39 protein-coding genes and 1 pseudogene (1 of these 40 only partly in view) are annotated in these 57,671 nt (G+C 69.9%); 14 read left to right on the plus strand and 26 right to left on the minus strand.

Translation table 11 applies throughout. The features are described 5' to 3' along the window. The 4 genes from V2J52_RS04260 to V2J52_RS04275 form a co-directional block, all read right to left on the minus strand. Window positions 1-1,395, minus strand: partial view of a family 78 glycoside hydrolase catalytic domain gene (locus V2J52_RS04260; protein WP_331226413.1) — the beginning only. It extends 3,255 nt beyond the left edge of the window; only the first 1,395 of its 4,650 coding nucleotides appear in the window; it begins with the start codon at window positions 1,393-1,395; its stop codon lies beyond the left edge, outside the window. Between the two features lie 246 nt (window positions 1,396-1,641). After that, window positions 1,642-1,788, minus strand: a complete 147-nt coding sequence (locus V2J52_RS04265; protein WP_331226414.1) for a hypothetical protein — start codon at window positions 1,786-1,788, stop codon at window positions 1,642-1,644. 171 nt (window positions 1,789-1,959) lie between these two features. After that, window positions 1,960-5,556: a glycosyl hydrolase gene (locus V2J52_RS04270; protein ID WP_331226415.1), complete on the minus strand. Its 3,597-nt coding sequence runs from the start codon at window positions 5,554-5,556 to the stop codon at window positions 1,960-1,962. Between the two features lie 124 nt (window positions 5,557-5,680). Next, window positions 5,681-10,612 carry a family 78 glycoside hydrolase catalytic domain gene (locus tag V2J52_RS04275; protein ID WP_331226416.1) on the minus strand — a complete coding sequence of 1,644 codons (4,932 nt, stop codon included), beginning with the start codon at window positions 10,610-10,612 and terminating at the stop codon, window positions 5,681-5,683. Window positions 10,613-11,174: 562 nt separating this feature from the next. Here V2J52_RS04275 and V2J52_RS04280 point away from each other — a divergent pair. Together V2J52_RS04280 and V2J52_RS04285 are read left to right on the plus strand one after the other, a co-directional pair. Then, window positions 11,175-12,509 carry a D-arabinono-1,4-lactone oxidase gene (locus V2J52_RS04280; RefSeq protein ID WP_331226417.1) on the plus strand — a complete coding sequence of 445 codons (1,335 nt, stop codon included), beginning with the start codon at window positions 11,175-11,177 and terminating at the stop codon, window positions 12,507-12,509. Between the two features lies 1 nt (window position 12,510). Beyond that, window positions 12,511-12,822: a DUF1905 domain-containing protein gene (locus V2J52_RS04285; RefSeq protein WP_331226418.1), complete on the plus strand. Its 312-nt coding sequence runs from the start codon at window positions 12,511-12,513 to the stop codon at window positions 12,820-12,822. Window positions 12,823-12,840: 18 nt separating this feature from the next. Here V2J52_RS04285 and V2J52_RS04290 read toward each other — a convergent pair whose 3' ends face one another. Continuing rightward, the gene (locus tag V2J52_RS04290; RefSeq protein WP_331226419.1) at window positions 12,841-14,994 is read right to left on the minus strand and encodes an HNH endonuclease signature motif containing protein; all 2,154 of its coding nucleotides are present in this window, start codon (window positions 14,992-14,994) and stop codon (window positions 12,841-12,843) included. 132 nt (window positions 14,995-15,126) lie between these two features. Next, window positions 15,127-15,930: an SDR family NAD(P)-dependent oxidoreductase gene (locus V2J52_RS04295; RefSeq protein ID WP_331226420.1), complete on the minus strand. Its 804-nt coding sequence runs from the start codon at window positions 15,928-15,930 to the stop codon at window positions 15,127-15,129. 105 nt (window positions 15,931-16,035) lie between these two features. On the opposite strand from V2J52_RS04295, the gene V2J52_RS04300 reads away from it, so the two are divergent. Together V2J52_RS04300 and V2J52_RS04305 are read left to right on the plus strand one after the other, a co-directional pair. After that, a complete protein-coding gene (locus tag V2J52_RS04300) occupies window positions 16,036-16,662 on the plus strand; it encodes a pyridoxine/pyridoxamine 5'-phosphate oxidase (protein ID WP_331226422.1) in 627 nt (208 codons plus the stop codon). A 53-nt stretch (window positions 16,663-16,715) separates the two neighbouring features. Further along, complete coding sequence (locus V2J52_RS04305; RefSeq protein WP_331226423.1) at window positions 16,716-17,066, plus strand: DoxX family protein; 351 nt, start codon at window positions 16,716-16,718, stop codon at window positions 17,064-17,066. A gap of 23 nt (window positions 17,067-17,089) precedes the next feature. Here V2J52_RS04305 and V2J52_RS04310 read toward each other — a convergent pair whose 3' ends face one another. From V2J52_RS04310 to V2J52_RS04325, 4 genes are all read right to left on the minus strand, one after another. Further along, window positions 17,090-17,464: a PH domain-containing protein gene (locus V2J52_RS04310; RefSeq protein ID WP_331226424.1), complete on the minus strand. Its 375-nt coding sequence runs from the start codon at window positions 17,462-17,464 to the stop codon at window positions 17,090-17,092. A gap of 156 nt (window positions 17,465-17,620) precedes the next feature. After that, window positions 17,621-19,570, minus strand: coding sequence for a M14 family zinc carboxypeptidase (locus V2J52_RS04315; protein ID WP_331226425.1), 1,950 nt, complete (start codon window positions 19,568-19,570; stop codon window positions 17,621-17,623). Window positions 19,571-19,920: 350 nt separating this feature from the next. Beyond that, window positions 19,921-23,346: a S8 family serine peptidase gene (locus V2J52_RS04320; protein WP_331226426.1), complete on the minus strand. Its 3,426-nt coding sequence runs from the start codon at window positions 23,344-23,346 to the stop codon at window positions 19,921-19,923. A gap of 229 nt (window positions 23,347-23,575) precedes the next feature. Continuing rightward, window positions 23,576-25,183, minus strand: a complete 1,608-nt coding sequence (locus V2J52_RS04325; protein WP_331226427.1) for an FAD-dependent oxidoreductase — start codon at window positions 25,181-25,183, stop codon at window positions 23,576-23,578. A 185-nt stretch (window positions 25,184-25,368) separates the two neighbouring features. On the opposite strand from V2J52_RS04325, the gene V2J52_RS04330 reads away from it, so the two are divergent. Both V2J52_RS04330 and V2J52_RS04335 read left to right on the plus strand, forming a co-directional pair. Next, entirely contained in the window at window positions 25,369-27,864 is a 2,496-nt protein-coding gene (locus tag V2J52_RS04330; protein ID WP_331226428.1) for a tetratricopeptide repeat protein, read from the plus strand. Between the two features lie 203 nt (window positions 27,865-28,067). Further along, on the plus strand, window positions 28,068-30,230 hold the full coding sequence (locus V2J52_RS04335; RefSeq protein WP_331226429.1) for a hypothetical protein: 2,163 nt from the start codon (window positions 28,068-28,070) through the stop codon (window positions 30,228-30,230). A 71-nt stretch (window positions 30,231-30,301) separates the two neighbouring features. Here V2J52_RS04335 and V2J52_RS04340 read toward each other — a convergent pair whose 3' ends face one another. Beyond that, complete coding sequence (locus V2J52_RS04340; RefSeq protein WP_331226430.1) at window positions 30,302-31,135, minus strand: helix-turn-helix domain-containing protein; 834 nt, start codon at window positions 31,133-31,135, stop codon at window positions 30,302-30,304. A gap of 150 nt (window positions 31,136-31,285) precedes the next feature. Here V2J52_RS04340 and V2J52_RS04345 point away from each other — a divergent pair, with 150 nt between their 5' ends. From V2J52_RS04345 to V2J52_RS04360, 4 genes are all read left to right on the plus strand, one after another. Beyond that, window positions 31,286-31,969, plus strand: a complete 684-nt coding sequence (locus V2J52_RS04345) for an SDR family NAD(P)-dependent oxidoreductase (RefSeq protein WP_331226431.1) — start codon at window positions 31,286-31,288, stop codon at window positions 31,967-31,969. Then, entirely contained in the window at window positions 31,966-32,658 is a 693-nt protein-coding gene (locus V2J52_RS04350; RefSeq protein WP_331226432.1) for an NADPH-dependent F420 reductase, read from the plus strand. The genes V2J52_RS04345 and V2J52_RS04350 overlap by 4 nt, the downstream gene beginning before the upstream one ends. A gap of 157 nt (window positions 32,659-32,815) precedes the next feature. After that, window positions 32,816-33,187: a carboxymuconolactone decarboxylase family protein gene (locus tag V2J52_RS04355; RefSeq protein WP_491062144.1), complete on the plus strand. Its 372-nt coding sequence runs from the start codon at window positions 32,816-32,818 to the stop codon at window positions 33,185-33,187. A 52-nt stretch (window positions 33,188-33,239) separates the two neighbouring features. Then, window positions 33,240-33,890 (plus strand): hypothetical protein, encoded by a 651-nt coding sequence (locus V2J52_RS04360; RefSeq protein WP_331226434.1) that lies wholly within the window; start codon window positions 33,240-33,242, stop codon window positions 33,888-33,890. A gap of 64 nt (window positions 33,891-33,954) precedes the next feature. Here the strand turns inward: V2J52_RS04360 and V2J52_RS04365 are convergent, their stop codons facing one another. The 10 genes from V2J52_RS04365 to V2J52_RS04410 all read right to left on the minus strand — a co-directional run bounded on the left by V2J52_RS04365 (window position 33,955) and on the right by V2J52_RS04410 (window position 50,699). Continuing rightward, window positions 33,955-34,488 (minus strand): hypothetical protein, encoded by a 534-nt coding sequence (locus tag V2J52_RS04365; RefSeq protein WP_331226435.1) that lies wholly within the window; start codon window positions 34,486-34,488, stop codon window positions 33,955-33,957. Window positions 34,489-34,533: 45 nt separating this feature from the next. Further along, complete coding sequence (locus V2J52_RS04370; protein ID WP_434056367.1) at window positions 34,534-34,641, minus strand: Ltp family lipoprotein; 108 nt, start codon at window positions 34,639-34,641, stop codon at window positions 34,534-34,536. 154 nt (window positions 34,642-34,795) lie between these two features. Then, window positions 34,796-38,716 carry a LamG-like jellyroll fold domain-containing protein gene (locus V2J52_RS04375; RefSeq protein WP_331226436.1) on the minus strand — a complete coding sequence of 1,307 codons (3,921 nt, stop codon included), beginning with the start codon at window positions 38,714-38,716 and terminating at the stop codon, window positions 34,796-34,798. Between the two features lie 130 nt (window positions 38,717-38,846). Beyond that, complete coding sequence (locus V2J52_RS04380) at window positions 38,847-41,741, minus strand: LamG-like jellyroll fold domain-containing protein (RefSeq protein WP_331226496.1); 2,895 nt, start codon at window positions 41,739-41,741, stop codon at window positions 38,847-38,849. Then, window positions 41,635-44,508, minus strand: coding sequence for a glycoside hydrolase family 31 protein (locus V2J52_RS04385; RefSeq protein ID WP_491062165.1), 2,874 nt, complete (start codon window positions 44,506-44,508; stop codon window positions 41,635-41,637). Before V2J52_RS04385 ends, V2J52_RS04380 begins: the two co-directional genes overlap by 107 nt. A 32-nt stretch (window positions 44,509-44,540) precedes the next feature. After that, the gene (locus V2J52_RS04390) at window positions 44,541-46,502 is read right to left on the minus strand and encodes a glycoside hydrolase family 127 protein (protein WP_331226438.1); all 1,962 of its coding nucleotides are present in this window, start codon (window positions 46,500-46,502) and stop codon (window positions 44,541-44,543) included. 5 nt (window positions 46,503-46,507) lie between these two features. After that, complete coding sequence (locus tag V2J52_RS04395) at window positions 46,508-47,326, minus strand: carbohydrate ABC transporter permease (RefSeq protein WP_331226439.1); 819 nt, start codon at window positions 47,324-47,326, stop codon at window positions 46,508-46,510. After that, window positions 47,323-48,294, minus strand: coding sequence for a carbohydrate ABC transporter permease (locus V2J52_RS04400; RefSeq protein ID WP_331226440.1), 972 nt, complete (start codon window positions 48,292-48,294; stop codon window positions 47,323-47,325). Before V2J52_RS04400 ends, V2J52_RS04395 begins: the two co-directional genes overlap by 4 nt. A gap of 69 nt (window positions 48,295-48,363) precedes the next feature. Further along, on the minus strand, window positions 48,364-49,620 hold the full coding sequence (locus tag V2J52_RS04405) for a sugar ABC transporter substrate-binding protein (RefSeq protein WP_331226441.1): 1,257 nt from the start codon (window positions 49,618-49,620) through the stop codon (window positions 48,364-48,366). A 59-nt stretch (window positions 49,621-49,679) separates the two neighbouring features. After that, on the minus strand, window positions 49,680-50,699 hold the full coding sequence (locus V2J52_RS04410) for a LacI family DNA-binding transcriptional regulator (RefSeq protein WP_331226442.1): 1,020 nt from the start codon (window positions 50,697-50,699) through the stop codon (window positions 49,680-49,682). Between the two features lie 117 nt (window positions 50,700-50,816). On the opposite strand from V2J52_RS04410, the pseudogene V2J52_RS04415 reads away from it, so the two are divergent. Further along, window positions 50,817-51,120, plus strand: a pseudogene (locus V2J52_RS04415) (transposase); the annotation flags it as partial. A 54-nt stretch (window positions 51,121-51,174) separates the two neighbouring features. Here V2J52_RS04415 and V2J52_RS04420 read toward each other — a convergent pair. The 4 genes from V2J52_RS04420 to V2J52_RS04435 all read right to left on the minus strand — a co-directional run bounded on the left by V2J52_RS04420 (window position 51,175) and on the right by V2J52_RS04435 (window position 54,036). Continuing rightward, window positions 51,175-51,816, minus strand: a complete 642-nt coding sequence (locus V2J52_RS04420; protein ID WP_331226443.1) for a hypothetical protein — start codon at window positions 51,814-51,816, stop codon at window positions 51,175-51,177. Between the two features lie 180 nt (window positions 51,817-51,996). Then, window positions 51,997-52,506: a hypothetical protein gene (locus tag V2J52_RS04425; RefSeq protein ID WP_331226444.1), complete on the minus strand. Its 510-nt coding sequence runs from the start codon at window positions 52,504-52,506 to the stop codon at window positions 51,997-51,999. 33 nt (window positions 52,507-52,539) lie between these two features. Beyond that, on the minus strand, window positions 52,540-52,914 hold the full coding sequence (locus V2J52_RS04430) for a hypothetical protein (RefSeq protein ID WP_331226445.1): 375 nt from the start codon (window positions 52,912-52,914) through the stop codon (window positions 52,540-52,542). 231 nt (window positions 52,915-53,145) lie between these two features. Next, window positions 53,146-54,036 carry an Ltp family lipoprotein gene (locus V2J52_RS04435; protein ID WP_331226446.1) on the minus strand — a complete coding sequence of 297 codons (891 nt, stop codon included), beginning with the start codon at window positions 54,034-54,036 and terminating at the stop codon, window positions 53,146-53,148. A 207-nt stretch (window positions 54,037-54,243) separates the two neighbouring features. On the opposite strand from V2J52_RS04435, the gene V2J52_RS04440 reads away from it, so the two are divergent. After that, window positions 54,244-54,939, plus strand: a complete 696-nt coding sequence (locus V2J52_RS04440; RefSeq protein ID WP_331226447.1) for a hypothetical protein — start codon at window positions 54,244-54,246, stop codon at window positions 54,937-54,939. Between the two features lie 10 nt (window positions 54,940-54,949). Beyond that, entirely contained in the window at window positions 54,950-55,306 is a 357-nt protein-coding gene (locus V2J52_RS04445) for an ArsC/Spx/MgsR family protein (protein WP_331226448.1), read from the plus strand. A 54-nt stretch (window positions 55,307-55,360) separates the two neighbouring features. Here the strand turns inward: V2J52_RS04445 and V2J52_RS04450 are convergent, their stop codons facing one another. Then, window positions 55,361-56,722 carry an MATE family efflux transporter gene (locus V2J52_RS04450; protein ID WP_331226449.1) on the minus strand — a complete coding sequence of 454 codons (1,362 nt, stop codon included), beginning with the start codon at window positions 56,720-56,722 and terminating at the stop codon, window positions 55,361-55,363. Between the two features lie 137 nt (window positions 56,723-56,859). On the opposite strand from V2J52_RS04450, the gene V2J52_RS04455 reads away from it, so the two are divergent. Further along, on the plus strand, window positions 56,860-57,576 hold the full coding sequence (locus V2J52_RS04455; RefSeq protein WP_331226450.1) for an IclR family transcriptional regulator: 717 nt from the start codon (window positions 56,860-56,862) through the stop codon (window positions 57,574-57,576). Window positions 57,577-57,671: the final 95 nt, after the last annotated feature.

Here is a 57,671-nt window from a genome sequence, read left to right on the forward strand (position 1 = left end):
GCGGGGACCGTCGGTGGTGACCCAGGTGTCGTCGGTGGTGACGACCTGCGTCGTCCCGTCCGCCAGGGTGAGGTGGAGCTCGGCGATGAGGGAGGTGTCAGAGCCGTACTGGTCGGGGCCGAACATCCCGAGGCTGCCGGACCACCAGCCGTCGGCCAGCTCGGCGCCGAGGGCGTTCGCGCCGTCGCGCACGAGGTCGGTGACGTCGTAGGTCTGGTGGGCGATGCGGGCGCGGTAGTCGGTCCAGCCGGGCGCCAGCTCGTGGTCGCCGACCGGCTCGCCGTTGAGGGTGAGCTCGTAGATGCCGCGAGCCGAGGCGTAGATGCGGGCGTCGACGACGTCGGCGGTGGCGAACTCGGTGCGCAGGACGGGCACCGGGTCGGGCACCGTCAGCCAGGCCTCGGCGCCGCCGCTGACGAGCAGCGCGCCGTCCTGGTAGGTGCCGGCGCGGAAGGTGGCGGCGTCGGTGGTGAAGTCGTCCTCGACGAGGACGGTGCCGTCGGCGGAGGTGACCGTCACGGAGTGGATGAGCCCGCTCTCGGCGCCGCTGGTCCGGAAGCCCATGATTCCGGGGTCGGCGTGGGTCGCGTCGGTGGTGACGTCGACGACCTCGCCGTCGACGCTCGTGGTGATCGTGTCGCCCTCGACGGCGATCTCGTAGTCGTGGGTCGCTGCCCAGTCGAAGTCCTCGGCGAACGGCGCGGCCTCGAGGACCGAGTACCCGCCGTCGACCTTGACGTGCGGCCGCAGGGCGTTGTCGGACTCGCTCAGCTGCCACATGTAGGCGTTCGCGTCGTCGCGGCCGCGCAGGTAGATGCCGAGTGCGCCGTCGATGTCGGAGGCGGTGACGCTGATGGTGACGTCGGTCCACTCGGTGCCGATCGGCTCGGGGCCCTGGCTGCCGATCCAGTCGGCGCTCCAGTCCTCCGCCGAGAAGAGCCCGGTCTCGAACCATGCGGGTTCGCTCCACGCGGAGGCGGTGTCCGTCTCGTCCCACACCCGCACCTGCCAGTACGTGCGGGTCGCGGGGGCGAGGTCCGGACCGCCCCAGGGCACGTCGAGCTGCTGGTCGGAGTCGACGCGGCCGCTGTCCCAGAGGTCGGCGTCCTCGAGGGCGTCGACGGTGGACGCGGCGCGGACCTGGTAGGCCATCTGCGTCACGCCGCGGCGCTCGGCGTCCAGCTGCCAGCTGAGCCGCGGGTCGTCACTGCCGATGCCGAGCGGATGGGACAGGCCGTTGACGAGGAGCGAGCCCACGGACGTGTCGTGAACCTCCGCTCGGCTCGGGGCCAGCGGCCCGAGGAGCGCGACGACGAGGCTCATCGCCAGCACGACGGCGAGCAGCCACCGTGGCCGGTGGACGGGCGACACGTGGGAGCGAGGGTGAGCTGTCATGGTTGACCTCCTTGCGCCCGGTACGGACGCGTCATCTGGAGGTGCGGCACCAATCTGCGCTGCTCGAGCCGCAGCCCCCCGGCTGCTCGGACGAACGTCGACGTTCGCTCTGAATCGGTTCAACGACGTTATGGACGGTACAGCGTTTACGACCAGCAGGTCAATGGTTTGTCTCAAGCTTATTGAAACGGTTTATCCGTGAGGGGGCAGATCGGCGTGCTCGGATCACGCCTGCGGCGCTAGCCGTCAGTCCATGACCGCGAGTACCGCGAGCGCGGTTCCGGTGCGGCCGAGCGGAGCGTCCTGGTCGCCGGGCTTGGGGTCGTAGCTCTCGAAAGCGTCGGCGAACGTGTCCGCACGGGCCTTGATGTCTTCAAGGGAGCGTCGAGTCATGGTGGTTCACCTCTGATGAGCACTGTCCAGGATGATCGGCTCCGCCGCCATGCAACAAGGTTACTTGCTGGGTCGGCGGAGCGTCAGCGTGGCTGGTGCCTGGGCCAGTTGGCGGCGTCCGGGACGCACCTGGTCGGTGCGCCCCGGACGCCGCCTATGGACCGGCGAAGGTCAGCCCGTGATCTGCGAGCGCCGCCGTACCACGACGGCCGTCGCCGCGCCGCCGAGGACGAGCAGGATCGCCGCAGCCAGGAGCGGGGCGAGCTCGGCACCGGTGGACGGAAGATCGCCGTCGCCGGCGTCGGTGTCACCCGACGGTGGTGGCGTCGAGGGATCCGTCCCCGGGTCGGTCGGCCCGTCGGTGGGACCGGTTCCCGGGTCGGTCGGATCCTCGGTGGGCCCGTCGGTCGGCTCCTCGGTCGGTGTCTCGGCGGAGTACGCCACCTCGACGAACGGCGTGATCACCGCCTGCCTCGGGCCGAACTCCAGGTAGTCCTGGGTGTTCTTCCACCAGTTCATGCGGTGCTCGTCGACCGAGACAACGCCCCGGTCCAGCTGGACGTTCGAGAGGACCGAGTTGTACTCGATGACGATCTCGTTCTCGCCGTCGACGAGGTACGGGCTGATGTCCGCTTGCGGATCCATCCAGTTCAGGCCGCCGGTGTAGAGGTCGTCGCCGACGAGCGGCACCTGCTGGCCCGTGCCGTCGTCGATGGTGGGTCCGGCGACGCCGCCGACGTCACGCGTCACCTTCGTCGGGTTGGTGCTGACGTGACCGCCGACCTTCTCGCCGTTGATCCAGACCTTCATGCTCGACTCCAGCGTGTCGCCGAAGTCGAGGTAGGCACCACTGGCGGCGTCGGCGTCCCAGTCGAAGGTGGCCTCGTAGTGCCCGGTGCCCGAGACGGCCATGCCCACCTCGGGGATGTTGTTCCAGGTCGTCAGCGTCTCCAGCTCCACGTCGATCGGGATCTCGAGCGTCGACGTCTTGCGGTTGACGGTCGTCAGGCCATCGATCGTCTCCGTACGGACGAGGTCACCGGCGACGTCGTTGGGACGCCACGACTGCACCGTGAGGTCCCAGTCGGTGACGTCATACGCCTCCGGCACCGTGACTGGCTGCGAGAACTGCCTGCCATCGCTCAGCGTCGTCGTCACGTCACCACTCTCGGTGGCGCGCACCGCCACGCCGTCCGGCACCGCGTACGCCGATTCCGCGTCGGTCGAGTCGATGTGGAGCTTCCCCTCGTCGACCTTCTCGAACGCCAGCAGCTCGATGTCGTACTGGTCGACATCGACGGGGACGACGGTCCGGCCGTCCTCCCACCGGTAGTCGGCGAGCTCGACCACTTCGCCCGTCCACGCATCGATGACGTACGGGATGTACTGGCCGTCCATCTCGATGTCGGTCTGGATGTTCGTACCGAACTCGACGTCCCGCACGTCCTCCTTGTGGCTGTACTGGTGGTACTCGTCGTCACCGTAGTTGTAGGCAAAGACGTACCGGTTGCCCGCCTCGTCCTGCCGCGTCTGCGTGAGCAGCTGCAGGTTCTCCTCCGGGTACCCGGCGTACGGGTACACCCCCAGCTCGTGCAGCTTCTCCATGACGTTGTCGTCGTAGCCGCCCGGCTCGGCGCTGAAGTAGCCGGCCTCCGGGGCGTCAAAGACCTCCGCCGTGCGTACCGTCTCGAGCGTCTTCAGCTCGTCGACGATCGCCTGCAGCTCGTCGTCCTCGCCGTCGTTGAAGGGCGTCCGCGAGGCGGCGTCCTCGAGGATGACGACCTTGAGACCCTGCTTCGCCCAGTCGAGGATCCGCTGGGCGCCGTCGACGTCGAGCCAGTCCTGGTACAGAACCAGGGCCTGATAACCGGCGTTCTCGATGGTCTGGGTCTCCGGATCGAAGGAGACGTCGTCGTCGAACAGGAAGTTCGGGCTGAAGTAGTCGTACGTGTACCCGTTGTCCTGCAGCTCGGTGGAGCGGTAGTAGACGCCCTGGTGGGCAAGCTGCCAGTTCATCGCGGCGTTGTCGTCCTCGATTCCGCCACCGAACCGCACCCCTTGGAACCAGTCCTGGTGAACGAAGCCGACGTCGGTGCGAGACTTCCCCGTCTGCAAGAGCTGCTGCACACGGCCAAGGTGCGCATTGAACTCGTCGTAGTCCGCTGCACCCGGGTCGCGACCTCCGAAGTATCGGAAGGCGTTCGCGAATCTAAAGGGATCAAACCCCGGCCACTCATGGTTGCCGTACCCGTAGTCCGCCGCCCACACGTGCCAGATCACCCGCTGGAAGCCGGCCCCGTACGCAGCGTAGGCGTCCCTGAGGTTCATCTGCGCCGTTGCGCTGAACGGTGGCATCTGGGCGCCAGTCTCTGTCGAGAGCACCTTGTTCTCGAGCTTGGCCGCACCCGTCCAGAGGCGGAAGATGTCCACCTGGTTGTACTGGTTGAAGTTCTCGGCCTCGGGGTAGTCGACGTCCATGGCCGGCTCGGAGTTCTCGAACGGCTTGCCGTAGGAGATCTGTGCGCGCGTCTCGATTCCCACGGAGTTCAGCCACTCCTTCAGCGGCTGGAGCATCCGCTCGCGGTACAGCTGGGTCTGGACATCCTGGAAGTCGTTGATGATCTCCTGACGACGGTCCTCGGCGCCGTCCAGCCGGTAGATCCCGGTCTTGTCCACCGAGTGGTACGGGTCGTAGACGTTGGCCTTGACGCCTCGGATGAGGAACAGGTGCGGAGTGATGTCATAGCCCTTGCGCGCCTCGAACTCCTCAGCCATGTCCTCTGCCCAGAAGGTGAACTGGGGCTGCGTGGAGATCGGCCCTTCGAACTCGCTGCCACCGCCGGGGTGGATCTCCAACGAGTCCATGAAGAGCTGGACGTCGCCTTCCGCGATCTTTGCGGCAAGTGCCGGGTCCGCGAGGTAGTGCGCCTCCCAAAACTCCTTGAGAGCCTCCACGCCACGCTCATCGAAGTAGTTCGTCGTGTATGCAGGCTCCACGGACGGGTCCGAGGCTTGGAAGGTGCCCTGCGTCCAGATTCCGAAGACTCGGTACGTCCCGTCGTCGGGCGTGGTCCAGTCCAGGTTCTGAGTCCACGCGTCATCCCCCTGGGCGACGTCGTCGGACAGATCGACAAAGCTGTCCGGTGCAACGACGTCACCCCCGACGATCCGGTACGCGTATGCGGTGACGAGGCTGGCACCGTCATGTTGTGCCTCTGCGTCCGGCGTCGGCAGTGCGGTCAGCCGCTCACCGGCCGCCACGGTGCCGGTGCCGAGCGTGAGGTTCTGCATCGCGGCCTGGCTCGTCGGGTCTAGACCTGGGACGTTCGAGGTGGCCCAGTTCGTCCCGGACGTGAGGTAGACACTCATCCCCAGGTCGAGAAGCTTGTTCATCATGAGGGACCACTTGTGGGCCCACATCTGCGAGCCGTAGGCATAGTCCGCGTCATCAGCCGCCAGATCGTCCTGCATAGCCAGCTCGACCCCTCGGAACCCGGAGTCGTACAGCGCCTGGATCTCCTCGAGCAGCGTCTCGTCGGTATGCGCGGCCTCGCCCAGCCACCAGCGCACGTCGGTGCTGTAGATCCTGTCCGGGTCGATGTACCTGCTCTCCAGCTCCTCCGCGAACGCGGAGGTCGCGGGAGTCCCGGCGGGTACTACGGCGGCGACCGACTCGGCGTTCGCCGCCCCGGTCATCGACGCGCTTGCGATGAGCGCGGTGGCGGTCGCACCGACGAGTGCTCTGCGCCAACGTGAGTTCCTGGACATCTTCTCTCCTTCGAGCAGTGATGTTCGATGAGTTCGGGGCGGTCCGCCCGGGGCGGCCGGCCCCGCGTGCGCCGACAGCTGGATTCCTCCCGTGAAGAATCCAGCTGTCGGCGCAAGGTGGTGGTCAGCTCAGCTTGGCGAGCATCCGCACCTCCTTGCCGGCGTCGGTGGCGGCGGAGCCGGCCGGCGCGTCGGTGTTGGTGTGGCCACCGACCGGGCGGCGGATGCCGAGGGTGTCGGTCCCGTTGCCGTCCCAGTCGCCCACGTACACCTCGTCAGCCAGCCGGCCGAAGGTCACCACCGTGTCTGCGTCCCCGCCACGCAGCGAGTTGTTCACGTGATAGGTCCGCCCCCGCTGGATCGCCAGGGTGTCGGTGCCGCTGCCGTCCCAGTCACCGGCGTGGGTGACATCTTCGGCCCGGCCATAGGTGAACACCGTGTCGGCGTCCCCGCCACGCAGGGAGTTCTTCACGTGGTACGTCGCGTCACGGCGTACCGCGAACGTGTCGGTCCCGTCACCGTTCCAGTCACCGACCAGCACCTCGTCGGTGTCTCGGCCGTAGGTGAACACCGTGTCGGCGTCCCCGCCACGCAGCGAGTTCTTGACGTGGTACTCCGCACCCCGGCGCACCGCCAGGGTGTCGGTGCCGTCGCCGTTCCAGTCACCCACGAGGATGACGTCCCCGGGACGACCGTAGGTGAAGACCACATCAGCGTCGCCACCCTTCTGGGCGTTGGACACGTGGAACACGTTGTCGCGGCGCACCGCGATCGTGTCGGTGCCGTTGCCGTCCCAGTCACCGACGAGGACCTGGTCGGCCCACCGGCCGTACCTGAAGTGCACGTCAGTCGAGGCCCGCCAGGTGTTGGACAGGTGGAACTCCGCGGTCCTGCCGTCCGGGCCGGGCTCCTGCGGCTCCTCTCCCTCAGCGGAGAAGGTGTGGCTCCACTCGTCGTCGGCCCCCTCGGCCAGCACGAAGCCGTCCAGGGCGCGTGCGGTGACCGTCATGCTGCCGGACCCGGGGTGGGTTCCGGCCGGCACGACCTCACCGTTGACGAGGTACTCCACGCCCTCGATGGCCGGGATGGTGAAGGTGTCGTCCTCGGTGCCGTCCACGTCGGTGAACGTCACCGCGGTGGGCGACACCTCGACAGGCTCGTCAGCCGGCACCACGTAACCGTCGTCGATCGTCGCCGTCACGCTGGCGCCGTCGACGTCGAACACGTACCCACCGGCGGCGACGGCGAACACTGCCGTGTCCAGACCGTTGCGCTCGGCCATGCCCTCGAAGGTCACGCCCGGGGTGTCGGTGACGTCGGTGATCGCGGTGTCGGTCGGCAGGTAGAGCGTGGCGGTCGTGTTGGCGGGAACCGTTGCCGCGTACGAGGTGATCTCGCCGTCCGTGGCCTCCCACGCCGACTCGATGACGCCGTAGGTCGACTCCATGCTGCCCTTGACCGAGGTGAAGTCACCACCGGCGATGGGCTGCAGGACAAAGTCCTTGTACCCCTTCCCGCCGTCGCTGGTGATTCCGAGCTGGTACTCGTACATCCAGGCCTGGGAGGCCCCCAGCGCGAAGTGGTTCTGCGAGTTCATCGAGCTCTGGCCCCCGATGCCCAAGCCACGCTCGTAGGCGTTCCACAGCTCCCACATCGACGTCGCACCGAGCGTGACCGGGTAGAGCCAGCTGGTGTACTCGTCGCTGCTGAAGAGCCGGTAGGCCGTCTCGATGTCGCCGTTCCTCGTCAGCGCCGGCAGGATGTTCGGCGTCGCGTTGAAGCCCGTGGTGATGGTGTAGGGCTTGTTGCTCGCCTGGCCACCCGAGAACAGCCCCCTACCAGCCAGCGGGCCGTTCCCGTCGTTGCTCTGGCTCGGGTCCGCGATCAGCTCGGCGAGCCGCATCAGGGCAAACTCCCGGTACGTCATCCCGGCGTGGTCACCGGCCTGGACCGTCATCTCGTCGCTGAACAGGTCGAGTGCCAGCGGCGTGGCGTAGGACGCCTGCGAGTCCTGCAGGGTCCGGCCCGTCAGCAGCTCGGGTCCCGGGGTCGCGTTGAGCGTGTACCCGGTCTCCGGGTCGACGTAGAGCCTGTTGAAGCTCTCCTTGCCGTCCTCGAACCGCTGACGCAGCGTCTCGGCGTACTCCGTCTCACCGACGATGTCCGCCATCTGGGCCGAGACATCCAAGTAGTACAGGTACATCGCCTGATTGACCATGTGGGGCCCGGTGTTGTTGTCCATGCTGATGTGGTCCGCATGCCCCGAGGTCCGGGTCGACAGCCCCGGGTAGTCCGGGTGCACGAGGCCGGCGTCGTGGTGACCCTCGAGCCAGTCCTGGATGGTCGAGAAGTTCTCCCGGATGATCTGCGTGTCGCCGTACTGGGTGTACAGCTGCCACGGCGCCTGGACGACCGCGCCCTCCCAGGTGGGCGATTGCGGGAGCGCGTCCCCCCGGTCACCGGTCAAGCTGATGATCGGCACGGTGTCACCGATGCCCCCGTTGACGCCCTGGGCATCGCGCAGTGCGACCATCCACTGGCGCAGGAACGCCTGGGTGTCGAGCGAGTTGTAGGTCGCCGCACGTGCGTACGCCTGCAGGTCTCCGGTCCATCCCATGCGCTCGTTGCGTGCTGGGGTGTCCGTCGGCAGCGAGAAGAAGTTGCCGAGCTGGCTGCGTTGGACGTTCTCGAAGAACTGGGTTGCCAACGCACCGGTGTAGTTGTCGTCGCTCGTCGTCGCCTCGTACGTGCCCTCGGGCACGTCGATGGAGGCGAGGACAATGCCTTCGACGTTCTCGAGCGGCAGGGGGGTCGTCCGGCCCGGGACGGTGACCTCGATGTACTGGTAGCCACGGAAGGTGAAGTTCGGCGTGATGACCACATCGCGAGTCGCGTCCTGGGCGGATGCCACGTAGACGTCCGTGTTGAGGGCGGCGCGGTAGGTGTCGGACAGGACACGCCCGGCGACGCCGGGACGGTAGCTGCCCTCGGGCCCGTACAGGTCACTGTAGAGAGTGGGGTCGTAGACCCGCGGGTCGAGGCCCGGGAAGATCGTGTTCGGCGAGTCGCTGTTGCCGGGGTAGATGGTTTCCGCGTGGCGGAAGATGACCTCGTCCCCCTGCTGCAGCGTTCCCGCGGGGATCGTGACGCTCGGGACGCCGACCATGTTGGCGCCCATGTCGTAGGTCCAGGTGAGCTCGTCCTCGCTGTGCGTGTCCAGGACGCGCGTCGCGATCAGTCGCTCCGCCTCACGGATCGGCTGGTCCTGACGCGCCACGATCTCGGGGGTGAGCTCGCTCTTCATCGCGATCACGTCCGGAGTCGACCAGCTGGCCAGCAGAGCGGGCTCGTAGCTCGTACTCGCCCAGTTGGTGATGTTCGCTTCCTTGTTGGCGTCGTAGCGAACACCCTGGAAGTTGTCGGCGTAGCGGTTGGGCCCGTCGTTGAAGGACCGCCAGGTGTCCGGGTCGGTGACGACGGTCTCGGTGCTGCCGTCCTCGTAGGTGATGACAAGCTTCGACAGGAGTGCCTCGCTGTCACCGAAGGTGTTGTAGTTGCCCGGCGTGAACGTCATGTGCCCGGTCCAGAAGCCCGGGCCGAGGAGCGCTCCGACGGCGTTGGTACCGTTGGAGAGCATGTCGGTGACGTCGTAGGTGTGGTAGTTCAGCGTCTTGGCGAACGTCGACATCCCGGGGTTGAGGAAGTCCTCGCTCATCCGGTCGCCGTTGATGAACATCTCGTAGGCACCCTGCGCGGTGACGTACATCCGCGCCTTGGCGATGTCCTTGGCCGGGTTGGTACGGAACTCCGTGCGCAGGTGTGTCTGCGCGCCGTAGCTGGGGTCGGCGTACTTCGGCCCGAGCTGCTCGGCAGCGGTCGGGTTGACGCGGATGGCGTTGTCCTCCGCGGTGATGCCCGCGTCCGGCAGCTCGGTGAAGATGCCGTAGTTGGCTTCCGTCGTCGCGTCGAACAGCGTGCGCCTGTCGCTCCGTCCGACGTCGATCATCCGGTAATCGGTGATGGTGACGTCGTCACCGACCTCGTTGACCGAGAAGCCCACCGAGCTCAGGTGCGGGAAGGTGTTGTAGTTGTTCCCCGTGACGAACGAGTGGACCCCGTCCTCGTCGATGGTCGAGTTCGGTGAGACGTTGAGGTTGTTCGTCGCCGCCGGCCGGTTCGGGCTCACGGTCATGGTGTCGGCGTTGAATCCCGTGAGGTTCACGCCGTCGATCGTGTAGGTCATGGCGCTGGCGTTGCCCTGGATGCGCAGGGTGTGCTGCTCGTCCACGTTCTCCGGCGTGAACAGACCCTGCACGGCCTCCTCGCTGCTGTCTGCGAGCCTGACGGACTTGTACGGGTGGACGTTCGGGTCGCCGTCGGCGTCGTCGGTCGCGTGGTAGCCCTTGCGGTAGAGGTTGACGACACCGCCGGTGTTGCTCTCGTCATCTGTCACGCCGGACAGGTCGAGCTCGAAGCGGATGAAGTTCTCGCCTCCCGGCCCGCCGTACACGTTGCGGAAGTCGCTCGTGAACCGGGGGTCGTCCGCGCCGAAGATGAACGAGACGTTGTCACCGCTGTTGATCGTGAAGCCGGTGTTGATGTCGAAGAGCAGGGCGGTCTCGGCGTCGAGCTTGGTCTTCTCGCTGCCGATCCACTGGGCGCCGTCCCAGGCGCCGATCTTGCCGTCCATCAACCCGGTCGAGAAGCTGGAGACGTCGGAGACGAGCGCGGTGCCGCGGTTGTCGGTGATGGTCACCCGCCACCAGTAGTCGGTCTCCGGCCCTAGTTCCCCCGCGTCGCCGGTGCTGCCGTACGCGATGTCGGTCAGCTCGTCGGACTCGACCGTGCCGCTGTCCCAGACGAGCTCATCGAAGCCCGCGTCGGTCGATACCTCAACGCGATAGCTCTGCTGCTTCGCGCCGATGACGTTGGAGTCCATGTCCCAGCTGAAGACCGGCGCAGAATCGTCGATCCCCATGGGAGCGAGCAGATGGTTCACCTCCAGGCCGGCGACCGACAGGTTCGCCTCCCCTGCTGCGGTCGCCGGGACGGACATGCCGCTCCAGATCATTGTCAGTGTCAAGCCCAGCCCGACCAGGGCACTCCGGCTCCGATGTCTTTTCATATCTCCCTCAAATTGTCGTGGCACCGATGCCACGTCTCATCTGGATCACGCGTTGAGTGAGCCCCCCTCAGGACCATCGAGCGTCCGTGCGGCCCCATCGCATCCAGGACAGGTCGTCGATGACCCGTCGTACCTTGAATGCACGTTCCGTGGTGAGTATTGAACCGGTTCACCACCGGCGACTGCCGAGTCGCCCACGAGTGACGAACTGCGTCGACAGCCTGCCCTTGCGGTTTAGTACCAGCGGTGGAATACAGGCGCGCCACAAGGGGGTCCACGTGCAAATAGGTCATACCCGGCACCGAGATTGCCTACCGGGTGACGCAGAATCTGCAAAGGGCGCACTGCCGTCCGATCGTCGCTGAGGGGACCGCTCACTGTTCTCGTCGTGCCGACTGAAACGATTCAATTTATCTTAGCAGGCTGCCCGGTGCAGATCAATACCCTTCGCGGCAGAGTAGGGGCATCCGTCCCGGTCGTGGGAGGCTCGGTTGTGCGAAATGACGAGATGCGCAACTGGGCCCGAAGTCACTCCTACGCCGGCACCCTCATACGGCCGGGCTCGCTCGCGGAGGCGGCGGAGGTCGTGGCCGGCTCCGAGCACGTTCGAGCGGTCGGGACGAGGCACAGCTTCAACGACATCGTCGACTCGGAGCAGACGCTCGTCAGCCTCGACCGGCTGGCCTATCGCCACCCGGGCTTCCGGCACGACACCGGCGACACGGAGGGCTCGGAGGACACCGCCGAGGACGTCGGCAGCGGGGCGGAGCCGGCACTCGACCCGTCGACCGGGCACGTCCACGTCCCGGCGGCGACCCGGTACGCCGACCTCGCGCGCTTCCTCGAGGAGCACGGCCGGACGCTGCCGAACCTCGCGTCACTCCCCCACATCGGGATCGCCGGTGCGATTGCCACCGGCACGCACGGCTCGGGGATCCACAACCCGGGACTCGCGTCGTCCATCGTCGGGCTCGAGCTCATCGCCGCGGACGGCACCGAGCACACCATCGACCGCGAGAGTGACCGCGACATCGTCGACGGCGCGACCGTGTCGCTCGGCGCCCTCGGGCTGGTGCACACCGTCAGGCTCAAGACGGTGCCGGCGTTCGACGTCGCGCAGACGGTCTACGGACCGGTGCCGTTCGAGGCGCTCGCCGACGCGTTCGACGATGTCAGCGGGCTCGGCTACTCGGTGAGCTGCTTCACCACGCTGCGCTCGGACAGCTTCGACACGGTCTGGGTCAAGCGCGTGCAGGAGCCTGGATCCGCCGCGCCCGACACGCTGCTCGGGGCGCCGGCCCTCCGCGACGAGACCCACCCGATCCCCGGCATCGACCCGGTCAACTGCACCGGTCAGCGCGGCGTTCCCGGTCCGGCCGCCGACCGGCTGCCGCACTTCCGGGCCGAGCACCTGCCTAGCGCCGGCGCGGAGATCCAGTGCGAGTACCTGGTGCCCCGGCACCACGCCCGCCGGGCGCTGCGGGCACTGGCCGGTCTGGCAGGTGCGCTCGCGGGGCTGGTCCAGGTGTCGGAGGTGCGGTCGGTCGCCGCCGACCGGGCCTGGCTGAGCCCGATGCGCGACCAGCCGTGCGTGGCGATCCACTTCACCTTCGTTCGCGACGCCGCACGGGTGGCTGCCGTGCTGCCGCTTATCGAGGCAGCGTTCGGCGCGCTCGACGGACGGCCGCACTGGGGCAAGGTGTTCGACGCCGCCCCGGAGCGGGTGCGGGCGCTCTACCCACGGCGGTCGGACTTCCTCGACCTGGCGGGGGGCCTCGACCCCACCCGGAAGTTCAGCAACGCCTTCGTCCGACGCTGGGTGGGCTGAGATGGAGTTCGAGTTCGACGCCGAGCTGTGGCTGTGGGAGGTGCGCACTCAGACGTACACATTCGTGTCGCTGCCGCCCGACGTGGCGGACGAGATTCTCGACGGCGCTGGCCGGTTCGCCCGCGGCTTCGGGTCGGTGCGCGTGGAGGTGACGATCGGCAAGACGGTCTGGCGCACCTCGATCTTCCCGTCGAACAGCGACAAGACCTACGTGCTGCCGATCAAGAAGGCCGTCCGGCAGGCGGAAGGGCTGGACATCGGGGGCACGGCGACGGTGCGGGTGACGCTGGTGGACGTGCCGAACAGCGACTGAGACGGCGAGCCTCGAGGGTCAGAACGGTGGCGGGTCATCAGCGGGGCGCTCGCCGGGCGGCTCCACCATGGTGATGCGGCCGCGGTGGTCGCGCCGGTAGCAGTGCCCGCTGGGAGTCATCCACTCGAAGGTGCCGCCGCCCAGGTGCCGTAGCCGGAACGCTCCGACGGTCTTGGTGATGTGGTCCCGTTCGCAAAGAGCGGCGAGGTTGCCGACGGCGGTGATCCCGCCGTCCTCCCAGGCGACGACGTGGTCGAGGTCGCAGACCTGCGCGGGCGAGGAGCACCCGGGACGCACACAGGTCCGGTCTCGATGCCGCACGAAATCGGCGATGGCGGCCGGGGGCCGGTAGCGGGTGCGCCCGACGTCCAGCAGCTCGCCGCTGAGCGGGTCGGTGACGAGTCGCTGCCAGGTGTCGGCGCTGCCGGCCAACGCCCGTGCGACGTCCGGCGAGATCGGACCGTACCCGTCGAGCTCGGCGACCTCTGCGAGAAGCGGGCCTTCGTCGTCGCCGGTGATATTGAGGTCGAGCGCGCCGGTGATCGCAAGATCGTCGGCATCGTCGTCGAGTGGCACCGGATCTGGGCACAGGCACTCGTGCGGATCTCGGCCGACGGGTGGCGACGTGCCATCACCTGCGTGCGGCAATGGGCCGCCGCATCCCGGTGGGTCGGCACCACCGGCGAGGTGGGCAGAGCACTCCCCTGGGCCTTGGTCTGCTGAATTGAGAAGCCCTGGCGGGATCAGTACCGAGAGCGGGACAGTGACCTTGATCTGCGTACGGCGGCCGCCGATCCCACCGACCGGCATCCGCGGGGTGCGCAAGTAGGAACCGCCGGTCTGGAACGCCACGGCATGGTCGTCGCCGCTGGTCGCGTGGTCCGCGTCGGGAGCCGTCTGGCCGTCGTCGGGAGCCGTCTGGCCGTCGTCAGCGGCCGTCTGCTCGTCGTCAGTGGCGTTCCGGTTGCCGTCGGTGGCCGTTTGATCGTCGTCGGCAGCCGTTTGATCGTCGTCGGCAGCCGTCTGACCATCGTCGGTGCCCGTCTGGCCGTCGTCGGCGGCCGTCTGACCATCGTCGGCGGCCGTCTGGTCGTCGTCGGCGGCCGACGGCGCGTCGGTGCCGGCCGCCGGCGGGTCAGTGACTCCGATGAAGCCGCGATCCAGCGCCGCATGGCCCATCAGTGCCAGAGCATCGGCCCGCAGCTGGTCGAGCGTCCTGGAGTCCCCCGACGCCTTCGCGCTTCGTGCGGCGGCTTCCAGTGCCAGGTCCAGTCCGGCGGCATCGGTCGCCGGCATCACGGCGAACATCGATGCCATCCCGTCCGGCAGCGGTCGGGGATGGTCCACCCGCCTCGTGTCACGGGCACGACGGTGCCGCTGCGTCGCCCGGTGGGGATCGACCGCGATGATCGCTGCCTGCACCGCGCGAGTCAGTTGGGTCTGGCTCTGGTGCGGCGCATCGGGGAGGACGAGCTGCTGGACCTCCCAGGCGACGTCGAACGGTTGATCCGCCAGCAGGCGCACCAGCGTGCAGGCCTTGGGGTAGTCGATCCGTCCCTCCCGCAGTGCCGTCCCGGTGTCCTCGAGCTTCTGCCGGAACGCCCGCGAGTTGGTCACCATGCGCTTGGCGGCGAACCGGGAGAGCCCGAGGCGTGGCGCCAGCTCCTCGGCGGTGACGTTGGTGTTGTAGTCCCCGTCTGGCAGCGGGTGGTGCGGGTTGAGCGCCGGACGCCGCGCAAGCACGCCGGTGAGATCAGTCATCCGTCCCTGCGCCCAGGCCGCGAGCCGGTGGTACCCGGCAACCATCTCCACGAGGTCGTACTCATCGACGGTCCTGGGGTCGATGTCCTCCAACTCGGCCGCCAGCAGTGGCCCAGGGTCGAGCGCCGCGAAGAACTCAGCGGGGCTAGTCGGAAGGACAGGTGACGCCGGGTGAGGAACCGAGGCGGGGCCGTCCTGGTCGGGAGGCTCCAGCGGATCGGACTCGGCCGGGCGCACGCCCAGCGGGTCTGGCGGCAGCGGGCCGGGCTCGGGTCCCTCGGCAAGGAAGTCCTCCAGCCACGGTGGCGGGCCGGCGAAGTCCCTCGCCTCATCACAGAGCCAGGCGCTGCGGTCCGGAGCCACGCGGCGGCCAGGTGAGCCGCCGACCGGGACCTCCGCCGTGAGCGTCATCGCCTCCACCCTCTTCGCGTGCCTTCTCCAAAAGCGTATCGGCGACCTCCGACATTCCCAGCGCCGTGGTTGTGCCGGGCTCTCATCCACCGCCGAACGCGCCGCACCTGGGAGCCGGCCCGGGCGTGAAACTCAGTCCCGCTCGTCCTGCGGTTCGGTCAGCCGGGCCTGGAAGGCTGCCTTCGCCCGCTCCGGCAGCGCCTTCGAGGCGCGTGACATCAGCGTGTTCTTCACGGTGGAACCGACGACGGCGTTGTCCTTGCCGGCCAGCATCGCGGCCACCCCGTCCCGGGCGACGTCCGCCGGGTCGTCCTTGCTGTCGCTCTGGCCCACCCGGGTGTCCTCCATACCCGCGCGGTCGAAGAACTCGGTGTCGGTGGGCCCGGGCATCATCGTGGTGACGGTGACGCCGCTGTCGCGCAGCTCGTACCGGATTGACTCGGCGAAGTTGAGCACGAACGCCTTCGACGCGCTGTAGGTCGCGTAGTACGGACCGGGCAGCATGCTGGTGACCGAGCCGGTGAACAGCAGGCGGCCGCGGCCCGCCGCCACCATCCGGGGCAGCAGCCGCTTGGCCAGGTGAACCACGGCCGTCACGTTCACCCCGATGAGCTCCAGGTCGTCGTCGAGGGCGGTCGTCACGAAGTCACCGCCGACCGCGATGCCGGCGTTGAGCACCAGCACGTCGACGTCCCGCTCCCCGACCGCCTCGACCAGGTCCGCCACGCCGTCGTAGGTGGACAGGTCCGCTTGGAGACTCTGGACGTCGACGTCCGGAACGGGCGGCAGGACGTTGACGATGGCGTCGTCCTCGGCGCAGACCAGTAGGTCGTAGCCCTCCTCGGCCAGCAAGTCGGCGATCTCCCGGCCGATACCGCTCGAGGCACCGGTGATGACGGCGAATGGGCGGTGTGGCTTCGGTTCAGTGGCAGACATGACAGTCCTCCCGGCGCTGGTTGTACGCGTCAACGCTAGGTGCGCCCAGCCCCGGGCGCGCGCGGGCGCCTCGACGTGGCTGCGTCGTTCCGGTGAGATGGGCCCATGGACGACGCCACCCCGCTCAGCGCCACGAGCGACCACCCCGAGTTCCGGCACTCGCCCGAGGACCCGCTCCAGCTGCTCCAGGCGTGGTTCGCCGCCGCCGACCGGCAGGGCGTCCGTGAACCGATGGCAGCCACCCTCGCCACGACGGGACCCGACGGCTCGCCGTCCGCCCGGTTCGTCGCGCTCAAAGACATCAGCGCCGACGGCCTGGTCTTCGCCACCAGCGAGACCAGCCCCAAGGGCCTCGAGATGACGGCCGACCCGCGGGTGGCACTCACCCTGTACTGGAGCGAGACGATGCAGCAGCTGCGCATCAAGGGCGTGGCCGTGATGCTCGACGACGACGCATCGGACCGGCTCTTCGACGTCCGGCCGCGTAGCGCACGAGCAGCGGTGATCGCCGCGCGGCAGAGCGAGCCCCTCGGCTCCGACACCGTCCTCGAGCAGGCGGTCGCGTCGCTGGCCAGCAGCGAGCAGCCGCTGGTGCGCCCGTCGAGCTGGCGTGGCTGGCTGGTGACACCGACCGAGATCGAGTTCTGGCTCGGCGGCCGCGACCGCCTCCACCGCCGGCTGGCGTACACCAGGTCCGGCGAGGGGTGGACGGCCCGCCGGCTGCAGCCCTGACCCGGGCCAAATACGGGTGACACCAGCACCCGCGGACCGGCAGGCTCCCACCCATGAACACCGCCCAGGTCGTGCTGGCCGCGATCACCTGCTCCCTGCTCCTCGTAGCCGCGCTCAGCAAGGTCACCGGTCAGCAGTCGATGCGAGACATGGCCGAGCACTTCGCCATCCACTGGCCGAGGTACCGCGCGATCGGCTACCTCGAGCTCGTCGCGGTGGCGGGCATCGTTCTTGGGCTGTGGTGGTCCTGGATCGGGATCGCGGCGGGGGCCGGGACGGTGCTCCTGCTCGTGGGCGCCGTCGTCGTCCACGCCCGCGTGCGGGACCCGCTGCCCGCGATGGTGCCCGCCCTCGTGACGCTCGCCGCCGCGGCCGGGTACGTCGTCGTGACCGTCGCTTCCTGACGCCGGAAGCGTCAGTAGCCGCTTCAGAGCACGTGATCCGCGATGAGTCGGTTCAAGCCGCGGATGTCCACGCCCCGCGCGAACTCGAGCTTGATGCGTCCCAGGCCGCTGAACCACAGCTCCATCTCAGAGTCCAGGTCGAACGTTCCTGCCGTTTCTACCGAGAATGCCTGGATCCGGCTGTAGGGCAGCGACGTGTAGTCCCGCTTCTTGCCCGTCATCCCCTGCACGTTCAGGGCGATGATCCGCTTGTTGGTGAAGGTGACCGAGTCGCGGATCCCCTTGAACGCCAGGTACATGCTCTCGCCGTCGATGAGAATGCCATCGAGCTCCTTGCCCGCTGAAGCTATGTCCCACGCGCTGAGCTTCATGTAGGTGGCGTTCTGGAAGTCGATCATCGTTTCCTTCTCATGGCAGGTGATTGAGGGTTCGTTGATCGTAGGCGCAAGGTGCGACACGTCCGGGCCCGTTCGGTGGCGCAAGTGAGCGACGGCGCGCCCCGGACCTCATACGAGGCCCGGGGCGCGCTGCTGACACTTAGTCGGTCGCGTAGCTCAGCTCCGCGATCGACGGGTTGTTGCGCGGCGAGGGTGCGCTCGTCTTGCCGCACGCGCTGTCGGGCAGCTGCATCCGCGAGTTCGCCGGGCCGTAGAGCCGCTGGGCCTCGAGCCACGGCTCGGCCGCCTGGCCGTCGAGCAGCAGCGGGATGAGCCCGCGCTCGGCCTGGGCCAGCGGGACCNCGTCTTGCCGCACGCGCTGTCGGGCAGCTGCATCCGCGAGTTCGCCGGGCCGTAGAGCCGCTGGGCCTCGAGCCACGGCTCGGCCGCCTGGCCGTCGAGCAGCAGCGGGATGAGCCCGCGCTCGGCCTGGGCCAGCGGGACCATGTACCCGCGGGCGCGCTCCTGGACCCGCCAGCCGTGCGCCTCGATACGGTCCGCGACCGTCGTCTGGAACCCGGGCGGGCTGTCCTCCCGAACGCCGTGGTACTGCTCCTCGGTGAGCAGGTAGCCACAGACCTGCTCCTCCAGCACCTGGTCCGGGCCCGGGATCTCCGGGTTGGGCGGGCTCTCACCCGGGTGCGGCGCCGGGAACGGCTCGACGGTGTAGGAGCCGCGGAAGACGATCGGCCCCTCGTTGAGTGCCTGGAGCCGCTTGCCCTCTGCGGTCACCTCGGCGATCTCTTCCTGGTTCGCGCGGAAGTAGTCGAGGAACTGCTCGAAGGTGTACAGCGCGGAGTAGGTCTTGCGCTTCCTGCTCTCCGGGGTCTGCGAACCGCCGTCCGCCGGCCGGGTCTCGCCACCCGAGCTGCGCGCCTCGAGGAGGACGCCGACGACGTTCTTCAGTCCCAGCGTGTTGCGCAGGATCGTCTCCTGGCTCTGGCCCACCGTGCTGCCGCCCTCACAGCCGTACGGGCAGAACCACCAGCCGTCCTCCGAGCCGCGCTCGTACAGCCAGTTCTCGACGAGGTCCTTGCTCTGCAGGTGGACCGGCTCGGGAACGTTGAGGTGCCGCGAGAAGAGCACCGGCAGGTCACCGGCCCGGCTGTTGCCGTACTCGTGGCCGTCGAAGGCTGCATCCGGCTGGTAGTCGCGCAGCATCTCGGTGAACCCGAAGGTCTCGGGCTGCCGGAGCAGCGAGAAGTCCCGGTTGAGGTCCTGGCCGTCGGCGTTGCCGCGCTGGTTCATCGCGCGCCCGTCGCCATTGATCGACGGCACGAGCAGCACCGTCGCGTTCGACAGGATGTCGAGGGTGCGCTCGTCCTCACCGAAGGCCAGCTGCCGCGCCATGATCAGGCACGACTCCCGCGACGACGGCTCGTTGCCGTGCACGTTGCAGTTGACCAGCGCGGTCGAGTCGGCGGCGACCTCCTCGGCGGTCGCGGGCGGGTTCGGGTACCCGATGATGAACATGTTGATCGGGCGGTCCTGCAGGGTCCGGCCGATCTCGACGACGCGGACCCGGTCACTGAGCTCGTCGATCTGCGCCGTGTAGGCCTGCTCCTCGACGTCGGTGGTGAACCGCGCAGCCTGGGTCTGCTCCCACCCGGTGCGCAGGTTCTCCCCGGTGACGTCCGGGTCGCCCCACTGCGGCAGTGTCGTGTCGTAGACCGGGTCGGAGAACCCCTCGCCCGCGATACCCACCCGCCAGCGGAACCGGTCGCCCGGGTCGAAGTTGGCGTCGGCAAAGGCGGGGACCTCCTGGTCCACCTGCCGGTTGGGCCGCCAGATCCCGGTGATCAGCGGCTCGCCCACCGGCTCGTCGTTCGCATCGACCTCGGTACGCTCGATCTGGTACTCGTCCACCCCGGCGACCGGTTCCCACCGCAAGGTCGCGAACCCCCGCTGCTGGTCCACCGAGAGCCCGGTGACCTCTGGCAGCTCCTGGGCCAGCGACGGCGGCATCGCCACCAACGAGGCGAGGAGCGCAGCGCCGGCCGCACCTGCCACGAGCAGCCGGCCTCTGCGGGCCGGGATTACTTCACGTACTCCTGATCTTTCGTGCATGCCTTTCGTCCCCCATCTACTCAACGTGCATGGTCAACAAAAGCGTGAGAAGAAGCAGTTCACCTCCTCTCGACCACGCGCGGGCATGACAGGACGACGCCGTCAGCACATTCCCGGACACCGGTCTCCACACCCCCATGCGGATCTCTGAACATGTCACGGGGCATCCAGTGATGTGCAGCCAGATCTCGTCGCCACGTCGCTACGCACAATCGGCTGCTTTGCCTGCACATGAGGCCCCGTAATACCGGACATTAACGATGCCGGCCACCGCCGTCAAGGAAATGACGACACCGGTCCGGGACCCCGCACCACAGATGGCGTGCAGGACCCCGGACCGTTTCAGCGGGTCAGTTCGCGATGGCCGTCGCCGACGGCGTCCGCCTCACCCCCAGCGTGTCCTTGCCGTCGCCGTTCCAGTCGCCGACGAAGACCTCGTCCCCGGCCCTGCCGAAGTGCTGGGAGAAGTCCGCGGCGCCGCCGGCGAGCGAGTTCTTCACGAAGTACTCGTTGCCGCGCCGGACGGCGAAGGTGTCGGTGCCGTTGCCGTCCCAGTCCCCCGCCAGGGTCACGTCGGCCTCACGGCCGTAGCGGAACACCCGGTCGGCGTCCCCGCCACGCATCGCGTTCTTCACGTGGTAGGTGGCGCCGCGACGGATGGCGAAGGTGTCGGTGCCGTTGCCGTCCCAGTCGCCGACCATGACGGCGTCGTCGGCCCGTCCGTAGCTGATGACGTGGTCGGCGTCCCCGCCGCGCAAGGAGTTCTTCACGTGGTACTCCGCTCCCCGGCGCACGGCCAGCGTGTCGGTGCCGTCGCCGTTCCAGTCGCCGACGAGGACGACGTCGTCGGGACGCCCGTAGGTGAACTCGCTCGTCGCGGGGCCACCGCGGGGCGCGTTGCTCACGAGGTACCGGTTGCCCCGGCGCACCGCGATGGTGTCGGTGCCGTCACCGTCCCAGTCGCCGATGAGCACCTCGTCGGTGTGCCGGCCGTACTGGAACACGCGCTCGGGCACGCCGTCCCACCCGTCGTTGAGGAAGAACCCGTACCGCTGCGCAGGTGGGTCCACCGGCTCCGGCTCCAGCGGCGGGATCTCGCCGTCGCCGTCGCGGTCGATGGTGAAGACCTGGGTCGACCAGCTCTCCACGTGCGCAGGGTTGTCCGGGTCGCCCAGCGCACTGAGTGCGCGGACCTCGAGCACGTAGCGCCCGTCGGGCACCGGGCTGCGGCCGCCGTCCGTCGTCGAGCGGGTGCCGTCCCAGGTCCAGGCGCTGAAGTCGGCGGAGTCCCGGCCGACGTACTGCTCGTACCGTGCCACCGCCTGGTTCTGGGCGACGGCGCCCGGCTGGGCACCCGCCCGCATCGCCTCGAACACGTTGAACGTCAGCGACGCCGCCGGGTGCTCCAGGTGCAGGAGCACCGTGGGGACGTCGCCGTCGGCCATCGTGAAGGATGCGCCGTCCCCGGCGACGTCCCAGTCGGCGCCGGCGACGCAGTCCACCTCGATGAGCCGGTCGCACTCGAGCAGCTCCACCAGGGCGGGCAGCTCCAGGTCGCCCAGGTCCGCCAGCAGCGGCAGTGCCTGGTAGTCGCCGGCGAACCCGGCAAAGGGCACGCTCAGCTGTTGGCCGTCGTCGTCCGGGGTGAGGACGATGTAGCCGCCGTACTGCGCCTGCTCCAGGCCCACCGGGGCGATCGAGACCTGGAAGCTCGCGCTCTCCCCCGCCGGCACGATGACGAGGTCGGGCATGACCACGTCGGACTCGCCGCCGAAGAACCCGGGGTTGTCCGGGTCGCCCGCGGTGGCGACGGCGTCGATCGACGACAGCTCATAGGTCACCGTGTCCTCGCCGTTGTTGGTCACCATGAGCGTGCGGGTGACCGGGCCGGCCTCGGACTCGCCCAGCGACAGCTTGCCGGGGCTCACCGACGTCGTCGCGAGGATGGTGTCGTCGATGTCGAGCATCCCGGCCCCCTGACGGTGGACGGGCTCGATCAGCCCCAGGTCGGGGTTCAGCGACCAGACGGCGGGGTCCGCGGAGTTGAGCAGCAGGTCGCGGACGTCGTGCGCCTCGACGTCGGGGCGGGCCTGCAGCAGCAGGGCCACCGCTCCGGCGACGTGCGGGGCCGCCATCGAGGTGCCGGAGACGGTGGCGAACTCGCCCTTCTCCAGCGGGTAGGTGGAGTAGATGTTGCCGCCGGGCGCGCCGATGTCGGGCTTGAGGCTGAGGTCCGCGCCGAGCCCGTAGGAGCTGAAGCTCGAGATCAGGCCGCCGGTCGGGTTCGGCATCGACCCCACCTCGTCGGTCCAGGTGAGCGTCGCCCCGCCGTCGAGCACCGCGGCATCGGCGGCGAGCCCGGACTCCTGGGAGAGGCCGGCGACCGGGATGGTGATCTCCTCGGCGCCCTCGACGGTCGCGCTGAACAGGCCGGGCACGTTGTTGTAGAGCAGCACGGCGGCGGCGCCGGCCTGCTGCGCGGCGAGCGACTTGGCGTAGAAGCTGGCGTCGCAGTCCGGGTGGTCGGCGTGGGCGCCGCGCTCGACGAGCACCGCTTGGCCGGTGAGGTCGGCCTCGATGGGCACGCACACGCGGGCCTCGGCCGATCCGGGCTCCCCGAGCCGCACGAGCGGGAGCGAGCCCTCGGTGGGCGGCTCCGGTGCGCCGGTGGCGGGGATGAACGGGTGCTGCTCACCGTCAATCTCCAGGAGCGTGGCGGTCACCGAGACGTTGTCGTAGGAGGCGACGCCGATGACGTCCTCCCCCACACCGGGTGCCCCGGCCGACCAGGTGCCCTCGACGCCGCTGTTGCCGATGGAGGCGACCATGACCACGCCGGCGTCGACGAGGTTGTCGCTCGCCACCGCCGTCGGGTATTGCGGCCAGCTGGCGAAGGCGGAGCCGATGCTCTGGTTGACGACGTCCATGCCGTCGGCCAGTGCCCGCTCCATGGCGGCGACCATGATGTCGGCCTCGGTGGAACCGTCACAGCCGAACACCCGGTACGCACCGAGCTCCACGCCCGGAGCCGCGCCGCGGACACCGCCGGCCAGCACGTCACCCTGCGCTCCGACGATGCCGGCAACGTGGGTGCCGTGGCCGTTGCAGTCGTCCGGGTCAGGGTCGGGCATCGGCACCGGCTGGTAGCCGGCGCTCTCCGGGTCGGCGTTGTAGTCGTCACCGACGAAGTCCCAGCCAGCCACCACCTTCTCGGTGGGGAAGCCCGTCTCGCCGTCGACGCCGGAACCGCCGAGGTCCGGGTGGTCGTAGTCGACGCCGGTGTCGATGACGCCGACGCGAATCCCCTCGCCGTCGAACCCGAGCTCGCTCTGGGCGATGTCCGCACCGGTCATCGACAGCGCGCTGACGAGCTCGGGGACGTTGGCGGGCCGATCGGGCGCCTGGACGGGCAGCACCGGGTAGACGGCCCGCACCTGCGGCAGGTCGCTGACGATCTCGACGGCGTCCTCGTCCATCGTTGCCGACAGCCCGCTCCACAGCGTGCTGAAGGTCTGGCGCACGTCGAGCTCGGCGCCCGCGGACTGCGCCTCGGCGACGAAGTCCCGCTGCGCCCGCTGGATGGTCGCGGTGCTGCCACCCCGGGTGGTGGGCCGAGGCGCGAGCTCGACGAACCACGCGCCGGTCGGTGACGAGGCGAACTCGCTGGTGAGCTCGGTGGCGGCGGCCGGTGTCTCGACGCCGAGGTCCGCTGCGGTGCCGAGGAAGTCGACTCCGGCGTCGGTGGCGGCCGTCGCGATGGAGGACGTGAGCGCCATGATGAGCGCTCCTGCCGTCCCTACGCTGACGCCGACGCGTGCGCGCTGTTTCGCGCTGCGGGGCATGCGGCTTGGTCGTGTCACGTGTTCCCCCCTTGATGTCAGACAGGGGGTACCCCGTTGATGCCCCCTCCAGCACCGTAGGGAAGTGAGGTGACTCACAGGGTCGACGGGCGCCGGATCAGGTCACGGAACTGTAACGATTCGGCACTGTCTACTGTTGTGCGAGCTACCGACGCAGCGCGAGGTACTGGTGCGCATGGGCGATGGCCATCCCGCCCTCCCCCACCCCGGCTGCCACGCGCTTGACCGAGCCGGAGCGGACGTCGCCCACGGCGAAGATGCCCGGCTCACTCGTCTCGAGCGCGAACGGGCGGCGATCGGCGGTCCACTCCGGGGCGACGTCGGGACCGGTGCGGACGAAGCCGTTGACGTCGCGCACCACCGACGGCGGGAGCCAGTCAGTGACGGCGTTGGCGCCGATCATCACGAACACCTCGGTGAGGGCACGGCGCGACGTACGACCGGTGGCAGCGTCGTGCACGTCGACCGCCTCGAGATCGGTGGCGCCGTGCAGACCGACGACCTCGCTGCGCGTCTCGACCGCGATGGTGCTGTTCGCGGCGATCTGGTCGATGAGGTACTGCGACATGCTCGCGGCGAGCGAGGGCCCGCGGACGAGCATCGTCACGCTCCGGGCGTGCCGGGCGAAGAAGACCGCAGCCTGACCGGCCGAGTTGCCCGCACCGACGATGCAGATGTCCCGGCCCCGGGTCAAGCCGGCATCGCTGCGGGCGGCGCCGTAGTAGACACCCTTGCCCCGGTAGTGGTCGACGCCCGGGAGGGCGAGCTTGCGCCACTCCACCCCGGTGGCGACGACGACGAGCGCGGCCCGCAGCACGTCACCGCCGTCGAGGACGACGTCGTGGCCGCCGGGTCGGACCTCGGTCACCGATCGCGTGACGACGATCTCCGCCCCGAGGCGGCGGGCCTGCTTGAGCGCTCGGCTGGCGAGCTCGTCACCGGAGACCCCGTAGGGGAAGCCGGTGTAGTTCTCGATGCGGCTGGAGGTCCCGGCCTGACCACCGGGCGCGAGGCTCTCGACGACGATGGTGCGCAGCCCCTCGGCGGCACCGTTGACCGCGGCGGTGAGACCTGCCGGGCCCGCCCCCAGGATGACGACGTCGTACTCCGTGGCCGCGGGGTGGACGCCGAGCCCCACCGCGGTCGCGATCTCGCGCATGGTGGGGTCGACGAGCCGGCGCCCGTCGCGCAGCTCGAGCACGGGGCCGGCGGTCGGGGTCGCCTCCGGGGCGACCCGCTCGAACGGGACCTCGTTCCGGGTGAGGAACGTGGCGATCTCCCGCACCCGGCGGTCGACTCGTGGGCCGATCAGGCGCGCCTCGGCCTCGGGCGTCGCTGCGGCCCAGTGCTGCAGGTCAGTGAGGTAGCCACGGGCGACCCCGCCGACATGTGCCGCGACCGACGGGGCCAGCGCGGCGAGGCTGTGGTACTCGCTCACGCCCAGCCGCAAGATCCGCGAGGGCTCCGTCGCACGGCCGCTGGCGGGGAACTTCGTGCTCAGAGTCATCGGCACCTCACCGAAGAGCATGCCCGGGGTGCGTACGCCGATGACCCGCTCGTCACCGTTGACGACCTTGGTGATTTCGACACGGCCCTCGATGACGACGAACAGCGAGCGCTCGTCGCCCTCGTGCGCGAAGTACTCCCCAGCCACCAGCCGGATGTCCTCGACGGCGCTGACGACATAGTCGAGGGTGGCCGGGGGCAGCGCGGAGAACAGCGGAACCCCGCGCAGCGCGTCCGGGGTGATCACGCCGCGAGCCAAGCGTGGGCAGTCCTCATGTGTGGTGATCCTGGCACGGCCGTGCGGTCACCGAACACGGAACGGTGCCGCGATTCTCCTCGCCCGCGTCTCAGACCTCACGCCGCCGCTGGTGCCAGCGCTACAGCACGACGCGGCTAGCATGACGCCGACCCCTGACCCCGGAGCACGCCGTCATGACCAGCCCGTACGACGCCGTCGACTGGACCATGCCTCCCATGGGCCTCGACACCATCTCTGCTGACCTCCGCTCGCTCCGCGCCGCTGCCGGCGACCCTTCCTACACGGAGATCGGGCGGCGCATCGCCGAGCGCCGTGCGGCCCGCGGAGTGCCCGAGCACGAACGGCGGATGCCGCGCAGCACGCTGTACGACTGCTTCCGCGACGGCCGGCGCCGGATGAGCTCCGACACGGTCACCGAGATCGCCCTCGCACTCGGCCTGCCGGCTGAGCTCCGGCCACGATGGGCCGCCCGGCTGCGCCTGGCCCGCTCCGCCCAGGACAGTGCCGCCGTCGCCGCGGTGCGGGACGACGTGCCCTCACCGGTCCCCTACTTCGCGGGCCGCGTCGACGAGCTCAGCGCCCTCACGGAGATCGCTGCACGATCCGGTGCGGGGTGGATCTCGGGGATGGCCGGAGCCGGTAAGACCCAGCTCGCCCTGCGCCTGGCCGAGCGCCTCGCGGTGGACACGGCGCACGCGATGTTCCTCGACCTGCGCGGACAGCACGCCGAGTCCCCGCCCGTGGCGGCCACCGCCGCCCAGCGCGCCATCCTGCGCCGCCTCGACGTCGAGGACACCGACGACGGCGCCGACCGCCGCACCCGGATGCTGCAGGCGCTGCGAGGCTCGGGCCGGGTCCTCGTGCTCGACGACGCCGCGGGGCCCGGCCAGGTCGCCGCGATCCTCGGCGACGCCCCTGCCATCCCCGTCGTCGTCACGAGCCGGGCGCCGGCCCCCACAGGGTGGACCCACGTGCCGCTGCGCGGGCTGAGCGAGCCAGAGATCGCCGAGCTGCTGGCGACGGTCAGCCCGGAGGGGGCAGCACCGACCGATCGGGACGCGACCCGGCTGGTGCAGGTCACCGGCGGTCTCCCGTTGGCGATCGCCCTGCTCAGCGGCCGCCTCTCCTCCCACCCGGACTGGACGCTCGAGGAGCACATCGACCTGCTCGCCCAGCGACTGGCCTCCGCACGCGTCGACGACGAGCTGCGCGCCGAGCTCGACCTCTCCTACGCCGACCTCCCGGCCCCCGCCGCACGCCTGCTGCGCGCCTTCGCCGACCTCCCGGTGGCCGAGCTGGACCCCGGCGCCGCAGCCGCCCTCCTCGAGTCCACCCCGGAGCGCGCCACCGAGGTCATCTCCGAGCTGGCCGACGCGAGCCTCGCGGTCCGCCGGGGCTCCGGCCGCATCGCCCTGCACTCCCTCGTGCGCGCCTACGCCCGCGAGCGCGCCGAGGACACCGAACCACCACGGGTCCGGGCGGCGAGCTTCGCGCGCATCGGGCAGTTCCTCGCCACCCGCGTGTGGAGCGCCTATGCGACCATCGCTCGGGCCATGGAGGATACGCCCCGCCGCACCACCTTCAGCTACCCCGACCTCGAGTGGCCCTCCGACGAGGCGGACGCGTGGCTGCGCGCCCAGCTGCCCTCCCTGCTCGCGCTCGCCCACGCGGCGCCCGACCGTGGCCACCCGCAGCTGCTGTTTCGCTTCTCCGAGGGCTTGAGCTGGTGGCTCAACCTCACCGGCCACCTGCCCGACGCCCTGCGCCTGCACGAGGCCGCCGCCGACCTCGCCGCCGAGGTGGGCGACGCCGATGCGCTCGCGATGGCCAGCCTCGACGCCGGGCAGCTCCTCGTCAGCAGCGCCGACCCGGACGCGGCACAGGAGCACTTCACCCGCGCCACCCGGCTGGTGGCCGACGCCGGTCAGCTGTCCGACCCTGGGCTCGCCGGCGTCATCGCCAACATGTCCGCCGTCATCGACTACCGCCGTGGCCGCATCCCCGAGGCCTGCGCCAGCCTGCGCCGCGCCATCGCCGTCCACGAGGACCGTGCCGAGCACGTGCGCCTCATGTCCGCTCTGGTCAACCTCGGCGTCGCGCTCCACACCGTCGGCGACTTCGCTGCCGAGCGCGAGGCGATCGAGCGTGCGCTGACGATCGCCCGGACGCACGGGCACGGCCTGTTCGAGGCGAATGCCCTCGTCAACCGCGCCGAGCTGCACCTGGAGACCGGCACCACGGAGCAGACCGTGACGGACGCGGACGACGGCGTCCGGCTCGCCCACCGCCTCGGCGTGCCGTTCCTCGTCGCCTCCGGGGAAGCCACCGCCGCCGAAGCGCTGCGCCGTCGGGGAGATCTCGACGACGCTGCCGAGCGCATCGAGCGGGCGATGGCTGCCGCCCGGCAGACCGGGTCGGGCATCACCATGAGCGGCGTGCTGCTCGCCGCCGCCGCCGTCGCTGCCGACCGGCGCCAGCCCGACGTCGCGCACACGCACCTCGACGAGGCCGAGCCGATGCTCGCCGAGGACGGCGACCACGTGCTGCGCGGCCGGCTGTGGCAGCTGCGGGCAGAGCTGAGCACGGGTCTGGAGAGCGAGCGGCACCTGGCCGAAGCCCGTCGTCACTTCGCGCGTACCGGGTCGTTCCACGCCGTCGCCGTCGCCTGAGCCCCGTCCGGGATTGTCCGGATTAGGTGTCCGGCCGGCGGTCCGCCGTCATGGTGTGGCCGGGGTGTGCTGCCCGTGCCCGCGCACGGCAGCGCCCCGTCGGACCACACCACCGGACGAGGGAACAGATGAGAACACGACCAAGAACCCGGCAGCGCGCAGCGGCGAGGCGCCGATGGGCAGGCCTGTCGACGGCGCTCGGGATGCTGGCGGCGGTCGTCGCCGGCGGGACGTTCGCCGGCTCCGCCGCGGCCGCCGCACCGCCCCCCGCTGGCCTGTACGAGGGCACTGCCGTCCAGATCATCGGGGCTGACAACGAGCTCGACGAGCCCTTCATCTTCGACCTCACGCTCGAGGTCGACGAGGACGGCACGCTCACCGCGTTCGAGACCGAGTACTGGTGGGTGTGCGCGACGGTTGGGCAGCACGGCTTCTCCCCGTTCGAGCCAGCCGTGGGTATCCCGATCACCGCCGACGTGCCGTTCGCGACCGGCACCGAGGTGGACCACGTGGTCGAGGGCACCATCTCCGCTGACGGCGCGGCGTCCGGCCTCGGGATGGCGCACGTCGGCGTCTGCGGCAATGCCCTATTCACCTGGACCGCCGAGATCACCGACTGGGACCCGCCGGTGCCGGACCCAGAGCCCGAGCCCGAGCCCGACCCGGAGCCAGAGCCGGAGCCGGAGCCGGATTACGAACTCGCTGAGCTCGCGCCGATCTCCGAGTGGGACATCGCGCGCACCGGCCTGCCGATCGAGGCGTCCGGCTTCGAGCGGGACGAGGCAGTGACGATCGAGGTGGCCGGCGAGACCCTCGAGGTGAGCGCCGACTTCTTCGGCGAGGTCGAGCTCATGCTCGGTCTGGAGATCGGAGCCGGTGAGCACACGGTCACCTTGACGACGGACGCCGGCAGCGTCTCGCGCGACGTCACCGTGATGGCCGACGGCGAGTACTTCGACGCCCATCCGCAGACTCCACTGCCGCTCGTGCTGCCCGAGGTGCTCACGGTGTCCGCGACCAGCGGGACAACGGTGGAGGTGCTCGTCTCCGACCACGCGACTGAGTCCGCGGTCGATGTCTTCCTCGACGGCGAGCGCGTCGACACCGTCCACACCGGCTCGTCCGGGTTCGTCGAGTACACGTTCGCCGGGCCGTTCAGTGCCGGAGAGCACGTCGTGGAGCTCGTGCACCCGAGCATCACCGTCGAGACGTCGTTCGCCGTCGTCCCCGACGGGCAGGGCACCCCGCCCCCGGCCGGCACCTACACGGGCGTGGCGACCCAGGCCGTCGCCGGCACCATCTGGACCGGCGACGACCGCCAGTTCCCGCTGACCTTCACCATCGACGAGGACGGCCAGATCTCCGACCTCGAGACCGAGTACCAGTGGGTGTGCTGGCTCGGCACGCCCCCGACAGGCGAGTCCGACATCACCGGCCTGCCCGCCACCCCGATCACTGCTGGCCAGCCCTTCGGCGCCCACTGGATCGACGGCGTGGACCCACACTCCTTCTACGGCACGGTCCAGGCGGACAGCTCGGCCGCCGGATCGCTGGTCATCGACGACGGCTCGTGCGGCTTCAGCCGGCTGACCTGGGTCGCCCAGGGCGACGGCGAGGTCCAGCCGGAACCCGAGCCGGAGCCCGAGCCGGAGCCGGAGCCCGAGCCTGAGCCGGAGCCGGAGCCGACGACTATCCCTGCCGTCACGCCGACCGGGGACGAGCTGGTCACCGACGCCGAGGGCGGGATCACCGCTCCCACGACCGCCGAGGCCGGTGAGTCGATCACGGTCACCGTGCTCGCCGCCGAGTCCGGCAACGACGTCGGCGTCTGGTTCTTCTCCGACCCCGAGTACCTCGGCACTCACACGGTCGACGCCGACGGCACCGTCGAGGTCACCCTCCCCGCCGGCGCCGAGCTCGGCGACCACCGACTGGCCGCCTGGTCGGCCGACGGCCTCCTCGGCTGGGCTCCGGTCACCGTGACAGCGCCCGACGACGGCGACGAACCCGGCACTGGCACCGACGGTGACGGTGACGACGGCGGCGACCCGGGCGCTGGCGAGGGCGACCCAGGAGCGGGCGACCAGGACGCGGGCACCGGGGACGACGGGTCGGACGACACCGGCGGTAGCACCGACGACGGCACCGGCGCTGGTAGCGGCCCCGACGGCTCAACCGGCGACTCTGCCGGGCAGCCCGACGGATCCGGCACGGACCACGCCGGGACCGACGGCGGCGCCAACGACGCGGAGCGACTGCCGGCCGCCGGTGCTGCCACGGCGCTGTGGGCCGTGCTCAGCGGGGTCCTCCTCCTCGCCCTGGGCGCGATGATCACGCTCATGGCACGCCACCGCGTAACCAGGTAGCCCGCGGCGCGAGAGGCCGGCCCCGAGATCCCGGGGCCGGCCTCTTCGCGTCCGCGGCTCCAAGCTGGACCTCACGCCGCCGAGGGGACCAGCACCGCCGCCCCCAGCAGCGCGAGCCGGTCCGCAGCGACGGACCCTGGGGCTGCGTGGAGCACGACGAGCTCCATGCCCTCAGTGCCGCTGATGGCCAGCCGCTCACGGTGGAGCGTCATCTCCCCCACCTGCGGATGGTCGAGCCGGAGCGTGGCACCGCGCTGCCCCCGTACGTCATGTCGGGCCCACAGCTGGCGGAACCGAGGACTCCAGCGTAGGAGCTCCCCGACGAACTCGCCGAGGTGAGGGTCGTCGATGGCGTTGCCCACGGTATGGCGCAGGCTCGCGACGAGGCATTCGGTGACGCCCTCCCAGTCTGGGTGGAGCGCCCTCTCCGCCGGGTCGAGGAACACGTCGCGCAGCTGGTTGCCGCCGTCGGTGAGGCGCGGCGACACCGCTCTGGCCAGCCCGTTCGAGGCCACGATGTCGAAGAACCGGTTCTCGATGAAGGCCGGCTGCGGGAGCGAGTGCAGCAGCGTCAGAGCGCCGGCCGGTGGCGGCTCGTCGCGTGCCCATTGCCGGGGACCCCGAGGTATCTGCGCCACCAGTGACCGCAGGTGAGCGCGGTGCTCGTCGTCCAGCTGCAGCACGCGAGCGATCGCCTCGAGCACCTGCAATGACGGGTTGCGGTCCCGGCCGCGCTCCAGGCGCAGGTAGTAGTCGACGCTGATGCCCGCGAGCATCGCGACCTCCTCGCGTCGCAACCCGGGCACCCGTCTCGCACCCATGGTGGGGATGCCCGCCTGGTGTGGCGTGACGAGCTCGCGCCGAGCCCGCAGGTACGTGCCGAGCGCGTTCGTCCGCTCCCGCACGACGTCGGCGTGCAGCGCGGCTCCGGGTGGCGCGGCGGCGAGAGGGGGCCCTGCCAGACCCCCTGCTGACGAGGGATCTGGCAACCGCTGCTCGTGGCTCATAACGTCGACAACAGCGCAACCGCGCGGATCATTTCGGAAGGGACCCCCATGACGATCACGCTCGTCACCGGCGCCAACAAGGGCATCGGTTATGAAACAGCCAAGCAGCTCGTGGACCAGGGCCACACGGTCTACCTCGGCGCCCGCAACATCGAACGAGGAGCGGCGGCAGCGGACCGGGTCGGCGCGCGGTTCGTCCAGCTCGACGTGACCGACGACGCGTCCGTCGACGCCGCGCTGGCCGTGATCGACGACGCCGAAGGCAGGCTCGACGTCCTCGTGAACAACGCGGGCATCCTGGAGACCGATCTGACCGGCGCTGCGGCCCTGCGCGCTTTCGACACCAACGCCGTGGGCTTCGTGCGTGTCACGCAAGCGGCTCTGCCGCTGCTGCGCAAGTCGGCCAGCCCCTCGGTGCTGACCGTCTCGAGCAGCGCCGGTTCGTTCTGGGCGACGACGAACCCGGAGCGGCCGGAGTACGGGCTGGCTGCGCCGCTCTACTCGGCGTCGAAGGCCGCGGCCACGATGCTGACGGTGCAGTACGCCAAGGCGCACCCGGACATCAGGTTCAACGCCCTCGAGCCCGGCACCACCGCGACGGACCTCACCGCCGGCCTCGGTATCGGCCGCCCGGTGGCCGACAGCGCCCGCGCCGTCGTCCGGCTGGCAACGCTCGGCGCGGACGGCCCGACCGGAACCCTCCAGGACGAGCTCGGTGAGCTGCCCTGGTGACGACCATCGGCATCCTCGGCGCCGGCCAAGCGGGAAGCACACTCGCTCGGGCGGCGATCGCGGCGGGCTACGACGTCGTCATCGCGAACTCGCGAGAGCCCAGCACGCTGGCGGACCTGGTTCGATCGCTGGGGCCCGGCGCACGAACTGCGTGGGCAGCCGACGCCGCAGCGGCAGCCGACTTCGCGTTCCTCGCACTCCCTTACGCGCCGGACCACACGCTGCCTGGTGAGGAGCTCGCGGGCAAGGTCGTGCTCGACAACAACAACTACATGGTCTGGCGTGACGGCCACTTCCCTGCCGTCGATTCCGGCGAGAAGACCGTCCATGAGCTGCGGCAGGAGCAGCTGCCCGCCGTCAAGCTCGCGAAGGCGTTCAGCCACGTCCAGTTCCACGGCCGCCCGCAGCTTCGCGTCCCGAGCGATGCGCTACCGGCGCTCGTCCGGCTCGCCCGCCCCGCCGGCGCCCGGGACCGCACGGCCCTGGTGGTCTCGAGCGACTACCCGGACGCGGTCGAGCTCGTCACCCGCTTCTACGACCATCTCGGGTTCGACACGGTCGACAACAGCCCGTTGCGCGAATCGTGGCGCAGCGCCCCCGGTACCCCGATGTGGTTGCCGTCTTTCGACGGACAGACGCGCGAGGAGCTCAGCCACAATCTGCGGCGTGCCGAACGCCCCCGGGTGTAGTTCTGACCAGGTCCGCCCTGGTTTTGACTCCGGCAGCGGAGGGCGGCGATGCTCAGTAGGCCCCCTCCTCGATGTCGTCACGCCTCACGTGACACTCAGGACATGGCGCCTGGTGACCGGGGGCACCCGCATCCGTGTCGAGCTTGAGGTGGACCACGTGACTCTGAGCATGAGCAAGGGCAATCAGTTCGTCGAGGAGACCCAGTCTCCCGAGGGTGCGGCAGCCTGGAAGCAGCAGCTGGACGAGTACGCCCCGGGCGCCTCTGACTGGGTCGTCGGCGCCGTCTTCGGCGGCACCTACCAGCGTGAGGGGCTCGAGCTCCGCGATCGGCAGATGCTGAACATGGCGGCGCTCGCCGCCATGGGCGGGACCGAACCCCAGCTGACCGGGCACATCAGGACCGCGGTGGACGTGGCCGGGATGAGCAGGGAGGACGTTGCCGAGTGTTTCGTCCACCTCATGCCCTACATCGGAGTGCCGAAGGTGCTCGCCGCGATGCGGTGCATGACAGCAGCGTTCGACGACTAGTCAGGCGGTACCGGCAACCGGCAATCCACAACCACACGTCCCGAGAGGAACCATGACTTCCCCAAATTCTGTTGTCCGCACGTCGGTGGCGCTGGCAGCCACCGCCCTCCTGCTCGTTGGGTGCTCGGCCAACGACGAGCCAGCACCGGACGAAGCGGAATCGACCTCGGCCACCGAGTCCGAGAACGGCGCTGGGGCGTCGACCGAGCCTGGGCTCGCCACCTGCGAGTTCAACAACGAGCTCGATGACCACCAGGGAGACGGCAGTGGAGTGTCTCCTTACGGGCAGCTGGAGAGCGCCGAGCTGCGCGAGGAGGCCGATGCGTACGTCGTCACGCTCACGGGTGACTTCTTCGACCCAGGCGTGCTCCTGGCTGACGGCGGCAACGGCAGCTTGCAGGTCATGCTCCACGGCGAGGACTACACCGCACCGGCACCGACCCTCATGACCGAGTTCCGGGCAGGTGAGATGGAGTTCTCCGGGACCTTCCTGGAGCAAGAGCAGCAGTCCCAGCAGACCGGAGCCGTGCTCGAGGACGGTACGTTCACCGCGACGTATCCCAAGGACTCACCGCACCTCGAGGGGTTCGAGCCGACGATGTGGACAGCGAGCGTCTACTTCGATGACGGCGATGAGTCGGTCAATCCGGTGAGCTTCCGGTGCGGGGACGGGCGCAGCTTGGACTGGGAACCGCTCGCCTGAGTCGGGCAACCGCCACGGCGGGACAGCCAGCTCGACCAGCGCTCGTACCCGATCGCCCGCCGCGCTACGTTGCCGCGCCGGCCTGCCAGCGGTCGGCGTACTCGGTGAGCCACAGCCTCTCCCCCGGCTCCACGCCGAGAAGGGCAGCAAGCTCGGGGTCGCGGATGGGCGTCGTCTTGTCGCCCTGCTGGAAGAGGAAGGTGACGTCGAGGATGTCGTAGCGGTACTCGCCGTCGGGCAGGCGTTCTTGGAACCGCGAGCTCGACGGGCCGAACTCGCACTCGACGAACGCGAAGGTCTGCAACCGGTCCGCCTGGCGGTCCCACGCGGCCACCGACGCGACGACGTCGGCGACGGCCTGCCCGTAGACGTCCGGGTTCTCGCGCACCACGTCGCTCACGGTGCGCCCGCTACCAGCGAGGCGCTCGATCCCGGGCCAGCTGGACGTCACCGCACGCTGGACGAACTCGTCCCAGTCCAGGTCGCCACCCACCGTGACCTCTACCCCGCCGCACGGGGCGAGGTCGTCCATCTCGCACGCGGACGCGTCGACGACCAACCGGGTGCGCCGGTCGGCCAGGGCGAAGATTCCAGACATAGCCCTATTGCACGCCTCGCCGCGAGCGAGCGCAAGGCCTCGTCGTCACAACCCCGTCTGGTTGACGCCGTGCTCCGCCTGCTCGCGGGTGAAGCCCTCGAAGACGAGCTGGTCGATGAGACCGGAGCGCGAGAACGACGTGTAGTCCAGCATGAACACCGTCGCCCAGGTCCGCGCCGCTCGCCGCGGTGGCCTTCATCGCCGTCGCGGTCTGAGGCGGGTCAGCCTCGGGCTCGGCGCCACCGCGGCTTCCCGCCCCGCCGGAGGACCGCGGGGCGGGAAGCTCAGTGCCGTGCGGCCAGGGCCGTCAGCTCACCGCCCGACGGCGCAACATCAGCGCCCCGGCGGTGAGCAACAGGGTCGCGATCATCAGTGCCGTCCGGATCGGTGCTCCGGTCGAGGGCAGCGCCCCGTCCGGATCGGCGCCAGGAGCGGTCGCGCCCGGCCCGTCGGCGCCTGGCCTACCGGGACCGGTCGGATCGGCGCCCGGATCGACCGGGTCGATGCCAGGATCCGTCGGCTCCTCGCCCGGATCCGTCGGATCCTCACCCGGATCCGTCGGCTCCTCGCCCGGGTCATCGGTCGCCAGCACAGCCGTGAACGGTGCCACGCTGATCCGGTCGACGATCGGCGCGTGCTGCGCACGCAGCAGGATCCCTGGCCAGTTGTCCTCCGCGTAGGTCACGCCGTCGAAGTTCGGCAGTTCCTCGCTGGCGAGCAGGATGCTGTTCTCCCCCGCGGACAGCTCGAGCACCACGGTGCGTTCCCAGAAGTTGTTCTCGTGGAACGTCGGCGGGAACATCACCCGCTCGCTGGCCCCGCCGTTGACCGCGATGTCTGCGTGACGGCCGAGGGGGTTGGGGTTGTAGTGCGTCCCGGGCACCTGCTCGGGGTTGGAGTAGCGGAAGGTGACCGCGTGCGGCCCCTCCTCCTCGGCGTCGACGATGAACGTCAGGGTGTTCTCGTTGCCCGGCTCACCGCCGACGTTCGTCACGGCCTGCCCGCCCTCGGCGAGCGAGTACTCCGCGACCTCCGCCTCGCCGGCGAGCATGGCGTCCTCGGCCTGGTACTCGGCCACCGCCAGGGCGTCCTGCCCCGGCGCGACCACCAGCCGGTCGAGCAGCACGCCGCCGCCCGCACCGGTGACCGTCACCTTGTTGACACCACCGGACAGGTACACCGCCGCTTCCTGCGCCTCGGCGAGGTCGAGCACCTGGCGACCGTTGACCGTCAGCGTCCCCTCGCCCGAACCCACGACGTCGGCGGTGAGCGTCGACTCCCCCTCCTCGGCCGAGTAGACCCAGAAGGTCGCCGTCTCTCCGTCGGCGAGCTCCACCGCGCCGGATCCGGACACGCCGTCGGCGGCTGCCGCGACACCGGCTGAGTCAGCCTCTTCGACGACGGTGGTGCCGCCGTCGAGGTTGGCGAGCTCGGCCTCGTAGACGGTGGCATCCGCCTCGGGGTTGGGCAGCGCCAGCGTGATGCGGTCGATCAGCGCGTCACCGATCGTGACCCCGCTACCGTCCAGGCTCTGCGCGGCCAGCGAGATGGTGTGGGTTCCTTCGGTCAGCTCGACCGTCGTCCCGGCGTGGTCCCACACCACCCACTTGTACCCGAGCGGGAGGAACACCTCCTGCTCCTGCTCGCCGTCGACGGTGAGGAACACGTTGGTCGGTCCCTGCTCCTCGATCAGCTCGTAGGTGTTGAGGCTGTTGGCGAAGACCTTGAGGTCATAGCTGCCGTCCTGGGGCACGGTGACCTCGAAGTCCAGCTGCAGGTCCGAGCCGGTCCGCATCCCGCCGACGTCGTAGCCGCCGGAGGTGTAGAACTTGCCGACGTCGGCCGGCGAACCCTCGGGGCCGTTCACGCTGTAGCTGCTTCCGCTGTACGCGGCGTCCTCCGCCTCGTAGCTGCCCTCCCACAGCGCGGGCGACGCGGACGTCGATGTCCCGGACCCGGCCGGCATCACTACGAGCTCGTAGGCCGAGGCTTCCTCGAGCAGTGGCAGCTGCTCGCCGTCGAAGTCCAGGCTCAGTGCGCCGTCGACCACGGGCAGCACGAGCTCGGCCACGTGCCGCGGCTGCGGGGAGTCACCGAGCTGCCCGGTCCAGGGGATCTCCCGGACCCAGACGCGTGCCTCGTCCCCGAACAGGTCGGTGGGCAGGTTCACGATGTCGACGGGGGCGGTGCCGTCGGCGCCACCGAGGATCGCACGAAGCACCGCGTGCTCCTCGTCCAGCGCGGCGACACCCTGCAGGGTGTAGTTCTCCCCTGGGAAGGGCGGGGTGACGTCGACGGTGTGGCCGCTGAGCGCGGCGTACGTGTTGAACAGCCACCACTGGCCGTTGCCGCGGTTGGCGCCCACGGCGGAGTCGGACAGGTTGCCGTTGATGTTCCAGAACGCGATCATCGCGTCGACCTTCGACTCCTCGATCGCCGAGATCCACTGGATCATCTGACCGGGTACCGAGGTGTGGTAGTTGAAGGCGTACTCGTTGATGTTGATCGGCAGCTCAGTGCCCTCGTACTCGGTGCCGGCGAAGATCTCTGCTTCCCACTCGCGGTACTTCACCACGGAGTCGCGGATGCCCTGCGGGTGGCTGAGCTCGTGCCAGCTGATGATGTCGGGCAGCGTGCCCGCCCCGACGGCGTGCTCGAGGAAGCCGTACACCTGGTCGTACAGGATGCTGGTGTTGGGCCCGCTGATCCGGGTGTCGGGCAGCGCCTCGCGGATCATCGCGTAGGAGTGGTCCCACGCCGCGAAGTAGTCGGTGGGGTCGTTCAGCCAGCTGGTGCCGTCGTAGCTCCACTCGCCGGTGCCGAACATGTTGCCCTCGGGCTCGTTGAACGGCTCGATGACGATGTGGTCGCGGTAGGGGTCCTCGAGCTGCTGGACCATGGCGAGCTGGTCGGCCAGCACCTCCCAGTAGTCGGCGAGCCGCTCCTCGGGGGTGTCGCCGGGCCACTGGTAGGGAAAGCCGCGGTACCAGTCGGTGGTGCGTACGTACACGTCCCCGCCGGTGGTGTCGGCCAGCTGCTGGACGACCTCGAGCGCGTCGGAACCAGGGTGCTGGGCACCGTCCTGGCCCTTGGTCGCCACGGTGCGCACGTTCATGCCCTCGACGAGGTTGTCGCTGGGCATCCCGTCGGCGTACAGCCCGTACAGCAGGCCGGCGGCGCCGCCGTGGATGGGCCCGGTGTCGGTGCCGGCGTCGATCCGCAGCTCGCCGCGGGTGACGGTCACCCGGGCGGTGATGTCTGCGCCGGCGGCCGTGCCGGCCACCTCGACGACGCCGCTACGATCGAACTCGCCAGGGTCGACGTCGTCCCAGTCGACGGCGACGTCGCGGTCGTACCCGTCGGAGAAGGTTCCCCGGACGGCGTCGGGCAGCTCGGGAGTGTTGCCCAGGGTGGTGCGCAGCTCGAGGACGTCGGAGGCCAGGCCGGTCAGGGTGGGCAGGTCATCGCCCACCAGCTCGGCCACCTGGTCGGCGGACAGTGCGGAGTGGTAGATCCGGAAGTCGTCGACGTCGGCGCGCAGCATCGGGTCGGCGTAGAACGACCGCCCGAGGTAGCCGGCGCTCGTGGCTCCTGCGGTGAGGAGGTCGTCGGCGCTGGTCGTGGTGCTCATGGCCGCCACCTCGACGCCGTCGAGGTAGGTAGTGAGCTGCTCGGCGTCGGTGTCGAGCGTGGTCGTCAGCGTCACCCACTCTCCGGCCGGCAGCGCGCCGTGCCCGGTGATCAGGTCCTCCCCGCCGCCGCCGGCCGTGGTGACGGCGGTGCGCAGGCGTCCGTCGGCGTTGGACGGCGTGGTGAACAGGTAACGCTGGTTGTTGCTGCCCAGGGCGTAGAGCCACTGCCAGCTACCGCCGGTGCCGGCCCACCGCAGCCGCACGGAGACCGTCAGGTCCGCGGTGTCCTCCAGCGCGCCGCGCGGCAGCGTCACGTACCCGCCCCCGTTGCCGCCGGGCAGCTCCAGGGCGGTGCCGCCGTCGGCGGTCGAGATCTGCGCCGTGGTGCCGCTGATCGTGCCGTCCAGGCCGTTGCCGGAGGCGTCGGGCACGGTCTCGCCGTCGATCTCCGCCATCGTGTAGTGCAGGTCGGGCTCGGGAACCGCGGCCCCCGCCGGTACCGACAGGCCACCGAGCAGTCCGGCAGTCAGCGCTGCCGTGGTCGCGACGGCGACGGTCCTCGTCGGCCGTCCCCGCTCTCGTCTGGTCGTCCTCATCATCGAGCTACCTCTCTCTCGTTGTTGCCCTCGATGGGCATGGCGCCGAGAAGCCGCCGCTCCAGCGGTGGTGGAGTCAGGGGTCCGCGAGACAGCCGCGGACCCCTGACCTCGACGCGCTAAGTGGTCGTCATCCAGCGTTCGCCGAACCGACAGGACGGCGGATACCAAGGGTGTCGGTGCCGTTGCCGTCCCAGTCGCCCACGTGCACCTCGTCACCCAGGCGACCGAAGGTGATCACCGTGTCCGCGTCCCCACCGCGCAGGGAGTTGTTCACGTGATATGTCCGGCCGCGCTGGACGGCGAAGCTGTCCGTGCCGGTGCCGTCCCAGTCCCCGGCCAGGGTCACATCCGCGCCCCTGCCGTAGGTGAAGGTCACATCCGCATCCCCGCCACGCAGGGAGTTCTTCACGTGGTAGACCGCCCCACGGCGCACCGCGAAGGTATCCACGCCGTCGCCGTCCCAGTCACCGACGAGCACCTGGTCGGCTTCGCGGCCGTAGCGGAACACCCAGTCGGCGTCCCCGCCACGCAGGGAGTTCCTCACGTGATACTCGTTCCCACGGCGCACCGCGAGGGTGTCGGTACCGTTGCCGTCCCAGTCACCGACGAGAACGACGTCATCGTCCCGGCCGTAGGTGAGCACCACGTCGGCCGGTCCACCGCCCTCGCTGTTCCTCACGTGATACTCGTTCCCGCGACGTACCGCGATGGTGTCGGTGCCGTCGCCGTCCCAGTCACCGATGAGCACCTCATCGGCCCACCAGCCGTACCTGAACGACAGGTCCGTCGACCCTCGCCAGGTGTTGGACAGGTGGAACTCCGCCGAACGGCGGTCGGTCCCGGGCTCCTCCGGTTCCTCGGGCTCACCCGGCTCCTCGGGCTCACCCGGCTCCTCGGGCTCCCCGCCCTCGGTGGAAAAGGTGACCCTCCACTCCGCTTCGGCGTCGTCGTCGAGCACGAAGCCCTCCAGCGCACGCGCCGTGACGGTCACCGTCCCGGCCCCCGGGTACGTCCCGGCCTCCACGACCTCACCGTCCACCAGGTACTCCACGCCCTGGACTGCAGGGACCGTGAACGAGTCGTCCTCTGTGCCGTCCTCGTCGGCGAAGGTCACCGCCTCGGGCGTGACCAGGACCGGCTCCGCACTGTCGACGGGGTTCAACGTCCAGAAGCGGTCGGCGATCTCCTCATCCGTCGCGGTGGTCTCCGACGATGTCCCGCTACCGGCGGTCACGGTGCCGTCGGCGCCGTTGCCCGAGGAGTCGAGGACCACTCCGGTGTTCTCCTCCTCGTCGAAGTCGTACTGCAGGATGTCGCCCTCGGCGGGCTGGCCCTCGGCGAGCTCCGCGACGTCGGCAGCACTGAGCGCACGGGAGTAGATGGCGAAGTCGTCGATCGCCCCGTCGAAGGGCGGATCGTTCGAGTACTGGGCTCTGCCGAGCCAGTTGCGTCCGTTGGACGCGTCGAGGTCCGCCGGCGAGACGGTGATCTCGTCGTTCGTAGCCACGGCCTCGCCGTTGATGTACATCGTCCCCGTTGTGCCCGAGACCGTCACAGTGACCAGCGACCACTCGTCGAGCGTGAGGTTCTGGCCCGGGTAGTCGAGCCGCTGCTCACCACCCGCGCCGCTCGTGGTGATGACGAAACGAGGTCCGCTGCCTGCGCTGACGGTGAAGAACATGCTCGAGCTGGAGTCGAAGCCGATGTCGAAGACGCGTGACCAGGTGCTCAGTGCGGCGGGCTTCACCCAGGTCGAGACCGACCAGTCACCGTCCAGCTCGTCCACGACACCGTCCGGCACAGTGACGTAGGAGTCGGCGCGGCAGAAGTCGAGCGCCGTGCCGATCTTGCCGGGCTGGCGTGGGCCGTCGGCGGTACAGCTGCCCATGTGAGCCCCGTCCGTCCACTGGATCACCGCGGCGCCGGGCTCGGTGCTCATCGCGTCGACCCCGAGGGTGAGCCCGGTGCCGTAGTTGGCCAGGCGCACGTTTCCCTTGTTGTCGGGGACGAGCTGCCACAACTGGTCCGCGGCACCGTCCCCCTCCCGGAGCGCTGCCGCCACACCGTTCTCGGCGACCGCCTCCTCGATGCCGAGCGTGAGCCCACTGGCGACGTGCACGATCGTGTACAAGCCAGAACCTGCCTCGGTCACGCGCCACGCCTGGGCGCCGTCGTCACCGGCCTCCGCCTGGACGACGGGAGTGCCGAGCTCGGCGCTCCCGTCCCGCGCGTCGAGGGCGAGACCGCTGTGCAGGTTCTCGACGGTGTAGGTGCCGGCCAGGCTCCCCGGATCAGGCTGGGCTTCACTGACGACGACGTGGTAGCCGTACATCGGGTTCATCACCACCGGCACCGTGATCGAGCCGTCCGCACCCACCTCGTAGGTGGTGCTCGAGATCGTGATCGGCGCCTCGGTCGGCGTGGTGCGGCCGTACGATGCCGTCGCTTCGAGCATCACGTTCACCTCCTCGCCGAGGTCGAGCTCGTCCAGGCCGTTGACGACGATCGACGTCGGCCCGCTGTTGCCGCCCGCGATCACGCGGACCTCGTCCTTCGCGTCGTTGACGGAAGCGGCACCGTCGAGCAGGTCCTCGTTCGTCGGCGGAGTCGTGGTGACCATGTCACCGCTCATGGCCGCATACCAGGTGTAGAGCCAGTAGGCGCCGTTCGGGTCCCCACCACGGTGGGTGAGCAGGTCACCAAGCGTGCCGGACTGGTTCCAGAACGCCAGCTCGGCACGGTCGACGCCGAAGCGCTCGAACTTGGCGATGTAGCCGACGAGCACCCCGGGCAGACCGACCTCCTGCGGACTGGCGTACTCCGCGATGTCGATCGGCCGGTCCTCGATACCCAGGTCATCCATGATCGCCTGGACATTCTCGATGTCGCCCTGGATCTTCGAGGACCGAATGAGCTCATGCCACTCGAGCACGTCCGGAACCGTGTCGGTCTCGACGGCGAACTCGAGGAACTCGCGCATCCCGCTGATGTTGTCCGAGAAGCTCGGCCCCTGGATCGGCATGTCCGGCCCGATCTCCTCGCGCAGGACGTTGTAGCTCAGCTCCCACAGATCGAGGAAGTCGCCGTTCTCCTCCAGCCACGTCTGGTCGGACTCGTTCCACGGCGCGTACGCGACGACATTGGTGACGCCGGCTTCCTCGACGTCGGCGACGACGTCGCGAATGACGTTCTCCCACCCCTTGCGGTCCTCGGTGTCCTCCCAGCTGAACTGGTACGGCCAGCCCGGGTAGTAGTCGACGATCCGTACGACGATCCCGGCGTCGTGCCGTTCGGCGGTCCGCCAGACGTCGAGGGTGTCCCCGGTGGGTTGCTGGCGCCCTCCCGGGGGCATCTGGACGAAGGTGTTGGGCTTGATCGGTGCAATGAGGTCGTCGGAGGGAACGCCCTCGTCGGCGATACCGTAAAGGGACCCGGTGGCGACGTGCGACACCTCCCGGAAGGGCTGGTCCGCCTCGACGACGAGCGTGCTCGCGGGATCGGGCTGCAGCTGCGCCGTCTGTGCAGCGGCGCTGCCTGACGCTCCGGCAGGCACGAGGCCGCCCAGCAGGGCGACAGCGGCACCGGCTGCTACTCCTCGCCTCCGCCGTCTCAGTGTTGGGCGTGGACTGAATGACATCTGATTCTCCTTTGAATAAGAACGCGGCGAGCTGCCGCACGAGCCTTCCCGAGCTGCCCCCTACCTGTCGAACCGGTTCGATTTGGACAGCTGTCCCGGTGTCTCCCACGATGGTCAGCAAGCCGCTCCCGGGCTGCTCATGACTCACCTCCAAGTCGGATCCCGCAGTTCGGCCGACGACGTGCGGCAGGGCGCCGTCGCGCAGGAACACCGGCACGACGTCGAGCGGGGCGGCGACCGTCAACCACCGGCCGCCGTCGTGCTCCTCGCCGGTGGCGGCGTCGGTCCAACGCGCACCGGCCGGCAGGTAGACCTCCCGGCTGCGGGTGCCAGCGAGGACGACGGGCGCGACGAGCACGTCGGGGCCGAACAGGTACTGATGGGCCACATCCCACGCGACCGGGTCGGCCGGGAAGTCGTGGAACAGTCCGCGCATCACCGGCTGGCCCTCGCGGTGGGCGAGTGCCATGACCTCCCGCGTGTAGGGCCGCAGCGCCTCGCGCAGGTGTACGTAACGTTCGAGGATCGGGTAGGTCTCCTCGCCGTAGGACCACAGCTCGTTGGGCCCCCCGCTGCGCAGCCGCCGCGAACCGTCGCCAGCGGTGACCTCCTCGTAGGGCAGCCGGTCGCCGTGCACGCGCATGACGGGGCAGAAGGTGGCGAACTGGAACCACCGCACGAACAGCTCACGGAAGTCCTCGTCGTCGACGTCACCGAGGTGGAAGCCGCCGATGTCGGTGGTGAACCAGGCGATCCCGGCCACGCCCATGTGGATGCCTGCGGTGATCTGCCGGCGCAGGTCGGCGAAGGTGGAGCCGATGTCCCCCGACCACGCCAGGGCGCCGTAGCGCTGGCTGCCGGCCCAGGCGCAGCGCACGAGGTTGACGACCTCGTGCTGTCCGGCGGCGCGCTGCCCCTCGTAGAAGGCCCGGGAGTACAGCTGGGGGTAGAGGTTGCCGACCTTGACGTTCGGGCCCAGGTGGTAGCGGTAGTTGTCGAAGTCGTAGACGCCGTACTCCGGCTCGGCCTCGTCCAGCCAGAAGAGACGCACACCCAGCTCTGCGTAGTTGCGCCGGCACACCTGCCAGATGAACTCGCGGGCCTCGGGGTTGGTGACGTCCACGAACATGCTCGGGGCCTCGAAGGCCATCTGCACCCCGATGCCCCGCTCGGTGCGTACCAGCAGGTTGTTGGCTGCCAGCTGGTCGAAGTTCTCCGAGTGCACGGAGACCTGCGGCCAGACCGAGACCATCAGCTCCACCCCGTGCTCACGCAGCTCGGCGACCATCGCGGCGGGGTCGGGCCAGAACTCCTCCTCGAACCGGAAGTCGCCCAGGTGGGGCCAGTGGAAGAAGTCGGCGACGACGACGTCGAGCGGCAACCCGCGGGCCGTGTGCTCGCGCACGACGCCCAGCAGCTGCTCCTGGTTCCAGTAGCGCAGCTTGGACTGCCAGAAACCCAGCCCGTACTCGGGCATCATCGGGACCCGCCCGGTGACGGCGGTGTAGGCGGCGCTGATCTCGGCAGGTGTGTTCCCGGCAGTGATCCAGTAGTCCAGCTGATCGGTCACCTCGGCGTGCCACTCGGTGCGGTTCGCCCCGAACGTCGCCGAGCCGATGGCCGGGTTGTGCCACAGGAAGCCGTAGCCGCGGCTGGAGAGCACGAAGGGCACGCTCGCCTGGGAGTTGCGATGGGCCAGCTCGAAGGTGCAGCCCTTGAGGTCGAGGATGTCCTGCTGGTACTGGCCCATCCCGTAGAGCTTCTCGGCCGGGTCAGCGGTGAAGGCGGCGGTGACGGCGAGGTCGGCGCCGAGGTGGGGGCGCAGGTCACGGGCGCGCAGCCGCAGCGAGCCGCCGGGATCCAGCTCCTCCAGCAGCAGCTCGCCGCGGTCGTTGTAGAAGGCCAGGCGGCAGTGGTGCACGGGATAGCCCACGACGTGCTCGTCACCGGTCCAGGCGGTGGCCACCGCGCGGATGCGGCCGTGGGTGAGGCTCGCGGTGGCGCCGTCGATGGTGATGCCCGCGGGGTTGCCCGGTTGGGGAAGCAGGGCGTGGTCGGTGTCCAGGACATCGCCCTGGAGCGTGGCGCGCACCCGCAGGCTGTGCTCGCCCCACGGTTCGACGACGAGGGTCTCCCCGCCGCCGCGCCACATCAGGGCGCCGTCGCGCTCGGTGAAGGGTGTGGTCACTGCTCCTCCTTGGCGGCGTGCACCGGCAGGAAGACGCGCATCTGGGCGGGGCCTCGCTCAGCCCACTGGTGGTAGGGCACCAGCTCGAGGTCCACGGCTCGACCCGGTCGGGGATGAGCCGCCGGTCCCGAGCGGTACGGCAAGGCACCGGGGACGTCCTCGCCAGGCGTGATCCACCCGCCGGCCAGCACCGTGCCGCCCGGGCCGGTGCGCAGCTCGGTGGTCGGGTCGAGGAGGACGTCGGCGAGGTCGTCGGCCGCGGCCAGGTCGGTGCTCTCCAGGCACATCACCAGCGGGCCGCGCTCGACGGCGACCGAGCCGCGCAGGCCGTCGATGCGCGGGTCGGGCCAGGTGAGGCGGGCCGTCATGGGCAGCTCAAGGCGGATCCGCTCCCCCGCACGCAGGTCTGGGACGTCGATCCAGCCAGGCTCGGCGTCGGTGGCTGGGCCTCCCCCGCGGGCGATGGTGGCGCCGGCCGCCCAGGACGGCACGCGCAGCCGGAGCTGGACCGGCCGGTCGGGAACGTCGAGGACGACGACGTCGACCGCGCCGTCGTCGGGGTAGCTGGTCGCCACCCGCAGCCGCAGCCGCCCGCCGGCGGCCAGGTCCACCGCGAGCTCGCCGGCGGCGTACTGCAGGAGAGTGAGGGTGTCCCCGTCCGTGGCGGCGAGGTAGGTGTGGGCCGAGGCCAGCGTGCGGGCCACGTTCGTGGGGCAGCACGAGACGTCGAACCACGGGGCACGGACCCCGCCCTCGGCGCGGGCGTTCTCGGCGTCCTGCGGCACGTCCGAGCCGGGGACACGCTGCTGGAGCGGGTTGGCGTAGAAGAACGCCCGCCCGTCCTCGCGTGGCGAGGTGGCCACGACGTTGTACATGGTGCGTTCGATGAGGTCGGCGTAGCGGACCTCACCGGTGGCCAGGAACAGCCGCCAGGAGACCATCACCGAGGCGATGCCGGCGCAGGTCTCGCAGTAGGCGCGGTCGGCGGGCAGCTCCCAGTCGTCCCCGAAGCCCTCGTCCTGGTGGCGCGAGCCCATCCCGCCGGTGAGGTAGGTACGCCGTTCGACCGAGCGCTGCCACTGCGCCTGCACGGCGGCGAACAGCTCGTCGTCGGCGAGGTCGACGGCGGTGTCCAGGGCGCCGGCGGCCAGGTAGAGCGCGCGCACGGCGTGCCCGCGCCACACATGCGCCTCGCGAACCGGGATGTCGTCCTGGAAGTAGGCGCTGCTCAGCAGCGGGACGGGGGCGAGCAGCCCGCGGCCGCGGCGCTCCACGAAGAGTTGAGCCAGCTCGACGTAGCGGGCCTCGCCGGTGGCGCGGCCGAACTCGGCCAGCGCTACCTCGATCTCGGGGTGGCCGCAGATCCCCTCGCGTCCGCCGGGGCCGAACTCGCGGTAGACGTGGTCGGCGGCGCGGCGGGCGACGGCCACCAGCTCGTCCTGCCCGGTGGTGCGCAGCCGGGCCACGGCCGCCTGGAGCAGGTGCCCGGTGCAGTACAGCTCGTGGCCCATCTCGAGGTCGCTGTAGCGGGCCCGCTGCCCGGCGTGGCCGAAGCAGGTGTTGAGGTAGCCGTCGGCGTCCTGGGCGGCGGCGATCCGGGTGGTCAGCCGCCTCAGGAGCGCGTCGGCGTCCGGGTCGCCGGCACGCCCGTGCTCCCAGGCGAGGGCCTCCATGAGCTTGTAGACCTCGGAGTCGGAGAACTGCCACCCGGGCCGCTCGCCACCGGTGCGGCCCTCGGCCACGGCGTCGAAGTTGGCCAGCCAGCCCAGCCGGTCCATCCAGTCGAGGCAGTGCCGCAGGGTGGCGGCGGCGTTGGTCCGCTGGCGGGTGCCCCAGAAGCCGCCGTCGAGGGTCACCTCCCTGATGCCCACCCCTCGCCGGTGGCCGCGGGCCGGTACGACGGGTCGCGCTGACCGTGCCGCAGTGTCCGTCGACGGCGTGTCGAGATTGGCAGTCATCTGCATCAGTCCTTGACGGCCCCGGCGGTCACGCCGGCGGCCACGTAGCGCTGCGCGACGACGATCAGGATCGCCGCGGGGATGGAGGCCACCACAGCGGTGGCCATGATCGAGTTCCAGGTGGTGGTGTTGTTGCCGATGTACTGGTAGATCCCCAGCGTGATCGGGATGAGGTCGCCGTTGCGGTTGAGGGTCGAGGCGAAGATGAAGTCCGACCAGGCCCACAGGAAGGCGAACAGCGAGACCGTGACGATCGAGTTGCGGCTCAACGGCAGGACGATCGAGCGGAAGGTGCGCCATGGGCCCGCGCCGTCGATGGTCGCCGCCTGCAGCATCTCCTTGGGGATGCCTGCCATGAACGCGGTGAACAGCAGCACCCCGAAGGGCACCGCGATGGTGGAGCTGGCGATGATCAGCCCACCAACCGTGTTGAGCATGCCGAGGCGGACGTAGATGGCGTAGAAACCCATCGCCATGACGACGCTGGGGATCATCTGGGCCACGAGCAGCAGGAAGTTGATCCCGCCCGCGCCCCGCACGTGCAGCTTGGAGAGCGCGTAGCCGGCGGGCGCGGCGATGAGCAGGGTGAGGACGACGCTGCCCAGCCCGATGACCAGGCTGGTGCCCAGGTTCGGCAGCTGGTCGCGCAGCACGCTGGTGTACCCCTCGAGGGTGGGTTCCCGGGGGTACCAGTGCGGCGGGTTGGCGCGCATGTTGCTGGTGCGCGTAAGCGAGACGTTGAACATCCAGTAGACGGGAAACAGCATGATCCCGGTGAGCACGAGACCCACGGCGGTACGCGCCAACGGGCGGCGGGTGGTCATGAGTCCTCCTGACGGCGCTGGAGGTAGAGGTAGAGCAGCCCGACGGCAAGGGCGAGCAGGATGAGCATGTTGCCGATCGCGGCGGCCATCGAGAAGTTCGGCTGGGCGGTACCGAAGGCGTGCCGGTAAGAGAGCACCGCGAGGTTGGCCGAGGCGCTGCCCGGCCCGCCGGTGGTCATCACCCAGATGACGTCCACCACCTTGAGCGTGTAGACGAAGCCGAGCAGGAGGGTGATCGCCGAGACCGGGCGCAGCAGCGGGAAGGTGATGTGCCGGAACCGCTGCCTGCCGCCCGCGCCGTCCAGGGCGGCGGCCTCGTACAGGTCGGTGGGGATGTTCTGGAGCCCGGAGTAGAGGATGACGAGGTTGAAGGGGATTCCCAGCCAGATGTTGGCGATGAGCACGGAGAGCAGCGCGGTGCTGGGGTCGGTGAGCCAGTTGATCTGCCCGATCCCGAAGGCGCTGAGGAAGGAGTTGATGATCCCGTACTCGCTGTTGAGCATCCAGGACCACACCGAGCCGGAGACGATCAGCGGCAGCAGCCACGGGATGAGGAAGGCCCCGCGGAGCACGGCCGACAGCGGGAAGCTGCGCTGGAAGAAGACCGCCAGCGCCAGGCCGATGGCGTACTGCGCCGCGATGGAACCGAGGGTGAAGATCGCGGTGTTGCGCAGTGCGGTGCCGAAGGAGCTGGAGGAGAGCGCGGCCTGGTGGTTGTCCAGGCCGACGAACTCGGCGTCGCCTTGGACGAAGGCCCGGGCGTCGTACCAGTGGATGCTCAGGTCGATGTTGCGCCACAACGGGTAGGCGTAGAACACCACGAGGTAGACCAGCAGCGGGGCGACGAACGCCAGGCCGGCCCAGGTGGTGGCTGTGGGACGCCGCCTGCGCCGCTCTCCCGGGTCACCGGCGGGAGCCGGGAACCCGGGAGTGCGGGTCAGGGCGACGTCAGAGGGGGTCGTCGTCATGACACCTTCCTCGTCTGGTGGTGACCGCGATCAGCGCAGCAACCGTGGTGAGGTGGACGAGCGTGCCGTTCAGCCGGTGGCGGCGGCGGCGTCGCTCTGGGCCTGGGCGAGGGCCTCTTCCGCGGTCATCGCGCCACTGGTGGCGTTCTGGACGGCGGTCCACAGCGCCTCGGAGATCCGCGGGTAGTCCGTGCCGAGGTTGTCCGAGGTGCGGCCCCGGGCGGACTGCACTGCTGCCACCCAAGTGTCGAGCTCCGGGTGCTCCTCGAGCAGGGCCTGCTGGCCGTCTGCCGTCGGGGGAATGTAGTACGCGAAGGTCGTGGCCGTCTCCGTCAGCCCCTCCGGCGTCGTCATGCACTCCACGATCTGGGTGGTGACCTCGTAGCGGTCCTCGTCCTCCTGGACGGGAGCGGTGATGAACTCACCGCCGGTGGGCGCGGGGGCCACTCCCCCGTCCTGACCCGGGATCGGGATGACGCCGACGGGGAAGTCGGCCTCGGCGGCGCTGTTGACCTGCCAGGTGCCGTTCTCCACGAACCCGAAGTCGCCGGTGAGGAACTCCTCCCAGGTGGTGTTCTGAGAGTTGTTGATGACGGTGTTGGGCGCGTAGCCCTCGTCGAGCCAGTCGACCCACAGCTGGAGGGCGGCGGCCGCTTCGGGCGAGTCCAGCTGGCGCAGGTCCGCGCCGGCACCCCAGAACCAGGGGAGGAACTGGAAGGATCCCTCCTCGGTACCGATGCCGGCGAAGGTGATGCCCCGAGCGCCGGAGTCGTCGATCGCCGCCAGCGCGTCGGTGAGGGAGGCCCAGTCCGTGATCGAGGCCGGGTCGACGCCGGCGGCGTCGAGGATGTCCTCGTTGTAGAACAGGGCCAGCGTGTTGGCGCCGATGGGAATGCCGTAGGCCTCACCGTCCATGATGCCGGCGCCCAGGAGGTTCTCGTCGAAGGCTGCGGTGTCGAAGCCGAGCTCGGTCATCGTGGTGAGCATGCCGGTACCGGCCAGGGTGGAGACGGCCGGGTTGTCCAGCAGGATGATGTCCGGGGAATTGCCCTCCTGGGCGGACAGCAGCGCTTGGTTGGTCAGCTGGGTGGTGTCGAAGGCGGTGCGGTCGATGGTCACTCCCGCTTCGGTGCCACAAGCCGCAACCCGGTTGTCCCAGTCCGATCCGTCGGTGTGCTGGGGATAGGGGTCCCACCAGGTGTAGGTGCCACCAGCGGCGGTGTCCTCGCCCCCGCCGTCGTCGTCCGAGCAGGCGACAAGCGCGCCCGAGGCGAGCACGGCCGATGCTGCGAGGGCAATGGTCCGAGACTTACGATGGTGCGACATCACGGGTTCCTCCTTGAATTTTGTGATGGTTCGGGTGACGCCGGGCCTGACGCCACCCGTCAGGACCGGGGCGGTTGCGTGCTGCCCCGGTCCTCCAGCTCTGGAGAGATGAGCCGGGTGACGTGCGGTTCCGCCCGCCCCACGGGCGACTCGATCCTGCGGACCAGCTGTCGCACAGCCATGGTGCCGAGTCGGTCGGGGGCGCTCTCGATGAAGGAGAACGGCAGCGAGAAGGTACGGGCGAACTCGTCGGAGTAGCGCCCGATGACTGAGTAGTCCGCCGGCGCGCTCAGCCCGCGCGCGTGCAGCACGGTGGGCAGTGCGGCGGCCGCGGCCTCGTTGTTGAGGAGCAGACCGGTGGCACGGGGGTGGTTGTCGAGCAGCTGGTTGAGCTCGCGGCCGATCTCCGGCTGCTGGGCAGCACCGTGGACGGCGTGCAGGATGATGCCGCGCCGCTGAGCCTCCTCCTGCGCGGCGTTGCGCAGGCGCCACACGTAGGCGCCACCGCGCTCCACCACGTGCCGGGGTTGGGACACGAGCACCAGCTCGCGGTGCCCGAGCCTGGCGAGATGCTCAACCATGAGCCGGCCGGCCTCGGGGAAGTCGAGGTCGAAGATGTCCAGGCCGCTGCAGTCCTCCGGGAGCCCGACCAGCGCGCCAGGCTGCCTCGCGGCGCGCAGCACCGGCAGCCGCGGATCGTCGTCCGCGACGTTGAGGAGCACGACGCCGTCGACCATGCGGGAGTCAGTGAGCCGGCGCAGCGCGCTGGGACCGTCGGAGTCGGTAACCAGCAGGATGTCGTAGCCCAGCTTCCGGGCCGTGTCGGAGACGCCGAGCATGTACTGGAGCATCGCCGGGGCAAACTCGTCCTCAAGGAACTGGGCGAACAGGCCGATGATGCGGGTCTGCGCCGTGGCCAACGCTCGGGCACCGGCGTTGGGGGTGTAGCCGAGCTGATCGACGGCAGCGCGCACGCGCTCGCGCACCTCCGAGGAGATCGCGCGCTTGCCGGACAAGGCGTAGGAGGCCGTGCTGCGCGACACGCCCGCCACACGAGCCACATCGGCGATCGTCGCCATGACGTCCTCCTCATCGAGCCTGCGCTGGCTGTCGAACCGGTTCGCCTACTATACGGGCGTCGCATCGCTCAGTGTCAAGTAAATCCGCGACTCTAATCGAACCGGATCGACTAAGGACGCAGCCAGCGCCAGGCGCCTGCGCCACTACGCATCACCGATCGATCGCCACCGCGTGACCGTGTTCGCCACCAACACCCGCCCCGGCGGGCGCAGCACCCAGCTCGGTCACCTGGAACTGGGCCACCGCCGCCGGGCGCGCCGCGAGGACCACATCCGCACCGCCAAAGACACCGGACTACGCGCGCTGCCGCTGCACGGCTTCACCCCGAACCAGATCTGGCTGACCGTCGTCGCCCTCGCTGCCGAGATGACCGCCTGGATGCAGATGCTCGCCCTGCCCGACGCCCGCCGCTGGGAACCCAACGCTCGACTGGTCGAGCGGCGCCGGCCGGTGCGAGGCCGGCGCCGGCTCGCGTCAGGCCGCGCCGGCCTGCTCGGCGAAGTGGTTGACGAACACCACCATGTCCTCGAGTGGGATCTCCTCGGGGATCGCGGTCATGGTGACCACGCCGCCGTCGACCCGCTGGTAGCAGGTGATCGCGCTGCCAGACTCGTTGGTCCCGCAGCTGCCGGTGCCGGCGGGGGTGTTGTCGGTCTCGATGTACTCGACCAGCTGCTCGTACGGGGAGCCCAGGATGTTGGAGTCCAGCGAGATCATCAGGCTCGACACGTCGTCGGAGTACATGTGGGCGGGGCCGCTGCTCTCCCCGACCGAGAACGGACCGATGGCCTGCGGGGGCTTCGCCACCGCGGCGGCGGGGATGACCGCACCCTCGGGGGCCGGGCCCGGGTCGGGCGCGTCGATGTCGTCCACGGTCGCGGCATAGTCAGCGGCGCTGTCCGTGGGCGCCCCACGGAGGCTGTCGGCAGAGTCCTCCTCCTCGGGGCTCTGCGTCTCCGGCTCCGAGGAGGTCGGCTCCTCCTGCGTCGTGGCCTCCTCGGTCGCCGTCGTCGGCTCGGCGGCGTCGCCGTTGCCATCCGCGTCGCCGCCGCAACCCGTCAGGCCCATCGAGACGAGGGCGAGGGCGGAGAGGAACATGACGGGCTTGCGACGCATCGAGGAATCCTTCGGTGTGAGGGCACGCGTGGGTGCAGCTGGCGTGCTGGGGGGCTCCGGAAACCCTAACCAATCCCTACCGAAATGCCAGTTTGGGTGCTCTGCCGTCGGGCCGTCCTCGCGACCGTCGCCCGCGCTCCTGGCTCCGACGCCTGCGTGGGCCGCTCCAGCGTCCTCGAGTCAGTGCACGACGAGTCGGAGCCGGCGCGCTGCCTGCTGGAGGACAGTGTCGTGGCATTCGATCGCGCGGGTCGCGGTGCACGTGTACGCCGATCCGACAGCGTCCTTGATCGGGGTCCCTGTGGGGTAGTTCCCCAGGTCCACCCACAGCGCGTAGCACTCCATCTCGGTCCCGTGGCGGGAGGTGGTGAGGTCGTCGGCACGCTTGGGCATGAAGGAGCTGATATTACGGACGGCTCGCCACTGGACGGGCATGCTCTGCTCGTCCATGTGGCCGAGCCGACGCCACTGCTCGGAGACGGACTCAACGCCCTCGTCGTCGAACAGGCCCTCGTAGTCGTCGTCCGTGACCTGGGCGTAGGCGAGGGACTCTTCGTACGCGGTGAGCTGCTCGACGCCGCAGTAGAGGGTGGCGAAGCCGGCGATGTCGAACCGGCTCCAGTTCTCGTCAGGGTCAACTTCTCGGGAGGTGGGGTGAGGGCGCCGTACGCCTGTTTGTGGACTCGCCACAGCGTCCCTGGGACGGGCGCTAGCAAGGGTCCCTCAGCCACTCCAGCTTCCACTGATGAACGAGCTGGCGGCGCCGGCCACAGCGGCGAACTTGTCCTCGCGGATCGCGATGACCGGCGAGACCTCCCCGAGGACGGGGTTGGTGCCGCGGAACCAGGTCCGGGCGACGTGGTCGGACTCTGCGTCGGCGAGCATCTTCCAGATCCGGTGGGCGAACCTCAGGCGCTCCTGCGCCCCGGCGTTCGGTACGGTGCTCTTCGCCCACTTGTAGGGCAGCTTGGAGTCGCGGCTACCCGACAGTGCGGCGACCATGGTCGCGCCCATGTGGCTGTTGAGCCTGCGGACGACCTCGTGGATGTCGAGGCGTACCGTCTCGGCGTGAGCAGCTGCTGCGATGTCTACAGTCATGACTTCCACCCTCGTTGCCACCGACATTACACCGTTCAGGCGAACCGTACTGGAACACGAGCCGTGGACTTGCCGGCACCCAACCCGTCGGCCGGTCAGCTCCACCTCGAGGATCCGAAGCGAGTGGCTGAACTCCTCGGTCAAGACGATGCCGCCACCGGCCGGCGATGGGGGCGGCGCTGCCACGGCGGCGCTCGACTGCTGTCTGGGTGCATGTCCCCACACGGCTTGCTACAGCCCCGTCTGGTTGACGCCGTGCTCCGCCTGCTCGCGGGTGAAGCCCTCGAAGACGAGCTGGTCGATGAGACCGGAGCGCGAGAACGACGTGTAGTCCAGGTAGGACTCGGCCGACTTGGCGGCCTGCTCGTTCCAGTCGACCGTCACGCTGTCCGCGGCTCGTGTCGCGTTGTCGGTGGAGAAGCCCTCGAACTCCAGCTGCCCGATCAACCCGGACTTCGAGAACGCCGAGTAGTCCAGGTAGGACTCGGCGGACTTGACGGCCTGCTCTGCCCAGTCCGCGTTCACCCGGTCCACGGCCCAGCTCGCGTCATCCGTGGAGAAGCCCTCGAACTCCAGCTGCCCGATCAACCCCGACCGCGAGAACGCCGAGTAGTCCAGGTAGGACTGCGCCGAGCGGCGTGCGTTCTGCTGCGACACCGTTCCCGCTGCTTCGGCCGCCGCGGCTTCCTCAGCGGCAGCCTCCTCGGCGGCCGCGCGCTCGGCCTCCTCAGCTGCCGCGACCCGCTCGGCCTCCTCGGCAGCCGCTCTCTCGGCCTCCTCAGCCGCGGCCGCCTCCGCCGCGGCGATGTCCTCGTCGGACTCCTTCTCCGGATCGGGACTCTCGGTGGGCTTCTCGGGTGTGCTGCGCTCGGTGGGCTGGTCACTCGTCGGGCTGGCGTCGGCGGTCGCTGCCACGGCGGCGGCGTCGGGGCCCGGTTCCGACGGGTCGTCGCCGCCCGTGGTGATGCCGATGACGACGAGCAGCGCGAGGACACCGGCCGGCACGATGGCCCGCTTCTTCCGGTACCAGGGCCGTGCCGGCGGGGTCCCCGACGGTTCCGCCGGCGGTACCACCGCAGTGTCGTCGAGCCCGGAGTGTACTGGGGGCGGATAGTCAGTCATGTTCGCGCTGCCGATCAGTCGTGTTGCTTGGCCCCCCGGCACACTTAGGTTATCGACAGCTGCCGCTGGACATGCGGCTTTCGCTACACGAGCACCGCCCCACAGGAGTCGCCGCACCAGCCCCCTCGCCCGCGCCGACAAAGACGGCCGTCCGGACCGGCCGGCCGCGTGCCGTGCCCGGCACGTCGGCCGACTATCGTCGAGAACATGACGGTCGTCGCGGCAGCGGTTGCCGGGCCGGGCTGCGAGGCACCGGGAACCGGCCTGCTGGTCGAGCCGGTGGCTGCAGTCAGCAGCCTCGCGTTCGTCCTCGCCGGCGTGCTCATCGTGCTCCGGCACCGCACCGCCCTGCGCAGGGGCCGGGCCGACGGTCCGGGTACGATGCCGAGCTCGCTGGCGGGGTACGCGTCGTTGGTGGTCGCGGTGGGTCTCGGCTCGCTGGTGCAGCACGGCCCGAACCCGGCGTACGCGGACCTCCTCCACGACCTGCCGCTGGTCGCCACGTTGGCGTTCGTCGCCGCCGATGCGGTCGCGGCGCTTCGTGGTCGGGCGCGCAGGTGGTGGTGGTGGGCGGCGCCGACGCTGGCCCTCGTCCCGCTCATCCTCGTGGCCCCACGCGCCGGAGACCTCGCCCAGGCAGGGGTCGCCGTACTCGCGGTGGGCGCCACGCTGCTGCGCGCCCGCAGCTTCCCGGCGGTGCGCCGTGAGGTGTGCTGGGCGGTCGGCCTGCTCGCCGTCGGCGGGGTAGTTGGGACCCTGTCCCGGGCCGGCTGGCCGCTGTGCGACCCGCACAGCCTGTGGCAGGGCCACGCCCTGTGGCACGTCCTGGCGGCGGCCGCGCTGGTCCTCCTGGCCCCGGTCATCGGGACGAACCATGAGAGGCCCGAGCCACACGGTGAGTAGGGTCGGGACCATGGCTGATCTGACGGTCCTGCACAACCCGCGCTGCTCCACCTCGCGTTTCGCGATGGACTCCGTAACGGAGGCGGCCGTCGACGCCGAGGTGGTGCAGTACCTCAAGACGCCGCTGGACCGGAACGAGCTGCTCGCGCTCATCGCCAAGCTCGAGGACCCGCCGGCGGACCTCGTCCGCAAGGACGCGTTCTTCACCGAGCAGGGACTGTCGGCGCAGGACTATACGACCCCCGAGCAGGTGGCTGACCTGCTCGTCACGCATCCCCGGCTCATGCAGCGCCCGGTGCTCGTGCGCGGCGACCGCGCCATCATCGGCCGCCCGAAGGACCGGGTCGCGCAGTTCCTCGCGCGCTGAGACTCCTCCCGCGGCGGCACGGGACCGTAGCCTGCTGGCGATGTCCCCGCCGTCTCAGCCGTCCGCGAACAGCTCCTTCTCACGCCACCGGCCGAACCGGAAGTAGAGGTAGGCGAACACGCTGCTGACGACGAAGCTCCCGCCCATGCCCAGGGCGATACCGATCTGGCCGAACCAGTGTGCGAAGAGCGAGGTGAGCGGGAACCGCAGCACCCAGAAGGAGATGATGTTGAGCACGAGCACCTGGTACATCGCCCCGGAGGCCCGCACCACGCCGTTGAGCACGAAGTTGATGCCGAGGAACGGGTAGAAGAGGGCGACGACGCGTAGGTAGGTGACGCCGAACTCGACGGCGTCGGGCTCGCGGACGAACAGCGTCACCGCGGGCCGGGCGAGGACCACCACGAGCAGGGCGATCGCCGTCATGATCGCCAGGTTGTACACGACTCCCACCCGGGAGATGCGCCCCACCCGGTCCCAGTTCCGGCTGCCGATGTTCTGCCCGGCCATGCTCGAGACGGAGATTCCCAGCGCCTGCGCGGGCAGCATGATGAGCGAGTCGATCCGCTGCGCCGCCCCGAACCCGCCGACGACGGCGGCGCCGAACCCGGTGACCACGCTCATGATCGCTGCCGACCCGGCGGAGATCACCGCCATCTGCAGGCCCGAGGGGATCCCCAGGCTGAGGATGGTGCGTGCCTCGGACCACGCGGGCAGGCTGGGCCGTCGGAACGGGGCGAGCCGCCGTCTGGTCACGTGGACCAGGCCGTAGACGAACGCCGCCCCTTGTGACACCACGGTCGCGACGGCCGCGCCCTCGATCCCCAGCGCGAGGATGAACAGCGGGTCGAGGACGACGTTGAGGAGCACCGCCACCAGCACGAACCGCATGGGGGTGCGGCTGTCCCCCAGCGCCCGCAGGACCGTGCTGAGGAAGTTGTAGCCGAACAGGAACAGGATGCCGAGGAAGCTGACCTGCAGGTACCCCTGCGCCTGGGCCGTGATCGACTCCGGCGTCCCGAGCACCCTGAGCAGGGTCCCGGAGAACGCGTAGCCGGCGGCGCCCAGCACCACGGCCATGAGGAACAGCATGACGACGAAGGCGTTGAGGTAACGCTTGAGCCCGTCGGCGTCCCGGCGTCCCATGTGCTGGGAGAGGATCGCCAGCGCGGCGTTGTTCACACCGATGACGAAGGACAGCACGGTGAAGATGATGACGCTGGACACGGCGACCGCCCCCAGCGCGTCGGCGCCCAGGAGGTTGCCGATCCACAGGCTGTCGACGAACTGGAAGGACGTCTGGAGCAGGTTCGCCAGCATGATCGGCCCCGAGAACGCGACCAGCTGCCGGAGGGTGCTGCCCTGGGTGAAGTCGTGTCCCTGACCCGTCCGGGCGATCCCCCTCAACCTCCTCATGCCGCGCGCGGCCACGTGCCGAGCCGGCGCCACCATAGCCAGGTCGGGGCTCGCCCGCGCTCACCAGGCCCCGGCCTGCGAGCCGCGTCCCTACCGCCCGCCGTCACCCCGCTCTACGCTGGGGGCCGGAGGCCGATGTGGCAGTGCAGCCGACTCTGATCAACTCCGTCGTCCGAGCGCTCAACCTGCTCGACGTGGTGGGCGCCGCGGAGTCACCGCAGCCTGCCAAGAAGCTCGCCCGCATCGCCGGGATCCCGCTCGGCACCGCCTACCACCTGCTGCGCACCCTCGTCCACGAGGGCTACCTCGTCCGCACCCCGGAGGGTTACGTCCTCGGCGACCGGGTGGACTCGCTCGGTCAGGGCGCCGAGACCCGACGGGTGCGTCAGGTCCTGCACCAACTGCACGACAAGCTCCGTGCGGCGGCGTATCTCGCGGCGCTCGACGACGGCGAGATCCGGCTGACCGAGATCGTCGACTCCCCCGCCGCGCCCCGCACCGACCTGTGGGTCGGCTTCCACGACGCCGCGCACGCGACCGCGCTGGGCAAGGCGATGCTCGCTGCGCTCCCCGAGGAGTCGCGGCGTGAGTACGTCGCCGCCCATCCACTCGTCGACCTCACCCCGCACACCGTCACCTCACCGCGAGCCCTGATGGAGGAGGTAGCCCGCGCCGGGCAGCTCGCGGTCGACCATGAGGAGTATGCCTTGGGCGTCATGTGCGCGGCGGTGCCGGTCCCGGGGCTGGCGCAGGCGGTGGCCGTCTCCGTCCCGGCACGGCGTGCCGGTGATGTGGTCGCCCGCGCCGACGAGCTGCGACGCGCGGCTCGTCTCATCGCCCTGGCACGTGGCTGACCCCTCTCACCATGTGAAATCTCGGGCGTTGTCATCGTCATCCGGCGGCGCGATGGTGGGGAGCACCCCAGCCAACGGAGGCGATCATGTCGACG

Source organism: Georgenia sunbinii (assembly GCF_036421875.1).
Lineage (GTDB): Bacteria > Actinomycetota > Actinomycetes > Actinomycetales > Actinomycetaceae > Georgenia_B > Georgenia_B sunbinii.

Bases quoted from the DNA above. Each gene is read 5' to 3' on its own strand.
- V2J52_RS04265 (WP_331226414.1), bottom strand. From the start codon at position 1,788: ATGACTCGACGCTCCCTTGAAGACATCAAGGCCCGTGCGGACACGTTC.
- V2J52_RS04270 (WP_331226415.1), bottom strand. From the start codon at position 5,556: ATGTCCAGGAACTCACGTTGGCGCAGAGCACTCGTCGGTGCGACCGCC.
- V2J52_RS04275 (WP_331226416.1), bottom strand. From the start codon at position 10,612: ATGTCCGTCCCGGCGACCGCAGCAGGGGAGGCGAACCTGTCGGTCGCC.
- V2J52_RS04285 (WP_331226418.1), top strand. From the start codon at position 12,511: ATGGAGTTCGAGTTCGACGCCGAGCTGTGGCTGTGGGAGGTGCGCACT.
- V2J52_RS04290 (WP_331226419.1), bottom strand. From the start codon at position 14,994: ATGACGCTCACGGCGGAGGTCCCGGTCGGCGGCTCACCTGGCCGCCGC.
- V2J52_RS04295 (WP_331226420.1), bottom strand. From the start codon at position 15,930: ATGTCTGCCACTGAACCGAAGCCACACCGCCCATTCGCCGTCATCACC.
- V2J52_RS04300 (WP_331226422.1), top strand. From the start codon at position 16,036: ATGGACGACGCCACCCCGCTCAGCGCCACGAGCGACCACCCCGAGTTC.
- V2J52_RS04305 (WP_331226423.1), top strand. From the start codon at position 16,716: ATGAACACCGCCCAGGTCGTGCTGGCCGCGATCACCTGCTCCCTGCTC.
- V2J52_RS04310 (WP_331226424.1), bottom strand. From the start codon at position 17,464: ATGATCGACTTCCAGAACGCCACCTACATGAAGCTCAGCGCGTGGGAC.
- V2J52_RS04320 (WP_331226426.1), bottom strand. From the start codon at position 23,346: ATGGCGCTCACGTCCTCCATCGCGACGGCCGCCACCGACGCCGGAGTC.
- V2J52_RS04330 (WP_331226428.1), top strand. From the start codon at position 25,369: ATGACCAGCCCGTACGACGCCGTCGACTGGACCATGCCTCCCATGGGC.
- V2J52_RS04335 (WP_331226429.1), top strand. From the start codon at position 28,068: ATGCTGGCGGCGGTCGTCGCCGGCGGGACGTTCGCCGGCTCCGCCGCG.
- V2J52_RS04345 (WP_331226431.1), top strand. From the start codon at position 31,286: ATGACGATCACGCTCGTCACCGGCGCCAACAAGGGCATCGGTTATGAA.
- V2J52_RS04360 (WP_331226434.1), top strand. From the start codon at position 33,240: ATGACTTCCCCAAATTCTGTTGTCCGCACGTCGGTGGCGCTGGCAGCC.
- V2J52_RS04365 (WP_331226435.1), bottom strand. From the start codon at position 34,488: ATGTCTGGAATCTTCGCCCTGGCCGACCGGCGCACCCGGTTGGTCGTC.
- V2J52_RS04370 (WP_434056367.1), bottom strand. From the start codon at position 34,641: ATGCTGGACTACACGTCGTTCTCGCGCTCCGGTCTCATCGACCAGCTC.
- V2J52_RS04375 (WP_331226436.1), bottom strand. From the start codon at position 38,716: ATGAGGACGACCAGACGAGAGCGGGGACGGCCGACGAGGACCGTCGCC.
- V2J52_RS04380 (WP_331226496.1), bottom strand. From the start codon at position 41,741: ATGCCGATCCAGGGGCCGAGCTTCTCGGACAACATCAGCGGGATGCGC.
- V2J52_RS04385 (WP_491062165.1), bottom strand. From the start codon at position 44,508: ATGTGGCGCGGCGGCGGGGAGACCCTCGTCGTCGAACCGTGGGGCGAG.
- V2J52_RS04390 (WP_331226438.1), bottom strand. From the start codon at position 46,502: ATGACTGCCAATCTCGACACGCCGTCGACGGACACTGCGGCACGGTCA.
- V2J52_RS04395 (WP_331226439.1), bottom strand. From the start codon at position 47,326: ATGACCACCCGCCGCCCGTTGGCGCGTACCGCCGTGGGTCTCGTGCTC.
- V2J52_RS04400 (WP_331226440.1), bottom strand. From the start codon at position 48,294: ATGACGACGACCCCCTCTGACGTCGCCCTGACCCGCACTCCCGGGTTC.
- V2J52_RS04405 (WP_331226441.1), bottom strand. From the start codon at position 49,620: ATGTCGCACCATCGTAAGTCTCGGACCATTGCCCTCGCAGCATCGGCC.
- V2J52_RS04410 (WP_331226442.1), bottom strand. From the start codon at position 50,699: ATGGCGACGATCGCCGATGTGGCTCGTGTGGCGGGCGTGTCGCGCAGC.
- V2J52_RS04420 (WP_331226443.1), bottom strand. From the start codon at position 51,816: ATGCGTCGCAAGCCCGTCATGTTCCTCTCCGCCCTCGCCCTCGTCTCG.
- V2J52_RS04430 (WP_331226445.1), bottom strand. From the start codon at position 52,914: ATGACTGTAGACATCGCAGCAGCTGCTCACGCCGAGACGGTACGCCTC.
- V2J52_RS04435 (WP_331226446.1), bottom strand. From the start codon at position 54,036: ATGACTGACTATCCGCCCCCAGTACACTCCGGGCTCGACGACACTGCG.
- V2J52_RS04440 (WP_331226447.1), top strand. From the start codon at position 54,244: ATGACGGTCGTCGCGGCAGCGGTTGCCGGGCCGGGCTGCGAGGCACCG.
- V2J52_RS04445 (WP_331226448.1), top strand. From the start codon at position 54,950: ATGGCTGATCTGACGGTCCTGCACAACCCGCGCTGCTCCACCTCGCGT.
- V2J52_RS04450 (WP_331226449.1), bottom strand. From the start codon at position 56,722: ATGAGGAGGTTGAGGGGGATCGCCCGGACGGGTCAGGGACACGACTTC.